Here is a 55,205-nt window from a genome sequence, read left to right on the forward strand (position 1 = left end):
AAGGGTGCAATGTTCACCCCCAGTTCGGCAAGTGTCAGCATGGACGCGATCACGATCAGGGCGATTGTCAGCGCGTTGCGCAGCAAGGCAAGAAGCGTGCGCTCTCGTGCCGTGGGAACCGTGCCGACCGCCGGGTTCAGGCGATATTCGACAAAGGATGACAACCCCAACCAAGCGCCCATCGCGACCAGCACCACAAAGGCCGCAGAGGCCAGACGCCCGACCACATCGCGGCCCACCTCGGATGCGGCCCAACCCAGAAAATCCATGAATTGCCAGCTTTGCGCGATAGAGATCAGCACGGCAATCGCCACAAGTATGCGCACGAAGCGCAGAATACTGGGAACAAAGGCATTCAGCCGAACTTCCAGCAGGGGCAGTTTCTCGCGCAGGTCTGCTGGCACGCGCATACCGCCCGTGATCGCGCGCGAGATGAAGGCCATGACCACCACCCCGACGACGACCGCAATGACCGAATTCAACGTCGCCATAAGCATGAATTGCAGCGCATCTGTCGGGCGGGTCACCCAGATGACAAACAGCGCCAGAAGATAGATCATGGCCAGCCAGTGCCAGACACCTGCCACCATCGCCTCGATCCGGCCGACCATATCGGACGGGTCACGCTGGTAGCGCGCGCGCAATGCTGCCGCGACAGTGTCGCGGCTTTGCAAAACAATCAGCAAGGCAATCACCAGCGCCGTCAGGACCAGCAAGATCAGCACACTGCGACCGACCGCGAAAGACACGGTCGCATTGATGATCGGCACCACCAGCAGCGCGCCATATCCCAACAGGCTGATCAAGCGCGACGCCCAGAAATACCAATAAGCGGCCGTCTCGTCCGTCATGGGGGCAAAGCGCAGTTGCGCATAGCGCGGTGACAGAATGCCCCGCAACACTACCTTGGCCATCTCAACCAACAAAAAGGCATTCAGGAACAGGCTTTGGCGGAAATCCATGCTGCCAGCATCGCCCATGAACAACGCAAAGCCATAGCCCCCACCCCATGCCAAAAGGATGATCAGCGCATCTATCAGGCTGGAACCCAGTAGCCATAGCGCAGAAATGAACCACCCACCCCCCGTGCGTTGCGACATGGCGCGGAAAATCCATTGCCCCACACCGCGCAACGCAAAAAACAAACCGATGGTTACTGCCATAACCAAGGCCAGCGCCATGACGGCATCGCCCAACTCGGCCCAGTTCACGCGGCTTTCGCCTGTGAATACGCCCAGAAGGTCATTGATATTGCCCAGCAGGCCGAAGGCGATATTGGTGGTATTCTCGGCAATATCGCGCGTCTGTTCCGCAATCTGGCGGGCGAAGGACATTTGCGGGGGCGCATCGGCGGGGGCGGTTTGCTGCGATGCAAGCCCGCTTCCCTCTGCCGCCGCTTCAAGCTGGCGGATCAGCGCGTTGCGTGCAGCATCGTCGCGCAGGATATCGGCTAATTGCGCTGCCACATCACGGTCTGAGGGGGCAGCGAGTTCTGAACCGGGGGTCTGCGCGAAAGCGGAAATCGAACAGGCAAGCCAAACCAAAACCGCGCGCAAAACCATGATGAACCCTCTAATTCTTGTTACAGCGCCCTGAAACTAGGTCAGTTTCAGAGAAGTTTAAAGAAAGTATGCAAATTTAATGTGTATTTGCGGGCGACGCCTGATTTTCCAGCGTCCACAGGGCGGACTCTCATTTTTGCGGTGGCCTGTAGAGCATGGCCGCCGGAAGGGCAGGCGCACGTTAACTCGGAACAGGAAATCCTGCGCAAGAGATGCCGTGTGCGAGGCGTATCGTTCCGGCGGCTGCGTTCAGCCTCAAGCCTGCTTGGCGGACTGGTGTTTGAAGCCTGACGCAAGATACCCTATGACTGCTTGGAGGGCGTTGCGGACGGTCTATGTCTGCGCGAAGCCGCGCAACGTCGGGCCGCGGTGCGGCGATGCAAGATTCAATCTGTAGCGTTTTATGCTGGCCAAATCCGCGAAAGATCAGATCGTTGCGCAGGTGGCAGCCAAATCGCCGTGCCGTGGGTGCGGCCCTTTGAGTCGCGGCGCCCTTCGGCCTTTGCTCCGCGCAGTTAAGAGCACCTGAACGGCAGATTTGTCCCGCATAGCCGCCTCTCGTCAAAGCATCGGATCGGGCCCGGGAACCTTTCGTCAGGCGGCGAACACTAGGTAGGTTCTAGCCCAATGCGGGCGATCATATAAAACAGTCTGTCCACTTTGCAGCGCCTCCTGAGCGTTTTCTTTCGATATTGAAAGGCGCTCTTTCAAGGGTTCAATACATTCTTTGATGCTTGTCTTTCCCTCAGAGAAAAGCTGCAAGACAGGGCGAACAAGGGGCTGAAAATCAGGGACTACCCTCAATTTTTCTTTTGAGCTTCTCAAACATCCAGCTCTTCCACAAAGCGCGCATTCTCGCTGATATATTGAAACCGCAATTCCGGCTTCTTGCCCATCAATCGCTCGACCAGATCAGATGTCTCACCCGGCAGGTCATCATCGACCGATACCCGGATCAGGCGGCGCGATGCCGGGTCCATTGTGGTTTCTTTCAGGTCTTTTGCGTCCATCTCGCCCAAACCCTTGAAGCGCGACACATCGACCTTGCCCTTGCCGCCGAACCCTTCGGCCATCAGGCGCTCTTTCTCGGCCTCATCCAGCGCATAGACGCGCTTGGCCCCTTGCGTCAGGCGAAACAGTGGCGGGCAGGCAAGATACAGGTGGCCTGCATCAATCATCGGGCGCATCTGGGTGAAGAAAAATGTCATCAAGAGCGCCGCAATATGCGCGCCGTCCACATCGGCGTCGGTCATGATGATGATCTTGTCATAACGCAGATCATCCAGCCGGAATTTCGACCCCAGCCCCACACCCATGGCCTGACACAAATCGCTGATTTCGGCATTGGTCCCCATTTTTGCAGAGGCCGCGCCCAGCACGTTCAGGATCTTGCCGCGCAAAGGCAGCAACGCCTGCGTCTTGCGGTCGCGCGCCATCTTTGCAGAACCGCCCGCAGAATCGCCCTCGACAATGAACAATTCAGTGCCCACGCGGTTGGTGGCGGAACAATCCACCAGTTTACCCGGCAAACGCAATTTCTTGGTGGCCGTCTTGCGGCTGGTTTCCTTCTCCTGCCGCCGCTTCAGCCGTTCTTCGGCGCGCAGCACCAGAAAATCAAGAATCGCGCCTGCCGCCTTGGGATCTGCGGCCAGCCAGTTGTCGAAATGGTCACGTACCGCGCCTTCGACCAGACGCGCGGCCTCGGTGGTGGCCAGCCGGTCCTTGGTCTGGCCCACGAATTCCGGTTCGCGGATAAAGCACGACACCAGCGCGCAGCCGCCGGTGATCATGTCTTCGCGGGTGATCTGCGCAGCCTTCTTGTTATTGGCCAATTCGCCGTAAGCGCGGATGCCTTTGAGAACCGCCGCCCAGAAGCCCGCCTCATGCGTGCCGCCTTCGGGCGTGGGGACAGTGTTACAATAGGATTGCACAAACCCGTCACGCGCCGGCGTCCAGTTGATCGCCCATTCCACCGATCCGGGTTGGCTGAATTTCTCCTGAAAGCTGACCTTTCCGGCAAAGGGCTTGTCGGCATAGGTGACATTGCCCTTGAGTTGCTCGTTCAAGTAATCGGCCAGACCACCGGGAAAGTGGAACACGGCCTCCATCGGAGTGTCGCCATCCTCGATGGCGGATTTCCAGCGGATTTCGACGCCCGAGAACAGATAGGCTTTGGAGCGGGCCATTTTCAGCAACCGCGCAGGGCGGAGTTTCAGCGTGCCAAAAATCTCTGCATCGGGGTGAAAGGTAAAGGTTGTGCCACGCCGGTTGGGCGCGGGGCCAACCTTGGTGACAGGCCCTTGCGGAATCCCGCGCGAGAATTCCTGAACGAACAGTTCACGGTTGCGCGCAACCTCAACCCTCAGGTGGTCTGACAGCGCATTGACCACACTGGCCCCCACCCCGTGCAACCCGCCCGATGTCTCATAGGCCTTGCCGCTGAACTTGCCGCCCGCATGCAGCGTGCACAAGATCACCTCCAGCGCGGATTTGCCTGGGAATTTTGGGTGCGGGTCAATCGGGATGCCCCGGCCATTGTCACGGATTGTGATGGAGTAATCGGCGTGCAATTCCACCTCGATGCGCGTGGCATGTCCTGCCACGGCTTCGTCCATCGAGTTGTCCAGCACTTCGGCAACCAGATGATGCAAGGCGCGTTCATCAGTCCCCCCGATATACATGCCGGGGCGCTTGCGCACAGGCTCCAGCCCCTCCAGCACTTCGATGGAAGACGCATCGTAACTTTCGGACTGCGACAACAGGTCGGACATGGACTGCTCGATTCTATTTTGGGTAACTGCACCATCAATAGACCATTGCAGCGCAAAAACCGCAAGGTTTAGACCTTGGGGCAATCAGTAATTACAGCAGCGTCCAGAAATGGAACAACAGACCGCTTGCAAATGCCCCGCCCAGCGAGATCGCGATATATAGCGCAAAGACCCGGAACCTGACCAAGGCCCAGACGGCAATCGCAGCCGGTAGAGAGGTTACACCGCCCGCTATCAGAAAGGCCATGCCAGCGCCCGCCTGCATCCCTTGTTCCATCAATGTGCCAATCAAGGGCAGCGCGGCGTAGCCGTTGAAATAGGCGGGCACGCCCACCAGTGTCGCAATCGCAATCGGCGCAAGGCCCGTGCCGCCCAATGTCTGGGTCACCAGTTGCGCTGGCAGATAGGCCAGCATCAGGCTTTCCAACAGGAACGCCAGCGACAGCCACTTTAACAGGAAAAGGAAGGTCTTGATGCCCTCTTGGCGGAATTTCGTTACGCGTGCGGGGTCATGCCAGAACGCCCAGACCGGCGGCTTTGGCGCGCGCACCTTGGCGCCGCCACAGCCGCCATTGCCAATCCCCTCGCGCAAGGGATTGGCCAACCCGCCCGCGCGAATAACAAGATGCACAATTCCCCCACCTGCAACCCCCATGCCGATTGCGATCAGCGTTTTTGCGACGGCGAATTCCAGTCCCAGCACCCCCGCTGTCAGCACAAACATCGACGGGTCCATCAGCGGAGAGGCCAGCCAGAACGCCATAACCGGGGCCAGTGGCACACCTATGGCCAACAGGGCCGCAATCAGCGGGATAACGCCACAGGAACAAAAAGGCGATAACCCACCGGCCAAGGCCCCCATCAGGATCATCATCGCAGGCGCACCCGTGAAAGCACGCGCAATCAGGTTATCCGCGCCAGTCGCCCCGGCCCAAGCAGCGATCAGAATGGAGACCGCGAGGAATGGCGCGATCGACACAAGCGCATTGACCACCTTCGCCACGGAAGGCCCGAATTGCGCCGGATCAATCACACTGACCACCAGCAAGATCACCGCAAATGCCAGCCAGGGTCGTTCTTTGCGCCACAAATGCTGCCACGCTGCCACGAAGGGGCCGGGTTGAGGATGGGTCTGATCCGTCATGTCTATATTCCCAGCTTTGTAGTTATATTGCACAGAAGGTTTCAGGTTTCTTTCGCGAGAGCGGGCACGCCCTTGCAACACTCGCTCATCAGGAAATCCAGCACATCGCGCATGGCCGCTGTATCCGCGCGCGTCTCGACCTCTCGTCCATTGCGGGTCTGCACAATCAGGCCCGCCAGTTTGAGGCTGCGCAGATGATGCGCAAGTGTCGAAAGCGGCATATCCAGATGTGCGGCAATTTCACCCACCAGCAACCCATCCGGCCCCGCCCGCACCAACAGGCGAAACACGCTCAACCGGGCCGGGTGGCCTAGGGCTGCGAGAGCTATGGCTGCGGAATCAGTTTGGTCATTCATACCGATAAGATAACTACTTTTCTGGTTATGTAAACATCTCATTCAAAGCTTTCCAGCAGCACCGCGCAACAAATGAAAAGAAATCCGCCCAATTCGCGCAATCTCGTCAGTTTTCAGCATTGACGCGCCGATTTCTCGCGCTTAGTTACGGGTTGCTAGAGAATGGTGGATGGCAATGAAAAATGACCTCGTGGTGATTGTGGAGATGTCGCGCATGGGCCGGTAACGGACTCCCACACAGGAACCCATGCGCCCCCGAAACTCACGGGGGCTTTTTTATTGCCTGCCATCGCGCTAAAGCGCTTATGAATTCGACGTTGGATGGAGCAAGTGATGACACGTCAGATGACCGGAGCGAAGATGGTGGTTCAGGCCCTGAAGGATCAGGGTGTGGAAGTGGTATTCGGCTATCCCGGCGGTGCTGTGCTACCCATCTATGATGAAGTGTTTCAGCAAAACGATATTCGCCACATTCTGGTGCGCCATGAACAGGGTGCGATCCACGCCGCCGAAGGTTACGCCCGCTCGACCGGAAAACCCGGCGTCGTTCTGGTGACATCTGGCCCGGGCGCAACGAATGTCGTCACCGGGATTGTTGACGCGCTGATGGATTCGATCCCGATTGTCGTTCTGTCGGGTCAGGTGCCCACTTTCATGATCGGCTCTGACGCCTTTCAGGAAGGCGACACAGTTGGTATCACCCGCCCGTGCACCAAGATGAACTGGCTGGTCAAGGAAACCGACAAGCTGGCCGAAACAATTCATCAGGCCTTTCACGTTGCAACCACAGGCCGCCCCGGCCCGGTGCTGGTGGACATCCCCAAGGATGTGCAATTCGCAACCGGCACATATTGCGAGAAACCCAAGGCAAAAACCGACCATTACGCCCCGCGCGTCAAGGGCGACCCCGAGATGATCACCAAGCTGGTCGAATTGATGGAAACCGCCGAGCGGCCGGTCTTCTATACGGGTGGTGGCGTCATCAATTCCGGCCCCGGTGCCAGCCATCTGCTACGCGAATTTGCAGAGGCGACTGGTTTCCCCGTCACCTCGACCCTGATGGGGCTGGGCGCCTATCCGGCCAGCGGCAAGTCATGGCTGGGCATGTTGGGCATGCATGGCACCTATCAGGCCAACTGGGCGATGCATGATTGCGACCTGATGATCAATATCGGCGCGCGTTTTGATGACCGGATCACAGGGCGCATCAACGCCTTCAGCCCCGGCTCGAAAAAGGCGCATATCGACATCGACCCGTCCTCGATCAACAAGGTCATTCACACGGATGTGCCGATCATCGGTGATGTCGGCCATGTTCTGGAAGATGCGCTGAAGATCTGGAAGTCGCGCGGGCGCAAGGTGAACAGAGAGGCGCTGGCGCGCTGGTGGAAACAGATCGAGGAATGGAAGGCCGTGGATTGTCTGGCCTACAAGCCCTCCAGCGGGGTCATTCGCCCCCAACACGCGCTGGCACGGCTGGAAGCGCTGACCAAAGGCATGGACCGCTACATCACCACCGAAGTGGGCCAGCACCAGATGTGGGCCGCGCAATATCTGGGCTTTGAAGACCCCAACCGCTGGATGACTTCGGGCGGTCTGGGCACAATGGGCTATGGCCTGCCTGCATCTGTCGGCGTGCAGATCGCACATCCAGACGCGCTGGTCATCAATGTCGCGGGCGAGGCGTCATGGCTGATGAACATGCAGGAAATGGGCACCGCCATGCAATACCGCGCGCCTGTCAAGCAGTTCATCCTGAACAATGAACGCCTTGGCATGGTGCGCCAGTGGCAGGAACTTCTGCATGGCGAGCGCTATTCCAGTTCATGGTCGGAAGCCCTGCCCGATTTCGTCAAACTGGCCGAAGCCTTTGGCTGCAAGGGCATTCGCTGTGACAATGAGGCCGATCTCGATGACGCCATCCGCGACATGCTGGCCTATGACGGGCCGGTGATCTTCGATTGTCTGGTCGAAAAGCACGAAAATTGCTTCCCCATGATCCCCTCGGGCAATGCGCATAACGACATGATCCTGGGCGACGCGAAAACGCAGGGCGTTATCGGCGCATCTGGCGCAGTCTTGGTATAAGGAAACAGAATGTCCCCGCTCCAAATCAAAAAAGGCTCGTCCAAGCATTCTGCCTATGACCTGCGCGACCCGAATGCCGAACTGATCGAAACACACACGCTTGCAGTAATCGTGGACAACGAATCCGGTGTTCTGGCCCGTGTCATCGGGCTGTTTTCCGCACGCGGCTACAACATCGACAGCCTGACCGTGGCCGAGGTGGACCATCTGGGCCACCGCTCGCGCATAACAGTCGTCACCTCTGGCACGCCTCAGGTGATTACACAGATCAAGGCGCAGCTGGAACGCATGGTCATCGTGCACGAAGTCCATGACCTGACCGTTGAGGGGCCATCGGTGCAGCGCGAACTGGCGCTGTTCAAGGTCAAGGGACGTGGTGATGCGCGGATCGAGGCGTTGCGGCTGGCGGAAATCTTCCGCGCCAATGTGGTCGATTCGACACTGGAAAGCTTTGTGTTCGAGATGACGGGCACACCAGAGAAGGTCGATGCTTTCGCAGAACTCATGCGCCCGCTCGGGCTGATCGAGGTGGCCCGCACAGGTGTCGCCGCTCTGGCGCGCGGCGCGTAAGCGCCCGCGCCAGCATCGTCAGAAAAACTTGAAGGGCGGCCCATCGGGCCGCCCTTCGCAATTTGGTCAAACCGGGTCAACCGGTGATCAGGCTTCGTTCTCTAGATCTTCGATCGCCTTTTGCAGATCATCCTTGCCGACTTCTTTCTCGGTCACGGTGATCTGTTCGATGATATGGTCCACCACCTTGTCTTCAAAAATCGGCGCGCGCAACTGCTGCTGCATCTGCGGGTTCTTCTGAATGAACTCGAAGAACGCGCGTTCCTGCCCGGGGTACTGGCGCGCCTGCGCAATAACGGCCTGCGTCATTTCCTGATCAGTCACTTCGACTTCAGCCTTCTGGCCAATTTCAGCCAGCAACAGGCCCAGCTTCACGCGGCGTACTGCAAGCTTGTCGCTTTCCTCGGTCGTTTCGATTTCGCCGTGGCTGTGGTCGTTCTGGTCCACATCCTCTTGCGAGTCGTGCCACAACTGATGCGCAATCTGCTTGCTTTCTGCTTCCACCAGCGACGGCGGCAGGTCAAAATTCACAGCCGTGTCCAGCGCATCCAGAAGACCGCGCTTCAGTACCGCGCGCGATGCCTGTGCATATTCTGCTTCCAGCCGCTCGGTGATCTGGGTTTTCAGCGCCTCAAGGCTTTCTGCGCCGAATTGCTTTGCCAGTTCATCATCAATCACGGCTTCTGCCGGGGCTTTTACTGCCTTGATGGTGCAATCGAACACCGCTTCCTTGCCAGCCAGATGCTCTGCGCCATAATCGGCAGGGAAACTGACAGTCACGGCTTTTTCTTCACCAGCTTTTACACCGACAAGCTGCTCTTCAAAGCCGGGGATGAACTGACCGGACCCCAGAACCAGCGGGAAATCTTCGGCAGTGCCGCCCTCAAATGCTTCACCGTCGATCTTGCCCACGAAATCCATCGTGATCTGATCGCCATCTTCCGCCGCGCCGTCCTTGTCGTCGAAGTTCTGCGCATTCTTGGCCAGATTCTCCAGCGCTTCCTGAACGGCTGCATCATCAGCTTTGACGACCAGTTTTTCCAGCGCGATGCTGCTGTAATCAGGCGCGTCGATCTTTGGCAGCGCTTCGTAATTCAGTGAAACGACAACGTCATCGCCTTCTTTCCAGTCTTCATTCGTCATCTTGACGTCAGGCTGTGCTGCGGGACGGTCGCCGCTGTCTTCAAAATGCTTGTTCATCGCGCCATCAACGGCGTCTTGCATCGCCTCGCCCAACAGGCGCTGACCAAATTGCTTTTTCAGCAGCGCCATTGGCACCTTGCCTTTGCGAAAGCCCTTCATCTCGATTTCGGGCTGCGCCTCGACCAGTTTCTCGTCGACTTTCGCCGCCAGTTCATCGGCGGTGACCGTGATGGTATAGCCGCGCTTCAGGCCCTCGTTCAGAGTTTCGGTGACTTGCATGAGCATCCTCGCATGTATGACAGGCCGCACAAGGGCGGCCTGATTGAATCTGCGCCTTACTAGGATGCTGTCTGCAAAGGATCAACCCTCATTCGCTGCATTCTGCGCAAGCAGAAGATACGTTTTGCACTTTCCCTGCGCGCAAAACGCGCTCAATCTGGATCAAGACCATTTCAAGAGGTTTCATGCGCCGTTTTATTGCCCTTTTGTCCCTTGTTCTGATCGCGCTGTCAGTCTGGCAGTTGGAAGCAGATCGCACAGGGCTAACCATTTCCCCGCTTGGGGTTGAAGGCGGCACCCCCGCCACCCTGTTTCTAAACAATAGCGGCGGCGCGGCCCCTGTCGTTGTCATCGCACACGGATTCGCCGGGTCGCGCCAGTTGATGGAACCCTTTGCCCTGACGCTGGCACAGGCCGGCTATGTTGTCGCCAGTTTTGACTTTGAAGGGCATGGCCGCAACCCGCGCCCCATGTCTGGCGATGTCAGCACGATTGATGGCACCACAAGACTGCTGATGGAGGAGACTGGGCGCGTGGCGCGGGCCGCGCTGGCCCACCCCCGCGCCGATGGGCGGCTCGTTTATCTGGGTCATTCGATGGCCTCTGACATTGTTGTACGGCAGGCGCTTGAGGAACCTGCTGCCAATGCCGTGGTGGCCATTTCCATGTTCAGCGAGGCAGTAACCGCCGATGAGCCGCGCAATCTGCTGGTCATCGCGGGCGAATGGGAAACCATGCTGGCAGAGGAGGCTGTGAAGGCAATGCGCCTTGCGGACCCGCAGGCAAATGCAGGTGATGTGGTGGGCGACCCGGCGCAAGGCACAGGACGGCGCGCCGTGATCGCGCCCAAGGTCGAGCATGTCGGCGTGCTCTATTCCGCGACAGCGCTGACCGCAGCGCGCGACTGGCTGGATGCAAGCTTCGGGCGCGACAGCGAAGGGCCGGTGGCGCAACGCGGGGGCTGGATCGTGGTGCTGCTGGTGGCGACTGTCGCCCTTGCATGGCCACTGGCGCGCTGGTTGCCTGCCGGGGCTGGCGCAATGCCGCCGCCCCTTTCGACAAGGCGCTTTCTGATCGCAGCGCTGGCCCCTGCCCTGCTGGTGCCCCTGCTGCTTGCACCTTTCGAGATTCGCGTTTTGCCGGTGCTCGTGGCGGATTATCTGGCCCTGCATCTGGGCTTGTACGGGGCCATGACGCTTGCGCTGTTATGGCATTGGGGCCAGTTGCAAGGCCAGTTTCCCGCGCGCATCTGGTGGATCGGCTGCGCTGTCGCCCTGTTCGGAATCGCGGTCCTGGGCGGCGTGCTCGACCGCTATGTGGCGTCCTTTCTGCCCCATGCGGGCCGGGTGGTCATTATCGTAGGTCTGGCACTGGGGGCAGTGCCGTTTTTGCTGGCAGATGGCATCCTAACCCAAGGCGGCAAGGCACAACTTTGGCGTGTGGTCATGGTGCGCTCCGCCTTTCTGGCCTCGCTCGGACTGGCGGTTGCGCTGAATTTCGAGGCGCTGTTCTTTTTGCTGATCATCCTGCCTGTCATCGTCCTGTTCTTCCTATTGTTTGGCACAATGTCGGGCTGGGTCGGGCGCAGAACCGGCTTGCCAGCCGCAGGCGGCATCGGGCTTGGGCTGGTGCTGGCCTGGTCGTTGGGGGTGACCTTCCCCATGTTCGACGCGGGCGCGCTTTAGCCCCCGCCATCACCCGGCAGGGCGCGCGCCTCGATCACGACAAATGCCTGTGCCCAGGGCGCATCATCAGTCAGGCTGACATGAATGACGGCCTCATGGCCGTCCGGGGTCATCGCGGCCAGACGTTCGGCCGCCCATCCAGACACATGCATCACCGGCTGCCCACCCTTCAGGTTGGTTACCCACATGTCGCGCCATGAAATACCCATCGCCAGCCCGGTGCCCAGCGCTTTGGAACACGCCTCTTTCGCGGCCCAGCGCTTGGCATAGGTCGCCACATCATCGCCCCGCCGCAAGGCGCGCGCGCGTTCTTCATCGGTGAATACCCGGTTGCGGAACCGGTCGCCGAAGCGCGCCAAGGTCCGGCCAATGCGGTCTATATTGGCCAGATCGGTTCCGACCCCCAGAATCATCGCAGCTACATCCGCGCCAGATTCATCTGTCGGCGCATTTCCCGAATGGCCGCCTCCAGCCCGACAAAGACCGCTTCACCGATCAGAAAATGGCCGATATTCAATTCTACCAGTTCAGGTATCGCCGCGATCGGGCCAACATTGTCGAAGTTCAGACCGTGACCAGCATGGACTTCCAACCCAAGATCATGCGCCAGCGCTGCCGCAACGATCAGCCTGCGCAACTCGGCAGTGCGCGCGGCGTCATTTCCATCGGCGCAATACTCGCAATAGGCCCCGACATGCAGTTCTACCACTTGTGCGCCCACACGCGCGGCCGCTTCGACCTGCGCCTCATCGGGAGCAATGAACAGCGACACGCGCGAGCCTGCCTCGCGCAGCGGTGCGATGAAGTCGCGCAAGCGGTTATCGTCACCGGCCACTTCCAGCCCGCCTTCGGTCGTACGCTCTTCGCGCCGTTCGGGCACAATGCAGACGGCATGTGGCTTATGTGCAAGCGCGATACGCTGCATCTCGGCGGTCGCGGCAAGCTCCAAGTTGATGGGCAATGTCACTGCCGACATAACGGCAGGAAGATCCGCATCGACGATGTGGCGACGATCCTCGCGCAGATGCAAGGTAATCCCGTCCGCACCCGCTTGTTGCGCCAGTCTGGCGGCGCGTACGGGGTCCGGGTCATGCCCGCCGCGCGCGTTGCGCAAAGTCGCAACATGGTCGATATTCACACCCAGTCGCAGCGGGGTATCAGGGTTGGTCAGGGGCATGTGGTTCCTCGCATTCTTGTGTCAACACATACGCCAGTTGCACCAGAACTCAATAACATACGCTTGCCGCTGCGTCATTTCTTCGCGTCACTTTTGCGCGCCTGTTCAAACCGCTCTTGCAGCTTTTTCAACCTGCGATTGCGGTAGGCCCGGATAAGGGGCAGCGACAGGAAATAGGCGATCACCCCACAGACAAGGCCAATGAAGCTGCCGCCCAGCATATAGGGCACGAAAACATCATCGCCGAACTTACCAAGCTTCTCCCACACGATCGGGTCTGAGGAAAAGATTGCCAGAAAGTTGCGCCCGAATTCACCCCAGATCGCGCCAAAAGCATTCATCGCCTCAGAAGCTTTGATCGACCGCTCGCGGCCCAGCAGAAAGCTGCCCAATTCCATCGAGCTGACCACGATCAGCGGGAAGGTGAAGGGATTGCCAAAAAATGTTGCGAGCAAAGAGGCAAGGATATTGCCCCGCAGCGCCCATGCAATCGACGCAGCGGCCACGAAATGCAGCCCGAACAGCGGCAAACAACTGACCCCAACCCCCGCTGCAATCCCCTTGGCGATCCGTTCGGGGCTGTCGGGCAGGCGCCGTAGCCGGTGCATGACATAGTTGGCTGACCGCCCCCAGCCACCACCAGGAATAAACAGGTTCACCAGGGACTGGCGAAAATTCCTTGGGCTACGCCGTTTGAACACCAAACCAATTGCCCTTCCTAAACCATGCCCCCGCCGTCACGGTCAGGGGCGCAGTGACGGATCACGCGAACGTACAATTTGCGCGACCGCCGTTTCAGCTTCGAGGGCCGTCAACACCTGATGCAGATGCGAGATGCCGCGCAGCTCCAATTCTACCAGCAGGCGATAGAAATCAGGCTTACGATCCACGAACCTCAGATCAGAGATATTGGCCTTATGCTCTCCGATCAAGCTACAGACGCGCCCAAGTACGCCTGCGTCATTGGAAATCGTCAGATCAAGCGACACGCCATAGACTGCCGGATGCGTTCCATCCAGCCAATGCAGGTCGATCCAGCGTTCAGGTTGGTCTTCATATTCGGCCAGCGCCTCGCAATCCATCGAATGGGCAACCACGCCCTTGCCTCGATAGGTGATCCCGATAATGCGTTCACCCGGCAGGGGCTGGCAACAGGGTGCGCGGCGAAAGGACTGGTCCGCCTGCAACCCGACAACCGGGCGCGCCGCATCGACTTCGGGTTCGTGCAAGGTGGTTTCGGGATAGAGCGCATTGACCACTTGGCGCGCACTGAGTTCGGCCGAACCGACGCGGGCGCGCAATTCCGCGGCATTCGGCACGCTCAGCAGTTTTGCGGCTGTTGTCAGAGCCTTGGCGCTAAGTTCACGCCCGGCCCCGTCAAAGGCCAGACGCAACAATTCATTGCCCAGACGCATGAACCGTTCGCGGTCCTCATTGCGCAGCGACCGGCGAATTGCCGATTTCGCGCGACCAGTCACCACAATATCAATCCAGCTGGATTGCGGGCGCTGCCCCTCGGCGGTGATGATCTCGACCGACTGGCCATTGCGCAGCCGGGTCCAGAGCGGCACGCGCAACCCGTCCACCTTGGCCGAGACACAGCCATCCCCGATGCGCGTATGGATCGCGTAAGCAAAGTCCAGTGGGGTCGCCCCACGCGGAAGCTGGATCACATCGCCCTTGGGGCTGAAGCAGAACACCTGATCGGAATACATTTCCAACTTCACATGTTCGAGAAAGGCGTCATGATCCTCTTCATTCTCGAACCCTTCGGTCAGGGTGCTGATCCATTTTGCCGGATCCACGGCAAACGGGTTCTCGCTGCGCTGGCCATCGCGGTAAGCCCAATGCGCGGCAACCCCTGCTTCGGCCACTTCGTGCATTTCCCGCGTACGGATCTGAATTTCAACGCGCTTGCCATCGCGCCCGGACACTGTGGTGTGGATGGAACGATAGCCGTTGGATTTGGGCTGGCTGATATAGTCCTTGAAACGCCCCGGCACGGCAGTCCACCGACGGTGCACCGCCCCCAGCACGCGGTAGCAATCCTCGAATTCAGCGGTGATGATACGAAAGCCGTAAATGTCAGACAAGCGCGAAAAGGCCAGATCTTTTTCCTGCATCTTGCGCCAGACGGAATATGGCTTCTTCGCACGCCCATAAACATCGGCTGTGACTTTCGCGCGCTCCAGTTCTGCGCGGATATCGGCGCTGATGCGGTGCACAACATCGCCCGCCTCGCGCTGCAAGGTAATGAAACGGCGCAGGATGGAGTTTCGTGCCTCGGGATTCAGTACGCGAAAGGCAAGGTCTTCCAGTTCCTCGCGCATCCATTGCATACCCATTCGGCCCGCAAGAGGGGCATAGATATCCATGGTTTCGCGGGCCTTTTGCGCCTGCTTGTCGGGTCGCATGGACCGGATCGTGCGCATATTGTGAAGGCGGTCTGCCAGCTTGACCAGAATCACCCGCAAATCGCGCGACATGGCGATCAGCAGCTTGCGTATATTCTCGGCCTGCTTCGCCTCGGACGATGATAACTGAAGATTGGTCAGCTTGGTGACCCCATCAACCAGTTCGGCAATCTCGTCGCCAAACAGGCGCGCGACTTCCGAATAGGTCGATTTCGTGTCTTCTATCGTGTCATGCAGCAGCGCGGTGATGATCGTCGCATCATCCAGACGCATCTCTGTCAGCAGGGCGGCAACAGCAACAGGATGCGTGAAATACGGCTCGCCCGAATGGCGAAACTGACCTTCATGCATGGCCTCGCCATAAGCCCATGCTTCGCGGATCAGTTTCTCGTCACTTCGCGGATTGTAATTGCGCACAAGTGCGATCAGATCGTCTTGCGTGATCACGCCTGCGGCCCTTCCCTGCCTGCCAATCCAGCCCCTACACCGTGACGGCGCTGGGGGCCAGAGTGACTCAGCCTGCCTGCCCTTGCGCTTCCATCAGCGCGCGCAGCATCTGTTCTTCGCTCATGCCGTCCTGCTCGGGGGCGTCACGTTCGGCACCGCCCATCAGCAGGGCCATATCGTCATCCTCGGGCATGTCGACTTCGATCTGCGTTTGCAGGCTTTCGATCATGCGCTCGCGCAGGTGGTCGGCAGATTGTGTTTCCTCTGCGATTTCACGCAGGGCAACGACGGGGTTCTTGTCATTGTCACGGTCCACCGTGATGGGTGCCCCTGCTGCGATTTCACGGGCGCGATGCGAAGCCAGAGCCACCAACTCGAAACGGTTGGGAACCTTGTCGACGCAATCTTCCACTGTTACGCGGGCCATGATGTCTCTCCAGTCTGCCGGATATGTCGGATCAAGAGGGCTGCATACTGCGCCTGACAGGATAAGACAAGCGCTTGCAGCGGCATTTCGGTGTGAAATTACTGTGAAATTGGCCTGATTTCCGCCAAATCGGCCGGATCCAGCGCCGCATGCATCTGCGCCACGGTCTTTCCGACCACAGGATGGCGCCAATCGGGCGCGATATCCATTAACGGAACCAGAACGAAGGCGCGTTCATGCATACGCGGATGCGGCAAGATCAATTCTTTCGGGGCAAGGCGCATCTGATCCTCCAGATGCAGCCCCGCCCAATGCTGATAGCCGGCCAGATCAGGGCAGATTTGATCGCCGACCGCCAATAGGTCCAGATCCAGCACGCGCGGCCCCCAGCGCTGCTCACGCTTGCGCCCGGCCTGCAATTCGATCTCGTGCAGGATGTTCAGAATCGCTTCGGCGGGTTTATCGCTTTCACAAATGACTGCGGCGTTCACAAAATCGGGACCGGCACCCGGCGGAAAGCATGGGGTGCGATACACCTTGCTTTTGCCCACAACCTCATCTATTTTATGTGAAATTTCGCATATCGCGGACCCGACCTGTTCTAACGTACTATCCTTTTGCCCGTGTAAGTTACCCCCAATGGCAATCATCACCGGATTGCAATTCTCGATGTTATCATTATTTCTCATGTCAAGACGTGGCGCATTGTGAATCCCAAATGTTCTTTTTCACTATTTGAGCAGAACCTCATGCGTCATTACCCGAAACACGTACAATTGTAAGGTAAATTAGATGTTCTACAAAGACGAACGTCTTGCGCTTTTCATCGACGGCGCCAACCTCTACGCCGCCGGCAAAGCCCTGGGCTTCGACATTGACTATAAGTTGCTGCGCCAAGAATTCATGCGCCGTGGCAAACTTCTTCGCGCGTTCTACTACACGGCTCTTCTCGAAAACGAAGAATATTCTCCGATCCGCCCACTGGTCGATTGGCTACACTATAATGGCTACAATATGGTGACAAAGACAGCCAAGGAGTACACGGACTCTCTGGGCCGCCGCAAAGTCAAAGGCAATATGGATATAGAACTGGCCGTGGATGCCATGGAACTGGCCCCAAGGCTTGATCATGCTGTGCTTTTCTCTGGCGATGGCGATTTCCGGCCTCTGGTCGAAAGCCTGCAACGTCAGGGGGTGCGCGTGTCTGTCGTCTCGACCATTCGCAGCCAACCACCCATGATCGCCGATGACCTGCGGCGTCAGGCCGACAATTTCATTGAGCTGGACGAGTTGCGCGATGTGATCGGTCGCCCACCGCGCGAACCACGCTTCGACAGAGAAGCCGATACGGAAATGTCGGAAAGCTGATAGCTGCCCACGCTCTGCAACCGCCAGTCATGATGCGCGCGCATCTGGCTGGCGTGTTGCGTTCAGTATGACAGATCACGTGGCCCATTGCGATCGAGGCCAACAAAATGGGCCAGAGGCGTTCAGGCACCTTGACCGGACCGCACACCACGCTAGCCTGCGACATAAATGCAAAGAATGCACAAGCATTCAGTATTTTTGTTGCTCTATGTCACACAAGCCCCTATGTAATGCTGCAAGCGCAAAATAGATATATCGATCAGATTGGAGTCTCCCATGCCGCATGATGGACAAGCCTTGCACACACCGCTTATCGCAAACCTGCTTGACGTGACGCGCGCTGCATTACCCCCTGTGGAAGCTGCGCTGACAGACGCGCTGACGGTGATGCGTGACCGTATTGCACCCGGCGGCAAGGTCGATGCAACCTTGCTTGAATCGGACCAGTATGCCGCACATGGGCTGGCATGGCTGGCGACCTATGTCGAAAGTCTGCGTCAGATGCAGGGCTGGGCAGAACGCCTGCAAGACGAAAACCGCTTTGGCGAGATGGAACAGCTGATCTTGCAAATCGGGTTTGGCGAATACCTCAACCAGATCGCTGGCGGGATTGCGATGAACCAGGGCGAAGTTGCAAGACTGGCTGATCTTGGTGTTGCCGTCGATCTGAATGATGGTGCCGCCGGACAGTTGCGCCGCGAAGGCAACACAAATGCCGCGCGCATGGCGCTGGTGGCTTGCATGCGTTCCAACCACGGACGCGCCACATTCGGTGCAACCGGGCTGGATGAAGAGCTGGAGATGATTCGTGACCAGTTCCGCCGCTATAGTGATGAGCAGATCGCCCCACATGCCCATGAGTGGCACCTGAAGGACGAACTGATCCCGATGGAGGTGATCGAGCAGCTTTCCGAAATGGGTGTGTTTGGTCTGACCATTCCGGAAGAATTCGGCGGGCTGGGGATGCCGAAATCCGCTATGGTTGTGGTCTCGGAAGAATTGTCGCGCGGTTATATTGGCGTAGGCAGCCTGGGCACCCGCACCGAGATTGCTGCGGAACTGATCCTCTGCGGTGGCACGGATGCGCAGAAAGAACAGTGGTTGCCCAAGCTGGCCTCGGGTGAAATTCTGCCGACAGCGGTGTTTACCGAGCCCAATACCGGGTCAGACCTTGGCGCATTGCGCACCCGCGCGGTCAAGTCGGGGGATGACTGGGAAATTACCGGCAACAAGACATGGATCACCCATGCCGCGCGCACCCATGTCATGACGGTTCTGGCGCGCACCATCCCCGACACCACCGATTACCGTGGCCTGTCCATGTTCCTGGCCGAAAAGGAACCCGGCACGGATGAACACCCATTCCCCACCCCCGGCATGACGGGCGGCGAGATTGAGGTGCTGGGCTATCGCGGCATGAAGGAATACGAGCTTGGCTTTGATGGCTTCAAGGTCAAGGGCGAGAACCTGTTGGGCGGTGTCGAAGGTCAGGGCTTCAAGCAGTTGATGCAGACCTTTGAATCCGCGCGCATCCAGACGGCGGCGCGCGCCATCGGTGTGGCACAGAATGCACTGGAAGTGTCGATGCAATATGCCGAGGACCGCAAGCAATTCGGCAAGTCCCTGATCGAGTTTCCGCGCGTTGCCGCCAAGCTGGCCATGATGGCTGTTGAGATTATGATTGCGCGTCAGTTGACCTATTTCAGCGCCCGCGAAAAAGATGCCGAGCGCCGCTGTGATCTGGAAGCAGGCATGGCCAAGCTGTTGGGCGCGCGTGTGGCATGGGCGGCAGCCGATAACGGCTTGCAGATACATGGCGGCAATGGCTTTGCGCTGGAATACCAGATCAGCCGCATCCTGTGCGATGCGCGCATTCTGAATATCTTTGAGGGCGCTGGCGAAATTCAGGCGCAGGTGATCACGCGGCGTCTGCTGTAACGCAGCCCCGATCATCAGTCTGACATGGGGCGCGCGCGCGGTGGGGAGGAGCCGCGCGCGCCCCCCAAGCATTTCATCTATAGCAACTAGCGTTGGTGGATGATCTCGGGGATTTTCCTCTTCACCTTGAAAAACCCGGCTGTCGCATGGGGCCAGATGGCACTGTCCCAAGGGCGTTGCCACTCGCATAGCGTGATGCCAGCCGCGTCCAGCGCGGGTGCCGCCTCTCGCAACCAGTCGCGTAGCGGCCCCTCTGGCACATAGGGCGTTAGTATCTGGTCTGCGCCCGCCCGCTTTGCCCAGCGCGCCAGATCACCCGGCACGCCTGCGCGCAATCTGTCGGCCTGAAGCCCAGTGCGGCGCGCCGCGTCTGCCAGGGCCTCGGCCTCGAACGCCACAACATCCGCCGAGACAGGCAAAGGGGAACGCAAATGCGACGCGGCCAGCGTGGCAGCAGCGCAAATGTCATATGCAGACAGATCAAAATCCTCTACACGGCAATCCTCTTCGGTGATCAGCAACGCGGCGGGGCGCTTCGGGTCCGGGGCATAGGGCTGGCGCAGGGCTGCAACCGGGGGCAGCCCGTCAGGCTCTGACCCTTCAAGCCCCTGCACAACCTCAGTCAGATCGCTCTCGCGCGGGGTAAAGCGTTGGCCTGTGAATTTGGCAATATTCCAGCCCTGCGCGGCATAGGGCTTGCCCCGCGTGTGCAGCCCCGCCACCCAGCGCCAGCCAAGCGTGTTCGAGGCCGGGTCACCATCCAACAAGTGCCGATAGAAGAAATCCGCCCCCAGCCGCCACGGCAGGCCCAAGCTGAATACCCAGATCGAGGCAAACCACATCCGCGCGTGATTGTGCAAATACCCCGTCTCGACCAGTTCCTGTGCCCAGGCGTCGAAATATGCCAGACCCGTCTGCCCGGCTTCTGCATCGGCCACAGCACGGTGCTGCGCGCGGTCGTGGCGCAAGGCGTCCAGATCGCGCAATACACCCTCTCGGTAACGCGCCCAGACCACCGGACGCCGCTCCAGCCAGCCCTTGAAATAGCCCCGCCAGACCACTTCCTGAATGAATTTCTCGGCCCCTTCCGGCCCGTGGGCAGCAAGGGCAGCCGCAACGACATCTTCTTCCAGCACCAGCCGGCGGCGCAGATAAGGCGACAGGCCCGACACATCGCGGTGCTGATCCGGCCCATAATCATAATTCCGGCCCGCCGCATAGCGCCGCCCCATGCGCGGTACGAAAGCGGCCATGCGTGCCTCGCCCTCGGCCCGTGTTGCTGCCTGATATCGCATATTCCCGCCTCTGACTTGCTGCTCTCGGGCGAAATAGCCTGCACCGCGCGGCCTTCAATCTGATGCGCGTTATTCGGGTGTCTTGGCGAAATCGAAATCATCCAGCCGCGCGCCGCGCCGTGTGATCTTGTCTGCTGATATGCGTATGTCCGACAAATCCCCCTGCACCTGCGCAAAATGCCCTTCCAGCTTGGCCACGCGTGCACCCAGACGGTTTGCATCTTCGACCAACAACTGCACCTCGCGGCGCACGGCGCGGGCCTCGTTGCGCAGGCGGGTGTCTTTCAAAACGGCGCGCAAGGTGACCAGCGTGGCCATACATGTCGACGGCGACACGACCCAAACCCGTGCAGCAAAACTTTCGCGCAGCACATCGGCCATATTGGCGTGCAGTTCCGCATAGACCGCTTCCGAGGGCAGGAACATCAGCGCGCCCTCTGCCGTCTCGCCCGGCAGGATGTAGCGATCCGCAATGGCGCGGATATGCCCACGCAGGGCGCGCGACAGCGCGCGCCGCGCTTCGGCGCGCTGCGCGTCATCTGTGGCGCGGGTCAGCGCCTGCCAGGCTTCCAACGGGAATTTGGCATCCAGCGCAAGGGGTTGTTCCAGATGGATCAGCGCATCCACCCGCCGCCCGTTTGAAAGGGTCGCTTGCAGGCTATAGGCGTCAGGCGGCAGGGCATCGGCCAAAAGCGCCTCTAGCTGCACCTCGCCAAAGGCCCCGCGCGCCTGTTTGTTGGACAATATGTCCTGCAAACTCAGGACATTGCCCGAGAGCGCCTCGATCTTGGCCTGTGCGGCATCTATCACCTGCAACCGTTCGCGCAAGGCGCCCATACTGCTGGCCGTGGCCTGCGCGTTGCCCGCCAATGTATCGCCCATATAGCGGCCCATATCTGCAAGGCGCGCCTCAACCAGCCCGATCACCTGTGTCTGGCTTTGTGCCACCTGCCCCAGCCCGCCTGCAAGCTGCTGTTGGCTTTCGCCAAGGCTGGTCAGCCGCGCATCCAGCACCGCCAGCCGCCCCGAAAGCGGCCCCAGCACCCGCGCCAGCCGCCATAGCACCCCAAGCGCCACCGCCCCCAACCCAAGCGCGATGAGTATAGGATCATCCCAAGACAGGGTCATCTGCGGCCAAACAGCTTTTCGATATCATCTAGGCCCAGTTCGACATAGGTGGGCCGCCCGTGATTGCATTGGCCTGACAGGGGCGTTGCCTCCATCTCGCGCAGAAGCGCGTTCATCTCTTCCACCCGCATCACGCGGCCCGACCGGACAGAGCCGTGACAGGCCATCCGCGACAGAACCGCATCTATGCGCGCCTCAAGGCTCTGGCTTTGTCCCAGATCGGCCAGTTCATCCAGAATGTCGCGCAGCAGGCCTGCGGCATTCATCTGCCCCAGAATGGCCGGTGTCTCGCGCACGATGATGCTGGCGCCGCCAAATGCCTCGATCACCAGCCCAAGGGCGGCCAGATCAGGCGCAAGTTCCAGCAGATGCGCCGTTTCATGCGCTGACAACTCGACAATCTCGGGGATCAGCAACGCCTGTGACGCAACCCCGTTTTCCGCGCGCTGGCGCTTCAGCCGTTCATAAACCAGCCGTTCATGCGCGGCGTGCTGATCGACAATCACCATCCCGCGTGTGGTTTGTGCGATGATGTAATTCTCGTGCACCTGCGCGCGTGCTGCCCCCAAGGGCGCCTCTTGGGGGCCATCAACGGGCGCATCATGGCGCGCCGACACGCCCTGCGGCTCAGACCAAAGCGCTGGTGCCTCGGCCAAGCCTTGCGGGGCTTGCATCTGATAGGCGCTGCGTATCGCTGCGCCGGAAGGGCGGTCCATCTGGTAGCGCTGTGGCGTGCCTTGGGGCTGCATCGCGCCCAGCATAGCCCCACCCACGGTGCTGGAGGCCCTGTGCCCGGCCCCGGCCAGCGCATGGCGCAAGGCGCTGACGACCAGTCCTCGCGCAAGTCCGGGATCACGAAAGCGCACTTCGGATTTGGCCGGGTGGACATTCACATCCACCAGTTCCGGGTCACAGTTCAGGAACAATGCCACCACAGGGTGACGGTCGCGTGACAAGACATCGGCATAGGCCGCGCGCAAGGCGCCCAACAGCATCTTGTCGCGCACAGGGCGACCATTGACGAACAGATATTGCGCCACGGCTGCCCCGCGCGAATAGGTGGGCAGCGCCGCCAGCCCGGTCAGGTGCAACCCTTCGCGTTCGGCATCTATGCGCAGCGCGTTGTCAGTGAATTCGCGCCCCAGAATCGTGGCCATCCGCTCTTCCAGCGCATCGAATAGCGCGCCTTGGGCCGCATCTGCGCGGAAAATCTGGCGGGCTTCATTGTTGGACACATCGCTGAGGGTAAAGCTGACATAGGGTTCGGCCATGGCAAGGCGTTTGACCACATCTGCAATCGCCTGCGCCTCAGCCCGGTCAGAGCGCATGAATTTCAGCCGCGCTGGTGTGGCGTGGAACAGGTCGCGCAGGGTTACCGTCGTGCCATATTGCGCCGCCTCTGGCCGCACAGCGCCAATGCGCCCGCCATCCACCGAAAGGGTTGCCCCTTCCTCACCTGTCGTGCGCGTAGTCAGTGTCAGACGGCCCACAGCCCCCAGCGAGGGCAGCGCTTCCCCCCGGAACCCAAAAGAGCGGATATTCAGCAGATCCGTTCCATCAATCTTCGAGGTTGCATGACGCGACAATGCAAGTGGCAGGTCTTGCGCACTCATCCCATGCCCGTCATCGCGCACGCGGATCAGTGTCTTGCCGCCATCGGCATAAGCAATATCAACACGCGTTGCGGCTGCATCCAGCGCGTTTTCCACCAGTTCCTTGACCGCAGAGGCGGGACGCTCGACCACTTCGCCAGCGGCAATGCGGTTTACCGCCGCTTCATCAAGCTGGCGTATCTCTGGGCGTATATTGCGGTCAGGTGCGTTCATCCCACAGGATATAGCATGACCGCCCCGCGCCTGCCAAGCCTCAGTTCAACCCGACAGGCTGCCCGACGACAACAAAAAACAATGCCTCGGGGTTATAAAGCCGGGATGCAAGATCATTCACCTCGTCCAGTGTCAGCGCGCTGATCATGTCATTGCGGCGGTTGACATAATCAATATCAAACCCCTGATATTGCATGGACGCCATGATCGAAGCGATTGACGAATTGCCATCGAAGCGCAACGGATACGCGCCTGTCAGATACGTCTGTATGCGGGCCAACTCTTCCTCGGTCACCCCCTCGCTGGCGATTTGCGCCCATTCTTCGCGCAACAGGTCTATCACGATCTCAACATTCGCATTATCTGTGGACAAGCGGCCCTGATAGCTTTCGCCCAGCGCGCCAGATGACAGAAACGCGCCAATGCCATAGGTCAGGCCGCGCTCTTCGCGCAAGGACCGCATCAGCCTTGTACCGAACCGGCCTCCACCGAAGACTTCATTCACGACAAAGGCCGTCAAAAACTCTGGATCATCGCGCGCGATTCCCGCGTGTCCAAAAGCAATCACCGATTGCGGCCCATTGAAATCGATCACCTCCATGCCCGGCTCGGCCAGAAATTCGGCGCGATCTGGCATATCCCAGCCAGTTTCGGGCACACCTTCGAACAAACGGTCCAGCAATTCCCCCAGCGCATCAGCCGAAATGTCACCGGCGGCACCAATATACACCCGGTCGCGCGTAATCGCGCCCTGATGCGCGGCGACCAGCGCATCGCGGTCCAGCGCGCCTACTGTCTCGGGTGTTCCGTTACTCTCGCGTCCATAGGGGTGGTCCTGAAAGGCCGCACGCGCAAAAGCGCGCGACGCGATTGTGTTGGGGTCCAGCACATCGCGGCGCAGTTGCGCCAGAAGCTGGCCACGCGTGCGCGCGATGGCATCTTCATCAAAGCGCGGTTCGGTCAGTGCAAGGCGAAGGTGGTCGATCACCTCGTCCGCATCCTCGGTCAGGAACCGCACTGAAACGGAAACTGAATCGCGCCCCGAATCGAAGCGGATGCGCGTTGCCAGTTCTTCGCTGCGGGCCGCAAAAGCCTGCGCATCCATGTCGCCTGCGCCCTCGCTCAGCAACGATGTCATCAGATTGACAACACCCGCCTGCGCATCGCTTTCCAGCGCGGCCCCGCCAGGAAAGATCAGCTCCAGCGACACAAAGGGGATAGAGCGTTCCTCAACCAACCATGCCTCCAGCCCGGAGGGAGAGGTCACATGCGTGATATCAACCTCGGCGCGCAGCGGAAAGGCGGCCAGAATGAACAGGGCGATCAGACGTTTCATTGGCTCAACTCCGGCTCTTGGGGCAATGTCAGGTATCCGGTCACAGCGGCGCGGCGGTCCAGCAGCATCTGACCTGCGTCAATCACGTCTTCCGGGGTGACGGCTTCCAGCGCGTCGATCCAGCCCTCGATATCATCAACATTCAGCCCGATGCTCAGCCCCACGCCAAACTGACGGGCACGCGATTGCGCATCATCCAGCCCGTAGATTTCAGAGGCCCGCAATTGCCGCCGCACCCGTTCAAACTGTGCGGTATCAACGCCTTCTTCCAGAAACTCGGCCACGACACGGTCAAGGGCCGCTTCGGCTTCTTCTAGGGAAACGCCATCGACCGGCGCAATCCCAAGCGAGAATACGCCATAGTCGCGCGCCATTCCATTGTAACTGGCCCATGCTGACAGCGCGACGCCTTCCTCGAAATTCAGCCGCCGTTCAAGCACGGATGTGGTTGAACTGCCGCCCAGTAGCGCCGCAAGCATTTGCAGCGCGGCGGCTTCGGACTGGTCGCCACTGCGCCGCACCGGGGCCAGATACATGCGACTGACATAAGGCGTGCCCACGCGCGAATCTTCAAACACGATGCGGCGCTCTGCCAGATGCGGTGGTTCCGACAGGCGCGTGGTTGCGGCAACATTCGGGTTGGCGGGAATGGAACCGTAATGCTGTTCCGCCAAGTCCAACGCTTCAGCCGTATCGACATCGCCCGCAATCACCAGAACAGCGTTATTCGGGCCATAATGCAGGTTGTAGAATTCCATCGCATCCTCGCCGGTCAGCCCCTCCATCTCGTGCCGCCAGCCAAGGATCGGGGTGCCGTAAGGATGCGCCTTGTAAAGCGTGGCCAACATCGCCTCATTGAATTGCGCGCCGACGCGGCTTTCCAGAACCTGCCCGCGTTCTTCCAGAATCACGCCGCGTTCGGGCAGCCATTCGGCCTCGGTGAAGGATAGGTTTTGCATCCTGTCGGCTTCCATTTCCATCATCAGGTCCAGACGGTCAGACGCCACACGCTGGAAAAACCCGGTGTAATCCCAAGACACAAACGCATTGTCGCGCCCGCCATTCGCTTCGACAATCGCCGAGAACTCTCCGGGGTCGCGGGTCTCTGTTCCCTTGAACATCAGGTGTTCCAGAAAATGGGCTATGCCGGATTTGCCCGGCGGCTCATCGGCTGCGCCTGCGCGATACCAGACCATATGCACGACAACAGGGGCGCGCCGGTCTTCGATGACGACAATTTCCAGCCCGTTATCCAACTGGGCATGTGTAACGCTATCGGCATAGGCCGGTTGCAGCAGACCAAGCGCAAGAAGGGCGGCGAAAGCAAGTTGGCGCGCAAACATGAATATCCTCCAGAACCCAGACAGGGCGCAAGCTACTGTCTTTGGGGCGGGTTTCAAGCCCATGCACGCAAGCGTGACGTTGCAATCTGTGCCGGGCACGACCCGGCACAGCACAAGATCACTCGACCGTGACAGTAATCATCTCGGAAATAATGGGCGGATCGTGCGGGACATGAAACTGATCCCCCATCACCAACACAAATGTGTGCGTGCCTGAAGGCAATTCCAGCGTGGTCTCGGTCTGCCCGCCACCGAAATGCAGATGGGTGTCCGAGAAGGGCACATCCGCGTTGAAATCAATCTCATCGGGTGACACATTTATCAGCATATGGTGATGCCCAGTATCAGGCCAGTCGACACCCGCCGGTGCAATACCGATGCCACGCGCGCCAAAACGGAATGTCACCGGGTTAGAGACGGTTTCTCCATCCGTCGGGCTAATGAAATAGACCGACGCCCCTTCGGGCGCAGGCGTGCGTTCAATATGGGCATGGCCATGATCATCGCTGTTTGCAAAACCAGCGGTTGCCGCGAAAACAATGCCACAAGCGTAAAGAACCGATTTATTCATCAAGCTTCCTCCCTTTACGGCAAAATGCCGGAAAGAAAGGGTAACCCAAATGCCGCCAATCAGAGAGTCAAATATTCGCGCTCTGCCTGCATACCCTTATTCGGGCCGTGGTGGGGCTGACGGGGTTTGCGCACCAGCACGCCGCCAGCGTTCCAGTTCCGCGTATTTGTCCAGCCACATAAACTCATAGGCATTATGATAGACATTGACAGAGAACCACCGCTCCAGCAGACGCCCCTGATTGCGGCGGCGGAATTCGAGGTCTTCGGCAGCGAGTTGTTCCCTGATCCCTTCGGACCGGCCAAAGCGGCTGGCATGATTCACGATCCCGCCATCCGCTGTCCCCCGCGCAACAGCAGCCGCCGGGTTGCCGCCCAGTGCGCGCGCAATATCGGCGCGCGGCTGCGGGTCCACCCGGTTTACACCATTGGGATTCGGCGGCGGCAATTCAGTCAGGCTGGTCGGCATTTCCAGCGGGCGTGTGGGTACGATGCCGAATTCATCCGGCCCGCGTTCTTGCGTGGCCGCGTGCATCAGAATGGGGTTTTCATTGTCCGAGCACGCGCTGATTGACAGCACTGCCGTGCCCAACGCTGCGAAGATGACCTGCCTGACCGCCATCAAGACCCCCATTCCTACTATCTCAACGCTTTGCTCTTAGCGCATTCTATTCTTTGCGTCACGCCCTCGATGAACAAATCGCGGTTTCACTTCTGCGGCTGCTTCGGGCCACCCCGCCCAGAGAAGATGATCAACGCCACCGCTCCGGCAAAAATCGCCGCGTCCGCAATGTTGAAAGAATACGGATTTCTTAGTCCGCAACAAGACATGTTGATGAAATCGGCCACAGCCCCCCAGCGCAACCGGTCGATCACATTGCCCAGCGCGCCCCCGATCAGCAACCCGGCCCCGGTTTGCAACGCCGCCGTTGGCCCTTCGCGCTTGACCCAGACCCAGACAAACGCGCTGATTGCCAGCGCAATCGCCACCAGAACATAGCGCATCACAACGCTGTCAGACCCGAACAGCCCGAAATTTATGCCTGTATTCCATGCCATCGCAAAGTTCAGATAGGGGTCGATGACAGGAATGAACAGCCGCTGGTCCAGTGCCAGTCGGTCAATCACCCACCATTTGACCGCCTGATCGGCGATAACTGTCAGTCCAAGAACGCCGATTGCAATGCGCATCGCGCAGCACTCCCTGATCAGTGGCGGAAATGGCGCTGGCCGGTAAAGACCATCGCCAGCCCCGCCGCATCGGCCGCCGCGATCACCTCGTCATCGCGGACAGATCCACCGGGTTGGATGATTGCACGCGCGCCTGCCTCGGCGGCGGCAAGCAAACCATCGGCGAACGGAAAGAACGCATCCGACGCCACGACCGACCCTTGGGTCAGCGGCGCGTCCAGACCCAGCACCTCGGCCATGTCCTGTGCCTTGCGCGCGGCGATGCGGGTCGAATCGACCCTGCTCATCTGGCCTGCGCCAACACCGACCGTGGCCAGATCCTTGACATAGATAATGGCGTTGGATTTGACATGCTTCGCCACTTTCCATGCAAACAGCATATCGGCCAGTTCAGCCTCGGTCGGGGCGCGTTTTGTCACCACTTTCAGATCTTCGGCACGGATCATGCCATTGTCACGGTCCTGCACAAGAAACCCGCCGGACACCTGTTTGAACGCAAGCCCGCCCAAACCGGGATTGGCCAGCCCCTTGGTTGTCAGAAGGCGCAGGTTCTTCTTTGTGGCGAAATGCGCGATGGCGTCCTGATCTGCGGCAGGGGCAATGACAACTTCGGTAAATATGCCGGTAATCGCCTTGGCGGTTTCCAGATCCAGCTTCATGTTCAGCGCGATGATGCCGCCAAAGGCAGAAGTGCGGTCGCAATCATAGGCGCGGGCATAGGCCTCGGCCAGTGATGAACCGCGCGCAACCCCGCACGGGTTGGCATGTTTGATAATCGCACAAGCCGGGCCGTCGGCAGGCAAGAATTCGGACACCAGTTCAAATGCAGCATCGGTGTCGTTTATGTTGTTATAGCTCAACTCCTTACCCTGATGCTGCACCGCTGTCGCCACGCCAGGGCGGGTTGACCCATCCCGGTAGAAAGCCGCGGCCTGATGCGGGTTCTCGCCATAGCGCAGGGTTTGCGCGAGGCTGCCCGCAAAGGCGCGGCGGCGCGGCACAGCCTGACCAATAGCCTGCGCCATCCAGGTGCTGACTGCGGTATCATAGGCAGCCGTATGGGCATAGGCGCGCTGCGCCATTGTCTGGCGGAAGGACAAACGCGTCTTTCCATTTTCCGCGTCCAGTTCCGACAGTAGCGGAATATAGTCGTCGGGATCGGTCACAACCGTGACAAAGGCGTGATTCTTGGCAGCGGCGCGCAACATGGCAGGCCCGCCAATGTCGATATTCTCAACCGCTTCGGCATAATCCGCACCGCGCGCAACAGTCTGTTCGAACGGGTAAAGATTGACCACCAGCAAATCAATCGGGCGGATGCCATGCGCGGTCATCGCGCCCATATGTGCCTCGTCATTGCGCAACGCCAGCAAGCCACCATGCACAGCAGGGTGCAATGTCTTGACCCGGCCATCCATCATTTCGGGAAAGCCGGTCACATCTGACACATCCTGCACCGCAAGGCCCGCCTCGCGCAGCGCACGGGCTGTCCCGCCGGTCGAAATCAACTCGACCTTGCGCGCGGCCAGTGCTTTGGCAAGGTCAATCAATCCGGTCTTATCTGACACCGAAATCAGCGCGCGCTTTACCGGGGCAAGGTTTACAGGGGCCGTGTCAGTCATATCTCATCCTTGGTTCAAAGTCTTTATAGCTCGGGCACCGCGAAAGGGTCCGCCTGAACCGTGTCGCGTATGGCAAGCGGGGTGTCTTGCGCCTTGGACAGGCTCCAGTTGATCTGGCTGGTATAGCCTGTGGCGCGCAAGGACAACACGATCTGCTGGCTGGGACGCGGTTTCAGGCGGCCTTTCTCCAGATAGACCGACGGGGCAAGCGCCAGATGAAGCCCATCAGCCCGAAAAACCCATATCTCGCCAGATCTCAGAAGCACCGACACAGCCGTTGCATTCATATCAAGCGAGGGCTCCGCCTCGGGGTGCAAATGGAATCGCAGCGCAAACGGCACGCCTGCCCCACCTGTGCGGGCCATCACCTCATCAAAGCGCGCCATGCTGCGCTTTGATGTCGCTATCAGACTGTCTTCGCCGATCAAGACACAGCCATCGCTGGACAGGTCCAGATAGCGCAGATGTTCCAACCCGTGGCTGGGCAGATAGCCATCATGGCTCAGTCGTACCGCGCGCGAATAGGGGGCATGTCGAAACTCTACGCCCACATGGCGCGGCCCATCGGCCAGTTCCAGCCGGGCCTGATGCTGCGTGGCAAAGCGCGACGAGGAATACCCCTCAAATGCAAGGGTCGAATGTGACGCCGTTGCGCGGCTGGCCCGGTGCCATTCGGCACCAAATTCGGAACCATCCCCAAAGGACACGATCAGCGGCCGCCGATTCGAGGTCAACTCGAATGCAAGGGTCGAGGCATGCGCGCGCGCGGGCGCCGCTTTTAAAGGTGGGGCAGCCGCGTCCACAATGACACTGCTGCGCCCCCCCGATAACCGCACAAAGCCCATCGCCATATCTGCGTTAGACATGGTTTGCGCGGGATTGATCGCATCTCGCAACACCAAGGCTGCGGTCAGCGCGCCGTCCCGACCGCGCCCGCCCCCATGAAACCGCGCAAGTGCGCCATCGGCATGGCGAACCACCCGCAAGGCCCCGGCCATGCGGTCCAGCAACTCCACAGCTTGCGCGCTAATCTGATGGCCGTGATCTGCCATGGCCTGAATCGCCCATGCCAGCAGTTCAAAGGCCTGTAGCAACTCTTCAGGGTTGCGGGTCGCGATGCCGCCATCCTCGGTGATCTGCGCCCGCGCCGCAGCAAGAACCGCGTCATGTGACGCAGCGATCCGGTCTGACATCCCTTCCAGCGAAAGCGTGGCGTAAAGCAGGCCGACCTGAGCCTCTATGCGCGGTAACCCTGATGCAGCCTTGCCCGCGCGGCGTTCAAGATAAGCCGCATGAAGCGCAAGCGCATGCAGAAACTGGCGCTGATCATGCTCCTCCATGCCCTGCATCAGGAAAATTGCATGGGCGATCCAGCGAATGATCCGGCGCCCGACCAGACCGGGGGCCCAGCCCGGCCCCTTGCCTTTCCCGAACCGTGCGATCCAGTCCCGCAGCCCCGCCTGCGCAAGCGCGCGGGCCTCTCTGTCACCAACAGCGGCCAGATGATCAAGCCAGCCAAAACCATGCATGGCCTCGGTCGCGGCGGCGGTTCGGCCAGCAAAGGGGACAGCGCCCTGCGCCTCGATCAATTCGCCCGCGACCAGAAAATTTCCCGCAAGCATCTGCTTGCCGCGCGCATATTGCCCCACCATGCGCGGTTCGGGCTGAGAAACCAGCACTGACATCTGCACACGCCCTGCCAGCCAGCGCAGCAACAGGCGATCAAGCAGCCGGATCTGGGATGTGCCCGTCGCGCTTTGGTCAGTCACAATCTCAACGCCTTTTCCAAACGGCTCTGGTCACAGAATATCGTTGGTGATCCCGCTTTTGCTGTACAAATATCTACCCCTTCCGGCAAGCCTGACGCGCGATCTTTTCAACAGGTAGTTGCGTTACGGTTCATGCTGCAACACTGCGATGAAAAATCCATCCAGCCCACCCAGATCGGCCCAATAATCCGGCCTTGTGCGCAAGCTTCCATCGGGCAAAAGCCAGTCATCCGGCACGCCCGGCAGAACGGGTGGCACAATACTGAAGGTGTGACGCGCCAGCGCGGCCTTGATCTGGTCAGAACCTTCAGAGGGCAACAGCGAACAGGTGCAAAACACCACCCGACCACCGGGGCGCAGCAGCCCTTGTGCCGGGTCAAGAACCCTGTCCAGCAAGGCCGCCTGCAAATTTTGCAGCGCCTTCACATCATCCTTGGTGCGGATCAGCGGCAATTCCGGGTGCCGCCGCAACGTGCCAGTTGCCGAACAGGGCGCATCCAGCAAGATGGCATCAAACGGTGCCTCTGGTCGCCACTCCAACGCATCTGCGACAATGGTTTCGGCCTGCAAACCTGTCCGCGTCAGGTTTTCACGCAGCCGCACCATGCGCGCCGCCGAAATATCCAGCGCTGTAACCTCTGCCCCCTGTGCTGCCAGTTGCATGGTCTTGCCACCCGGTGCGGCGCACAGGTCCAGAACACGCATGCCCGTCACATCGCCGAGCAGCCGCGCAGGCAGGGCCGCAGCGGCGTCCTGCACCCACCATTGACCTGCGTCATATCCGGGCAATTTCGAAATCTGGCCGGGGCCTCGCAGGCGCAAGCTGCCTGTGGGCAACATATCGCCTTCCAACCCTTCGGGACATGCATCGCGCAAGGTCAGGTCCACGGGCGCGGGCGTCAGATGCGCGGCCTCGATTGCGGCGGTCCCCTTGGCACCATATGCATTTTGCAAAGCGCCACGTAACCAGCCCGGCAAGCGCGGCACCGGGGCAGAAGCCCAGTCAAACCCGTCACTCAACTTTCGCAACACGGCATTCACCAACCCGTCCAGCCGTGGCTGACCAGCGCGGCGCGTCAATTCAACCGCATCATTGATCACGCCATGCGCAGGCGCAGCCAGGACATGCATTTCGATCACAGCCATGCGCAGCACCCAAGCGACAGGCTCTGGCGGGGCCTTGCGCAGGGCGCGGCGCAGATGATGGTCGGCGCGGCCCATATGACGAAAAGTCTCGGTCGCAAGCCTTTGGGCGCGCGCGCGCCCTTCTGGTGGTAAATCTGCAAAGCTATCTGGCGGGCGGATGATGACCTCGCTCAGGCTACGGCGCCCATCCAGAACACCTGCAATCAGGTCCATTGCAGCGGCGCGCGGCCCAAGTGAAAGTGTATCAGCCATGTGCAGTGTTTCTTGTCCTTTGAACCCTGCGCGGTATATCAGGGCAAAGGCCTGTTGCAAGGAAAACACCCATGACTGACGACACCGCAACACCAGATGACCGTCCGTCCCCTTCCGAAGCGGAGCGTCGGGCCACCCTGCCCCCGGCAGCCCGCCGCGCACTGGAAGAAGCCGACGCGCGCCGCGACGCCCAGCAATCCGAGCAGCGCCCGACCGAGTTGGGCGGGCGCAAGGGGCCGGAACCTGTGCGCTATGGCGACTGGGAGAAGAAAGGCATCGCGATAGATTTCTGATCACTGCGCGCCAGAAGTTTTGGGATTATGCCGACATGGCCCCCCTGTGATCGACCGGCAGGACTGCACCAAACCGCATCTTCTGACCACGACAGTTGGGTTGGGGTGGCGCACGCCCCAAGACTCCCATATTCCTTCAGCGTTGATCAAGGCAATTTTCGCTTTACAGCCTTACCCCGATACATTCTGCGGCCGCCATCCAGAGCGAGGTTAGCGCCCTCGCCACCCGGCGTTCGCCACCTGACGAAAGGTTCCGGCACCACATGCGATGCCTTTCCGAGAGGCGGCTTTCGGGACGAATCGGACATAGCAAGACCGGGTGCAAAGCCTCGCAGCGCTGGGCCGCGGTGCGGCGATCCAAGGTTTACTCTGTAGCGCTTTATGCTGGCCAAATCCGCGCAAGATCAGATCGTTGCGCTGGTGGCGGCCAAATCGCCGTGCCGAGGGGGCGGCCCTTTGAGTCGCGGCGGCCTTCGGCCTTGATTCCGCGCCGGTCAAAGGCTGCAACACCCTCCAAGCAGTCATAGCTATCTTCTGTCAGGCGGCGAACACTAGTCAGCCAGAGGCACGACAATACCTTTCTCGCGCGCCAGCGTCCGCATACGCCCTTGCAACTTCTCGAAGGCACGTACTTCAATCTGGCGAATGCGCTCGCGGCTGACATCATAGCGTTGTGACAAATCCTCCAGCGTCACGGGGTCTTCGCTCAACCTGCGCTGCGTCAGGACATCGCGTTCACGCTCGTTCAGCACGTCCATCGCCTCCATCAGCAATTCGCGGCGCAACTCCAATTCGTCGCGTTCAGCATATTGTGTGGCCTGATCTGCATCCTCATCTTCAAGCCAGTCCTGCCAGCTTGAGGCACCATCCTCGCTGCCGATGGTTGCGTTCAGTGACGAATCGCCCCCCGACAGGCGGCGGTTCATCGCGACAACCTCATCCTCGGTCACATTCAGATCACGCGCGATCTGGGCCACATTTTCAGGACGCAGATCGCCCTCTTCCAGCGCACCAAGCTTGGATTTGGCCTTGCGAAGATTAAAGAACAGCTTCTTCTGAGCACTGGTCGTACCCAGCTTGACCAACGACCAGGACCGCAACACATATTCCTGAATGGATGCTCTGATCCACCACATCGCATAGGTTGCCAGTCGAAAGCCCTTGTCCGGATCGAAGCGCTTGACCGCTTGCATCAGCCCGACATTTGCTTCGGAAATCACTTCTGCCTGCGGCAGGCCGTAACCGCGATAGCCCATCGCGATCTTGGCGGCCAAGCGCAAATGGCTGGTCACCAGCTTATGCGCGGCGTCTGTGTCCTGGTGGTCGACCCAGCGCTTGGCCAACATGAACTCCTCCTCCGGCTCCAACATGGGGAAACGACGGATCTCCTGCATATAGCGGTTCAGCCCCTGTTCCGGGCTTGGGGCGGGAAGATTGGTATAACTGCTCATCAAGCCATCCTTCAAAACTGTGCCAGCCGGACCCGAAAAGACGTATCATATCCGCTTAACACAACAAAGTTTATATAGAGTATACGCATTCACACAGGTTTCCGACGCAGGCATCACTCCGATGTGTTCTCCTGTGAGGGGCGCAGCGCGGAGAGAAGCGCCTCCATATCGGCGGGCAGCGGTGCCGAAAAGTCAAGATTCTCGCCACTGACAGGGTGCACGAAGCCCAATGTCGCAGCATGCAGCGCCTGTCGGGAAAAGCCGGCACAGGCCGCCACACCCGCCGACCCAAGCGCCCGATCTGACAATTTGCGCCGCCCCCCATAGACCGGATCGCCAACCAGCCCGTGACCTGCATAGGACAGGTGCACGCGGATCTGATGCGTGCGCCCCGTCTCCAGCCAGCATTCCATCAATGCAAGCGCGGGCGGGCTGCCGAAACTCTCCAGCACCCGCGCGCGCGTCACGGCATGGCGACCATTTGACCAGACGACGGCCTGTTTCTGACGGTCATTCTTGCTGCGGGCCAACTGGCTGGTCACTTTCAGAATATTGCCTGCCTCGAAACTCACCCCGCGCAAGCCCCTCAGGCGCGGGTCGGCCGCATCGGGTACCCCATGCACCAAGGCAAGATAGCGCCGGATGACGCTGTGACGTTCGAATTGCGCGGCCAGCCCCTGATGCGCCCGGTCCGTTTTCGCAACCACCAGCAAGCCCGATGTTTCCTTGTCGATCCGGTGCACAATTCCGGGCCGCTTCTCGCCACCAATCCCCGACAGGCTGTCACCGCAATGATGCAGCAGCGCATTCACAAGGGTCTGATCCGGGCTTCCGGGCGCAGGATGCACGACCATACCCGCAGGCTTGTTCAACACGATCAGCTCGTCATCTTCCCAGACAATATCCAGCGCAATCTTCTGCGCGCGCGTCTCGACCTCGACAGGCTGGCTGAAGCGCAATGTCAGAACATCACCCTCGGCAACTTTCAGGCGCACATTGTCCAGCACCTCGGCCCCGCGCGTGACCGCCCCCTCCTCGATCAGCTTGACCACGCGTGAACGTGACAGGCCCTGCCCCTCTGGCACATCGCGCGCCAAGGCTTTATCAAGCCGTGCAGGGGGCTGCGGCCCAATCCTGACCTCGATCTCTGTGAAAGGCTCTTCGGCCATGACCCTGCCCCCTGATATGCCCCCGCCCCCGGACCAGCCCCCGCCCGATGTGCGGCTTATAAAATGGCTGGTTGTGGTGCTGACAAGCGTTATGATCCTCGGCGTCATAATCATCATCGGGCTGCTTGTCACCCGCCTTGGCATGGCGCCCGCACCGCTTGCGCTGCCGGACAGCATCACCCTGCCCACGGACAGCCGCGCGCAGGCCATCACCCTTGCACCTGACTGGGTTCTTGTCCTGACCCAAGATCAGACAGTCCTGCTTTTCGACCGCGCCACCGGGGAGTTGCGCCACCAGATCACATTGCCAGCACAGTAACACCGTCCGCCTGTCATTTTCTTGCTCTAAATACTCAAATCCTGCGCTCGGACAAAGGCGCAACAGGTGATTGCCAGCGCTGCGCTGCCAAGCTACCCTCGCCCAACGCTTTCAGGGAGGAGTTACCATGCGCCGCACCATCACCCGCACCATCGGAGAGGCAGAGGTCAGCATCATCACCGACGGGGCCGTGACATTCACACCCGATCTGTTTCCGGGAACGCAGCCCGAAACCATCGCGGAATTGCTCAGTGACGCAGGCGCGGCCGAGATCGAGACGAATTTCAACGCTGTGCTTATTCGCCATTCGGGTCGCGTCATTCTGGCCGATGCGGGGCCGCGTGATCTGTTCGGGCCAAGCTGCGGCTTTCTGGCCGAGGGGCTGGCCGAACTGAGCGTGGCGCCCGATCAGGTGGATACGCTGGTGGCAACCCATCTGCACCCCGACCATGTCGCGGGCATGATCACCCCCGATGGCGCTGCGGTTTTTTCCAATGCCACTTTGTATGTCACCGATGCCGACCGCGCGTTCTGGTCGGATGACACCAATTTCAACGGCGCGCTGTCCGGGGTGGCCGATTGGGCGAAACTGGCGCAATCAGTTCTGGCCGCCTATGGCGACCGGCTGGAAACCCTGAACGATGGCCACGAAGCTGTGGCTGGCCTGTCCGGCATGGCCTTGCCGGGCCATACGCCGGGGCATTTTGGCTGGCGGCTGGACAGCGGCGGGGAAAGCCTTTTGCATGTGGGCGACATTGTTCATGCGCCTGCATTGCAAGTCGCAAATCCGGAGATTGCGATCAGCTTTGACATCGACATGGATCAGGCGCGCGACACGCGCAAACGCTTGCTGGACCAGCTGGCCAGTGACGGGACGCTGTTTACGGGGGGCCATTTCCTGCAACCCGCGTTCAACCGTGTGCAGCGCGCCGCAGGGGGCTACAGGCTGGAACCGGGCCGGGGCTAATCGGGCTTTATGTCCCGCAATAGGTGACGATGGCATCCGCATCCTTGGGGGCTGGCTGGGCGTAGTCTTCCATGCCCGCCACCGCCTCATAGGGGTTTTGCACGCGTTCCAGCAGGGTATGGAACGGCGCCATATCACCGTGGGCGCTGGCGGCTTCCAGCGCGGCTTCGACAAGGTGATTGCGCGGAATATACAGCGGATTGCGCGTCTCCAGCAGGTCCGCCATTGCTTGCGGATCGTCCAGTGCGGCCCTGTAGCGCGCAAGCCATCCCTCCAGCCCGTCGGCAGACCGGAACAATGCGGCGAGCGGGTCGGGGTTTCCGCGCAGCGCATCAGGAAGCGCCCGGAAAAAGCTTGTGAAGTCAACCTCTTGCCTCTGCCACAGGGCATGCAGGTCTTCGATCAACGCTGCATCGGGCTGGTTCAGTCCCAGCTTATGGGCAAAGACATTCAACCAATCCTGCCGATAGTCGGCTTGTGCCTGCTCGATAACCTCGGTGGCGCGCGCGATGGCGCGTTCTTCACGCGGGTCGATCAGCGGCAGCAACGCTTCTGCCAGTCGCGCAAGGTTCCACACCATGATTGCGGGTTGATTGCTATAGGCATAACGCCCCATCTGGTCGATCGAACTGAACACAGTGGCGGGGTCATACCTGTCCATGAAGGCGCAGGGGCCATAATCTATGGTTTCGCCCGAAATGGTCGTGTTATCCGTATTCATGACACCATGAATAAAGCCAAGCCCCATCCATTGCGCGACCAGACGTGCCTGACGTTTGCACACACGCTCCAGAAATTTCAGGGCGGCATCCTCGACCCCGGTAAGGTCTGGCTCGTGCCGGGCTATCGCATATTCCAGCAACAGCGAGAGTTTCTCAATCTCGCCGCGTGCCGCGAAGAACTGAAAGGTCCCCACCCGTATATGGCTGGAGGCAACGCGCGCAAGGACCGCGCCCGGCTCCATCCCGAACTGGCGCAACACCCGATCACCCGTTGTGCAGGCTGCAAGGCTGCGTGTCGTCGGGACACCAAGTGCGGCCATTGCCTCGGACACAAGGTATTCGCGCAGAACCGGGCCAAGCACCGCGCGCCCGTCGCCCCCGCGCGCAAAGGGCGTGCGGCCAGACCCTTTCAGATGAATATCCCAGCGTGCGCCTTGCGGGTCGAGCACCTCGCCCAGCAGGATTGCGCGCCCGTCACCAAGCTGTGGGGTAAACCCGCCGAACTGATGGCCTGCATAAGCCTGCGCCAGCGGGTGCGCAGAATCGGGAAGGGCATGGCCTGACAACATACCCACACCCTCAGCGCTGCGCAGTGTCGCGGGATCAAGCCCAAGCGCCTGCGCAAGCGTATCATTCAGCACTATCACTTGCGGATCAGGCCATTGCGTCCCCTGCCACGACACATAGAGCCCAGTCAATTCCTGAGCATAGCTGTTTTCAAAACTGATCGAGAGGGACATTTTGCACTCCGGCACTTCCCAGCGTGGGAGTGATAACATGATTTGCGCGGCTTGCCAGCCTATCCGTCAACCTGAGGCAGAAGGTCGCCATAGCCTTCAGCCTCCATCTCTTCCAACGGAATAAACCGCAATGCTGCGGAATTGATGCAATAGCGCAATCCTCCCCTGTCAGCAGGCCCATCCGGGAACACATGGCCCAGATGGCTGTCCCCATACGCAGAGCGGACCTCTGTGCGCGTCATGCCAAGGCTGTGATCGGGCAATTCCACGACATGGTTCGTGACCAGCGGTTTGGTAAAGCTGGGCCAGCCACAACCGGATTCGTATTTGTCGGACGAGGCAAAAAGCGGCTCGCCCGATACGATATCGACGTAGATACCGGCGCGTTTGTTGGTATTGTACTCTCCCGACCAGGGGCGTTCCGTGCCATTTTCCTGCGTGACGTAATGCTGTTCCGGGGTCAGTGATTCGATAATCTCGGGGCGGCGTTCGTAGCGCGACATGGGGGCCTCGTGGTGTTGGGTGCTGATTTGGGATGTAGCCAGCGTAAAGGTGAAGGCAACCCCGATGGCTTCGCTCTGGATTTCCGGGCGGGGCTGGTGCATAAGGGCCAAAACTCGCCGCACCCGTACAACAAGAGGATGCCCATGAAATTTCTGCTGCGCCTGCTGACATGGTGGAACTTTTCCACTTTGAACACAGCTTTCTTCACCTGGCGTCATGGCATCAAGGTGGGAGAGGATACTCAGGGCAATATCTTCTACCGCTCAAAGGACGGTGCGAAACGTTGGGTCATCTACAATGGCGAATCCGAGGCAAGCCGGGTTTCACCGGACTGGCATGGCTGGCTTCACCATACATGGGACGAACCGCCAACCGACCGCCCGTTGACCCATAAGGCATGGGAGAAGCCGCATCAGGAAAACCTGACCGGCTCTGCGATGGCTTATGCGCCGCAAGGTTCGATCCGGCGTGCAGAACCTGCACCGCGCAAGGATTACGAGGCCTGGACGCCAGAATGAATTTTGGGCAGGCAATAGGGCTGCTGTTGCGGTTGATCCGCATGGTGCAGCGCAACCAGCGACGCGGCAGGCGCAGATAGCCATGCGCGCGGTCCTTTTGGCATTTGGGTTGGGTCTTGGTCTTGGGGGTGGCGTTGTCGCGCAAGACCTTGAACCGCCAACCCCCTCGGACAGAATTGCCACCGGCGATGGTGCCGTTTTACGCGGGCTGGACAGGGTGGCTGGGACCAGCCTAGATATCACGCTGGACGCTGGCGGCAGTGCAAGCATCGGCCATCTTGTGGTCATGCTGGAAGAATGCCGCTACCCCGTCGAAAACCCGGCGGGAGAGGCCTATGCCTGGATTGATGTCTTTGACAGCCGTGCGGATGACATCATTTTCTCTGGCTGGATGATTGCATCCAGCCCTGCCCTGAATGCGCTTGACCACCGGCGTTATGATATCTGGGTGTTAAGCTGCACCACTTCGTGACTATCCGGCAGTGGAAAGCGGTGGAAATCGGCATCTGCGCGCAAAGCATGTGCCAGCCGGGCGCGATAGGCCACACGCGAAATCTCGACCCCGCCCAGACTGGCCAGATGTTCTGTCAGATATTGCGTATCGAAAAGCGTGAAACCACAGTGGCGAAGATGCGCGACCAGATAGGCCAGCGCGATTTTTGACGCATCCTTGCGGCGTGAAAACATGCTCTCTCCGCAAAATGCCCCGGCCAGAGCCAGCCCGTAAACACCGCCAACCAGTTCCGGGCCATCCCAAACCTCGATAGAATGGGCATGACCTTGTTGGTGCAGGGCTGTGAAAAGCTGCGCAATTTCGGCATTGATCCATGTCGTCTCGCGGTCGGCACAGCCGCGCAGGACATCTTCAAACGCCTGATCCAGCGTTAACCTGAAAGGCACGGCCCGGATTTTGCGGCGCAGACTGCGCGACAATCGAAACCCGTCCAGCGGCAGAACCCCACGCGCGACCGGGTCGAACCAATGCAGCCGCGGATCATCGCGGCTTTCGGCCATTGGGAACACCCCCATCCGATAGGCTTGCAACAGCATCTCAGGGGTCAGCTCCAAACGCATGGCGCGCGCTCCGGGAATCACAATTCGTCGGCTTTGACCTCTCGGGCCATATGATCCAACACCGCGTTTACAAAATTGGTTTCCCGCCCTTCGGCTGAAAAGGCTTTGGCAAGATCGACATATTGCGAAATGACAACGCGCGGCGGGGTCTGCTCGCCCAACAATTCGGCCCCTGCGGCACGGAACAGGGCGCGCAGCGTCGGGTCGATCCGACTGATCGGCCATTTTGCCACCAAGGCACGGTCAGTCATCTGGTCAATCGCCGCCTGACGGTCCACGGCCACCTCAATCAGGCGGCGGAACAGGGGCAGATCAGCTTCGGCCCAAGTCTCGGTTTCCGTTTCGGCCCCGATCCGATGCGCTTCAAACTGGCGCGTAATCTCGCCAATCGCCACATCAGATGCTTCCATCTGAAACAGGGCCTGAACCACATAGAAACGCGCGGCCGCCTTGCGGGCGCGCCGTTCTTCCTGCGTCAGGCGACGCTTTGGGCTGGTGTCGCTCATGCCACCGGCCCCTTGGTATCGCCTGCGATCTGGAATTCCTCACGCTCTGGCAAAAACCCGACAGAGCGCCGGGCGCTGCCCCAGCGCCGCCCCAGTGCGATCAGATGCAAGGCAGCCGCCGCCGCCCCGCCGCCCTTGTTCTGACCTGCAACTTCGGCCCGCACTTCGGCCTGCGTGCGGTTTTCCACTGTCAGAATACCATTTCCAATGCACGCGCCCTGCAAGCCCAGAAGCGTGATCGCGCGCGAGCTGTCGTTGCAGACCGTGTCGTAATGCGTTGTCTCACCTCGTATCACGCAGCCAAGGGCCACGAAGCCGTCAAAATTCGACATACGGTGCGCCTGCCCGATTGCTGTGGGCACTTCCAGCGCGCCGGGCACCTCGATCACTTCAAAACTGCCGCCGACCTTTTCAATCTCGGCGCTGGCCCCGGCAACGAGTTGGTCAGCGATATCCTTGTAATAAGGGGCTACGACGATCAGCAGCTTGGGCGCCTTGTCGAATTCAGGCAGGGGCAGCGTGTAATGTGTTTCATGTCCGGCCATGTCAGGCGCCTTTCGCAGATGGAATTTTGCGCGTGCCGGTAATGGACAAACCATAGCCATCCAGCCCCACAACTTTCGGCGTGGCCGAATTGGTCAGCAGAATCAGGTCATGCAGACCCAATGACGACAAGATCTGCGCGCCCAGCCCGTATTGGCGCAACACTTGCGGGGTGCTGCCCTCTGCCGGGGCCATCTTCATTTCTGTGTCGCGCAGCAGCACCACGACCCCGCGCCCCTCTTCACCGATCAGGCGCATGGCATCGCTGAATTCAGCCGCACGCGCACCGCCACCAGTGCCGACCATATCCAGCAGCGGGTCAAAGGCATGCATACGCACCAAAACAGGCTCTGGCGTGGAAATATCGCCCTTGATCAACACGACATGTTCAGCACCTTGGGTCGTGTCGGAATAGACCCGCATCATCCAGTCACCGCCAAATGCCGAATTGATCTTTTGTTCACTTATCACGCGCACAAGGTTGTCGTGCCGCCGCCGATAGGCGATCAGATCCGAGATTGTGCCAATCTTCAGCCCGTGTTTCTGCGCGAACGCCACCAGATCCGGCAGGCGCGCCATGGTTCCGTCTTCCTTCATGATCTCGCAGATCACACCCGAGGGGTTCAGACCAGCAAGTCGCGAAATATCGACCGCCGCTTCGGTATGGCCTGCGCGCACCAGCACACCGCCATCGCGGGCGCGCAAAGGGAACACGTGGCCCGGCGTAGCAATATCGGCAGCCCCTTTGCCCGCATCAATCGCTACGGCAACCGTGCGCGCGCGGTCATGCGCAGAAATGCCGGTTGATACACCCTCGCGCGCTTCAATCGAGACTGTGAACGCGGTTTCGTGGCGCGAGGAATTGCTTGATGCCATCAAGGGCAGGCCAAGCTGGTCGATCCGCTCGCCCGGCAAGGTCAGACAGATCAGCCCCTTGCCATGTGTCGCCATGAAATTGATCGCTTCGGGTGTCGCCATCTGCGCCGGAATGACAAGATCGCCTTCATTCTCGCGGTCTTCATGATCCACCAGAATGAAGATGCGGCCATTACGGGCCTCTTCGATGATCTCCTCAGTCGAGGAAATCGCATCCTTCCAGCTTTGCTCGACATCACCGGGCTGTTCGTAATTCATGGCAGACTGATCCTTTGCTCTGGGGTGGCAGATAGCCCAAAGGAAGGCGCGGGAAAAGGGGGCAAACGGGCACATCACATGTGCAACGCACGGTCAGTTAGCCGGGAATTGAGGCAAATCCGGCAAATTCCGGCTAATCCGACACTGCCAAAGGTGCCACATCATGAAGTCTGTCCGCCAGCTTGCCACGCAGATTGTCGCCCGTGAGGGCGGCTTCGTCAATGACCCCGATGATCCGGGTGGGGCTACGAATTTCGGCGTGACCATCCACACCCTGCGCCGATTGCGCCCCAACCAGCGTGTCACCGTGCAGGATGTGCGCGACCTGACGCGCGCGCAGGCGATTGAAATCTACATCGAGCATTACTTCACGCGTCCACGCATCGCCGAATTGCCAGAGCCGCTATGGCCCAGCGTTTTCGACATGTATGTAAATGCAGGGGCCAATGCCGTGCGCATTCTGCAACGCCTGCTTGTTCAGATGGGGATACATGTCGCCGTTGATGGCATTATCGGTCCGCAAACCATTGCCGCCACCCATCGCGCTTATGACATGGCACCCGCACATCTGGTCGATGCGTACGGGATAGCGCGGCGCGATTATTATTACGCTATTGCCGACCGTCGCCCCGCCAGCCGCAAATTCGCGCGCAGGCGTGATGGAGGCAAGGGCGGTTGGATCACACGGGCGGAGGAATTCATCAATCCCCGCTTTCACCTTAGCGCGGAACAGCACCGCGCACGCACGCGGGGCTGGGCATGATCCGGTCGCTTTTCGGATGGGTCTTTGGCGGCGCGCGAGAAGCGCGCGCACTGGGCCAGACGGTCACGTCTGTCGCCGAGGTGTTTCGTCCAAATGCCACGCGCGCACTGGAACTGGGCCATGACGCCTACAAGGCCGCCCATGCCAGCCATGCTGCCGAATTCCAGTATGGGCGCGGCGGGTGGTTTGATTCGGCGGTCAACGGGCTGAACCGCCTGCCCCGCCCCTTGCTGGCGCTTGGCACATTGGGATTGTTCGTCTTTGCGATGGCGGACCCGGACGGCTTTGCCATCCGCATGCACGCACTCGCCGCTGTGCCAGAGCCGCTGTGGTGGTTGCTTGGGGCTGTTGTGGCATTTTACTTCGGCGCACGAGAGGCGCACCATCTGCGCGTCACGAAAGTACCTGCACCGCCGCCAACAGAAAGGCGCGCGCGCTCAGAGGTGCCGTCAGATACGGGAGCAAACCCCGCATTGGCCGAATGGGCGGGGCTGAAAGGGTAAGCGCTGCGCCACAGATGTGGCGCGGCTCACGACCCTTGGCGCAGAAAATCCTCTTCCTCGCCGGTCACATCGATGCCCAACGCTTCCAGGCCGCTTTCAAGGTTTTCCGCCAGATGCGGCATACCCAGCAGGTAATCGGCTGTCGGGGTCGTTGCTTCTGATACAGCGGTCGCAACCGCTTCGTCATATTCTTCGGCCTCAAACGCACCGCGACCGACCCAGGCAACGGCCGTCAGGCTGGCTTGTTCGTCATCATTCAGGCCTTCAATGAAGGCATGTGCCTCAGGGTCACCCACTGTACCCTCGCGGGCAAGGTAAATGATATGAACAATTTTGCGCGGGCTGATAGCAAGCATGGTTGCCTCCTGTATCCTTGGATGCAACTGTCGCTGAAACCGCACGGTGTTGCAAGGGTGAACCCGCCGATTAGCGCCCTCCGAAGACCCGGAAATACAACCCGTCCGGCAAGAAATTGGCCCCGCGAAACACCAGTGAGAACAAGCGTGGAAACGCACGCTGGAATTTTTCCGAACGCATAAGTTGCATCATCTCCTCTGCCGCCTGGTCGGGCTCCATCAGGAATGGCATGTTAAAATTATTCTTGTCAGTCAGGCGGGTACGGATGAAACCGGGATTGGCCAATTGCACATCTACGCCAGTGCCGCGCAGGTCGGCATACATCGACTCTGCCAGATGCATAAGCCCGGCTTTGCTGGAACTATAGCCAATGGACCCCGGCAAACCCCGGTAGCCAGAAAGTGAACCTGTTATCACGATATGCCCGGCCCCGCGCGCGACCATTGCCGGCACAACCTGCCCCAAGACCCGCGCAGCCCCGGTCAGGTTGACATCAAACATGGCCTCGGTCTGCTCTGGCTGCCATTCGGTCGCCGGGAAGGGCCAGTAGACCCCGGCAAGAAACACCATCCCGTCAACCTCGCCCGCGTCTTGTGCCGCGCGAACCACCGACTCGCGATCAGACACATCGCAGGGCACGATCCGGGCCTCTCCCGGCAAACTGTCGGCCAATGCCTGCAAACTGTCGGCGCTGCGCGCACTCAGGACCAGCGCGCAGCCCGCCTTTGACAGCTTTTTCGCCAGCGCCCGGCCCAAGCCCTCCGACGCACCAATGATCCAATACGTTTTCCCCGACAGCTTTCTCATGCATCCACCTTGCGCATCGTTGCGACCAGTTCGGCCACCTTGATACCAAACTTGCGAAACTGGCTGCGGTTCACAATTGTCTTGTCGTCGATCAAATACATCCAGTCCGTGACCTGCAACGCATGCCCCCCCGCACTTTCCGGCAGTCGGATCGTGTAGCTGAGGCACAGCGCGCCCCCTTCCTGCTGCCCAGAACCCTTGCCGACCAGATCATCCGCTTCGGCGGTGACGCGCCCGCCATTGCCCAGCGTCAACCGCCATTCGCGGTCTTGCTTTGTGCCGCTGTCATAGCTGAAATGTTCTGCCAGAACGCCGCGATTGCCATCCCAGCGCCCCTCCATATCGGCGGTGAAACGGGATGTGACGCGCCCCATCGGCCCATAAATCACACCCTCGCAACGGATCGGCCCCGAGAGATGCTGCTGTATGTCCATGTGCGGGGTCAGCTTGGCATAATCTTCCGGCTTCTGTGCCTGAAACCCGATTACCCTCTGCCCGATAGCGAAGAGCGCCAGGACCAGGACACTACCGGCAAGAAAGGTCAAAAACATACTCATGGTCAGCTCTCCTTCAAAGGGGTCAGCGCCAGCAACGCGATTGCCACGACCTTCAACACCGAAGGCAGGGCAGCATATAGCAGGACAAGGGTGTTCAGCGCGGTCGGGCTGTTCTCAGCCCCGGCCTCAAAGCCTGCAACCTGCAAGGCGGGGAATACCATCAGCGCGGCCAGCGCCAGAGTGGCTTTGGTGACAAAGGCCCAAAGGCCAAAGCCCTTGGCCGCTTCAGGCGACAATTCGGCCATACGCCGCGAGAAAATGGCGGGCAACAGCGTCAGGTCAGCCCCGATGCCCGCCCCCGAGATCACGCAGATCAGCGCAAACAGCGCCAGATCGCCGGGGCCAAGCGTGGTGACAAAGGCGAAACTCAGCGCCGCCAGCCCCATACCTGAAAGCAGCGCCGTCTTGGCCCCGGTGCGCCGCGCCAGCCGCGCCCAAAGCGGCGCAGAGGCCGCCGCCGACAAAAACAGCAGGATCAGCAGCACACCTTCCATGCCTTCGGCCTGCAAGACGCTTTCGGCATAGAACAGAAACAAGGTCGAGGTAATGGCGACTGGCGTTGCATTGACCAGCGCGACGATAAGCAAGCGCCGCGCGGTGGCATCTGCGAAGACATCGCGCAGGCTAAGCCCCGCTTCTGCCACTTGCACATTGCGCGCGCGCGGCCATTCGGCACGCATCGCAGCAATCGCCAGCACTGTGATGACAACAAAGCCGATGGCAAACCCCATGAATGGCGCAGGTAGCACCGCTTCAAGCGCCACGGGCGCGGCAGCGGCCAGACATACGCCCAGCAAGGCACCAGTTTCACGCCATCCGGCCAGATAGACATGCCCGCCCTGCCCCAGCGCATCGCCGCGCGCGGCACCCGTGGCGTAAAAACAGATGGTGAGGAAGGAATAGCACGAAAACAGCAGCGTCAGGGCAATGGCAAACCATGCAAGCGGCGCGAACAGCGGCGGGACAGCAAACAGCATCAGCATTGCAGCGGCCATCACGGCAGCGGTAAGCGCGACCGCCAGCCCGCGCATATGAGTCAGCCTTGCCGCCAGCCAGCCCAGCGCTGGGTCTTGCAAGAAATCAAGCCCGCGCAACACGAACAACACCGTGCCCAGCGCGGCCAGAGATACGGCATATTCATCAACGTAGAAATACGGGGCATGAATATAGATCGGCAAACCGGCCATCGCCAGCAACCCGCCAAACAGCGAATAGCCCCACAGGCGTGGGCGCGGGCTGGCGGCAACCGCAGTGGTCATTGGCTGACCTCTTGTGAGGGTGGCTTTGGCCGTCCGTTGAACTTTGCCCCCCGCCACCACAGCTTGAGTGCTTGCCAATGGATCAGCGCCAGCACCCGGCGCGAACCGAAACGGCGCACCATTGCGCCCAGAATGGCACGATTTCCCAACGGACGGCGCTGCCCGGTCAGAGTGGCGACCAGCCCCGCCCCCGGTGCCTCGTGATCCTGCGTATAGCCGATACGGATGGACAGCTTGTCAGGATGGATGTTGAAATTGAACGCATAATCCCCTTCGACCGGCTGAAACGGCGAGACATAGAATATCTTCTGCGCTGCCAGCGTATCACTACCCTGAATGACCGAACGGTCGGGCTTGACGCAGAGATAGGAATGGCGGTCACCATAGGTATTGTTCACTTCGGCAATCACCGCGCGCAAGCCGCCTTGCGCGTCATGGCACAGCCAGAAACTGACCGGGTTAAACAGATGGCCCAGCACGCGCGGTTGCGTCAGCAGATAGACCACGCCATCGGTTACCCCCTCCAACTGATGGGACGCAAGCACCTCGCGGGCCCAAGCGGCCCCTCGCCCCTGACCAGGCGCGCCGCCGTGGTCGCGGTCACTCAGGCTGGCAATGTTGCGCGCATTGCGCGACATCAGGCGCGGCAGGTGCAGGTCTTCCTCGGCATTGAACAGCACGTAATCCACCGCATAGGTGAACTTGTTGCTGATCGGCCCGCGCCGCCCGTGAAAGGTCTGGCCTGCGATATGTTCTACACCACTCATGCGACCGCCAGGCTCTTGACACGCGCTTCCATCGCGCGCGCGACATCGACCGCGCTGGCAAAGCCGTCCTCATGAAAGCCATTGCGCATCCAGGCCCCGCAGAACCACGTGCGATTGGTGCCGTTGAAGTTCTGGATTGCCTTTTGTGCCGCCAGTGCCGCCGCGTCATAGACAGGGTGCGAGAATGTGTAAGTGTCGTAGATACATTCCTCGCGCACCGGATGATTGGCATTCAGCGTGATGAACATGGGGTCATCATGGGGGATGGGTTGAAGCGAATTCATCCAATAGCTTAGTGAAATGCGGTCGCGGTCCTGTGGCCCGCGTTCGGTATAGACCCAGCTTGACCAGCACTTGCGCCGCTTGGGCATGAAACTGGTATCGCAATGCAGAATCGCGTCATTGGGTTGGTATTTCACCGCGCCCAGGGCCTGTGCTTCTGCCCCGGTTGGGTCTGCCAGCAAACGCAGGCTGACATCGGAATGGGTGGCAAGGATCACTTCATCGAATTGCTCTTCCTCAGTCCCTTCAACCTTGACCCAGACGCCCATTGGCCCGCGCCGTACCGACTGAACAGGCGTCCCAGCGCGCAGATTGACGCCAGCGCGGTCCAGATACGCCTCCAGCCGCCGAACATATTCGACCGATCCGCCCTGAACCGTGTACCATTGGTGCTGTCCCTCATAGCCAAGCAGCGCGTGGTTGCGAAAGAAATCCATCATCGCATGGGCCGGAAAATCGAGGATTTTCTGCGTCGGCGTGGACCAGATCGCGCCCGAGAAGGGCAGAAGATACCGCTCTCGGAACCAGTCGCCGGTTCCGAGCTTGTCCAACAGCGCACCAATACTCAGGCTTGGGTTGGCCTGGCTGACGGACAGGGCATTCTTGTTGAAATGCATGATATCGCGGATCATGCGCCAGTAACGCGGGTTGACCAAATTCTTGCGGGTGGCAAAAATCTCGTCAATCCCGGAGAGTGAATACTCAAACCCACCCCCATCAAACGATGCGCCGAAAGACATGTTCGACTTCACGACCGGCACATCCAGCTTTTCAAAAAGCGCGGTCAGGTATGGGTAATTGGTGTAGTTGAAAACGATAAAGCCCGTATCAACAGGCTGGGTCCCGTTCTTTCCAGCCGCGATGGTGCGTGCATGTCCCCCGAAACGGGGCTCCGCCTCAAATAACGTGACACGGTGCCTCTGAGACATGAGCCAGGCACTTGACAGCCCGGAGATGCCCCCGCCTATAACTGCAATTCTTCTGGCCGGGGTATCAATCAGTTCAAATGGCATTCAGCCACTCCCTATCATCTTTATGTTGTCAGGATTACGCGGTGCGCCCAGCGGCGGATCATTTGGAAAAAGATGTGATTTTCATGTGAATTTTTTGAGCTGAGATGTGATCCAGTTTCGAGCATGTAACGTAAATCTGACATGTTTGACATCACGCCACAAACTCTGCCTTCTCGACAAGCCGCCGCGGCTGTGGATATGCTGTGCGCTCAACACGGGATATCGCGCCGCGGGAAAAGGCAATCGGAAGTGGATGTACAAAACGCAGCGAAGTGGGTTGTCCTTCTTGAGAAAGTGGCGACCGAACAGGATACAGACGCTTTCACAGAGGTGTTCGAGCATTTTGCGCCACGGGTCAAAGGCTTTTTGATAAAATCAGGGGCTGACCATGCCATGGCGGAAGAATGCGCCCAAGATGTGATGGTGACGGTCTGGAACAAGGCCGCACAGTTTGACCCGGCGCGCGCAAGCGTCGCAACATGGATATTTACCATCGCCCGCAATCGGCGCATCGACATGCTGCGCCGTGATCGCAGGCCAGAGCCTGAAGAATTAACCTGGGGACCGGAAGCAGAGCCAGACCAACTGGACGTCATGACCATGCAGCAGGAAAGCGAGCAGCTGATCTCAGCCATCGCAAGCCTGCCTGAAAAACAGCGCGTGATGATCGAGCGCGCCTATTTTGGCGATTTGACCCATAGCGAAATCGCCGAAGAAACCGGACTGCCCCTTGGCACGATCAAATCCCGAATACGGCTGGCGCTTGAACGTTTGCGCCATTCCCTGAGTTGAGAAAGACGACGACCATGATTACCCACCACCTGAGCGACAAGTTGTTGATGGCCTACTCTTCCGGCACGCTGCCCGAAGCATTCAACCTTGCTGTCGCGACCCATATCGCCATGTGCGACGAATGCCGCGCAAGGTTGGCAAGCTTTGACGCAATTGGCGGCGCAGTTCTGGAGCGTGCCGAAGATACAGCCGCGCCCATGTCGCATGAAACCCTGCTGGCGACATTGTCGCGCATCAAGGATCAAGGCCCCCGTGAACAAGCTGCCCAGAGCGGCAGGGCAACGCAGGAAGGCTGGACCCTGCCAGAGCCATTGCGCAGCTATGTCGGCGGGGATGTACAGGATGTGAAATGGCGCAATGTCGGCGGCGGCGTGCGTCAGGCTGTTATACCGACATCCGAAAATGCGACAGCGCGTCTTTTGTATATTCCGGCGGGCAAGGCTGTGCCCGATCATGGCCATCATGGCATGGAATTGACACTGGTGCTGCAAGGCGCCTTTGCCGATGAAGAGGATTGCTTCAGCCGCGGCGATATAGAGATTGCGGATGAAGGGACCGAACACCAGCCGATCGCGCAAGTCGGCGCAGATTGCATCTGCCTTGCCGTAACGGATGCGCCGTTGAAATTCCGCGGCCTGCTGCCGCGTCTGGCCCAGCCGTTTCTGGGTATTTGATACAGATCAAGGCAGCCCGTGTCGGTCCATGCGACCTCGCATTCATAAAATAATATGTGAGGAATGAACATGGACTACCCTGCTTTCATCGCGGCAACCCGCGACCAGAGCCGCAATCTGGCAAAAGCCATTCCGGACGCCATGAAAGGGTTTGGCGGGCTGTCGCGCGCGGTCAAGGAAGGCGGCGTGCTTGGCTACAAGGAAAAGGAATTTGTGGCACTTGGCATTGCCATCGGTGTGCGCTGCGAGCCTTGCATCGCATTCCATGTCGAAGCACTGATCAAGGCTGGTGCCACGCGCGAGGAATTGGGCGATGTGCTGGCCATGGCGATCCAGATGGGCGGTGGCCCGGCAGTGATGTATGCAGGCAAGGCGCTTGATTGCTGGGACCAGCTTCAGGCAGTGTAATCCGATTGTGCGGCTGCGCCGCAAGTTCATATGTCACCCCCTGCCCGTTCCGGGCCGGGGGTTCCGGGTTTGAGTATTTTTAGCAAGAAAATGCGGCATTTCTAAACAAGATAAAAAAACCCCGCCAAAAAGGCGGGGTAAGTTGGTGTCCCGGCGGGTAACACAGGACACCGGCGGTAAAGGGTTAAGCGTCAGTCATGCATTTCGGAACGGATTTGCTGACGCAGGATATCAATCGGGATCAACTGGCCATCACGCTTGAACTGCCAATAGGTCCAGCCATTGCATGAGGGCGCATTTTCCAGCGCGGCACCGACCTGATGGATCGAGCCGCGATGTTCTGCACTGACCAGAGAGCCGTCAACGCGCACTTTGGCAGCTTGCCCCCGGGGATTGACCAGCATTTCACCGGGGCGCAGCAGGCCGCGTTCGACCAATTGCCCGAAAGCCACGCGCGGTTGCGCGCGCTTTGAAACGGTGGTCTGCAAGGCCGCCGAGTCCAGCGGGCGCACTTGGCCCAGACGTTTTGCTGCGACCTTGCGATACGCCTCTTCGCGCTCGATGCCGATATAGTTGCGCCCCAGCAATTTGGCGACAGCCCCTGTGGTCCCCGTGCCAAAGAACGGGTCCAGTACGATATCGCCGGGATTGGTAGAACCGACAAGAACACGGTGGAGCAGGGATTCCGGCTTCTGCGTGGGGTGGGCCTTGTCGCCATTGTCATCTTTCAGCCGCTCATGGCCAGAGCAGATGGGCAAAACCCAGTCCGAGCGCATTTGCACGCCCTCATTGAGTTCCTTCAGCGCTTCATAATTGAAGGTGTATTTGGCGCCTTCGGATTTGGAGGCCCAGATCATCGTTTCATGCGCATTGGTCAGCCGTTTACCACGAAAATTCGGCATCGGGTTGGACTTGCGCCAGACCACGTCATTGAGGATCCAAAAGCCCGCATCCTGCAACGCGGTGCCAACGCGGAAGATATTGTGATAGGAGCCAATCACCCAGATCGCGCCATTGGGCTTGAGCAACCGGCGCGCGGCCTTGAGCCAGGCACGGGTGAACTGGTCATAGATCTTGAAACTGTCGAACTGGTCCCAGGCGTCATCTACAGCATCGACGCGGCTGTTATCCGGGCGATGCAATTCGCCCTTGAGTTGGAGGTTGTAGGGCGGGTCTGCAAAGATCAGGTCGATGCTGCCCTCGGGCAGGGAATTCATCACCTCGATACAATCGCCTGAAAGAATTTCGTTCGTGGGAAGCATTTTTGCCCCCTGCGCCACTGTGGTTACTGCCATGTCTGCCTCGATCTTGCGCATTGTTTGCGCTTGTTGAGTTGCATCATGAGTCAAAGCTGATTCGGCGTCAATTTCTTTTTGAATCAGAGATTTGAAAAACTTTCTTCATGTAACCTATGGACACAAGATTTTGCGTATCGGCGCGAAGGAGCGCCTATGCTCGGGGGTTGGCCCCAAATCTGCTATGGCATTTTTGTGACGCTTGGTCGGATAACCTGCGTTCTCGGCCCAGCCATAGCCGGGATAGCGCTGGTCCAGTTCCGCCATGATCCGGTCGCGTGTGACCTTGGCAATGATTGAGGCCGCCGCGATGGAGAGCACGCGCCCATCGCCCTTGATCACAGCCTCGGCGCGGCAGGGTAGATCGGCTGGCAGGCGGTTGCCATCAATCAACAAGTGGTCGGGGGGCGTTTGCAGTGCGGCAATCGCGCGATGCATTGCCAGATAAGTGGCCTGCAAGATGTTCATCGCATCAATCTCGGCCGGGGTGGCATGGCCGATGCCTACATCCGCACTGGCCATAATCGCATCGAATAGCTGGGTGCGCGCCGCAGCGCCCAGGCGTTTGGAATCCGCAAGCCCCTGTGGGATAGCAGCAGGGTCCAGCCACACGGCCGCAGCCGTCACCGGACCGCAGAGGGGGCCACGGCCCACTTCATCCACGCCGACAATACGGCGCGCGCCTTGCAGGGCTGCAAGGCGCTCGAACTCATAATCAGGGGCGGGCGCAGGGGGCATGGCCTGTCATGCCCCATTGACGCGCATCTGTGCAACCCTCAACGGCGCTGTGTGCGATAACCGCGCTCGGTCAGGCACTGGGCGGAATAGATCGTTCCACTGGTGCTTCGAACCTGACAGGTGCGCGGCAGATCGCGCACGCCGCGCTGTTCCAGACAGGCGCCACGATACCCCGCCAAAGTCTGGCCGCCATAGCGGTAAGAGATCAGACATTGCTGCGGCAGCACCGATCCGCCTTGCCAGCCACCCCCGCGCGGCGGAGTGGGTTGGTGACGGTCGCGGCCGCGATTGGGCGCGCTGCGTTCCGGGAAATAGCCTGCGTTGCGCAGGCAGGTGGCGCGATAGACACTGCGCTGCCCGCGATTGGTGCGCACTGTTTCCTGACATTGGCGCGGCAGGTTGCGCAGCCCGGCATTGCGCAAGCATTGCGCGTTATACACCGTGATATCCCGATTACGGACGCGCAAGACCTCTCGGCAGTAATCGGGCAATTCGCGGCTGGCATATTGCGGCCGGTTCTGACTGGTGCCCCTGTCAGAGCGGGCCGCCTGAACAACGATGGCCACGGCCGCCGCGCCCAGAAGTAGCTTGATGAGCGCATCATCAGACGCCTGTGCAGGGGTCGCGGGCAGGCTGATTGCACCCAGCGCGACACCGGCGGCCAGAATCGCACCGGTGGCACGCTGTCGCAATGTGCTGAACAATGTTGTGGTCATGCCTCGGGTTCCTTCGTTTGAAAAACTTGTACCCGAAGCGTGCTGTGATACGGCATTGCCGTGCAATAACGCCTGCCTGCTATCAGATAACAACGCACAGGCAACAGGGCTGATATTGAATAACCGTGCCGCTGGTGCAATGGTTCCGCCATGAAAACCACGATCCTTTCTGCGGTGTTTCTGGCACTGACGCTTGCGGGGCAAGCCTCGGCCCAGTGTTACGCAGATTACAAGGCCAAGCAGGACAACCCGTTGCGCCTGCAATATGGCATCATTGAATTACCGCAATCAGCCTGCGCATCGGTGCAGGCTGCCCGTAACTATGCCGAACCTGTCATTTCACGAAGTGGCTGGACGCTATTACAGATCGAGTCCATCTTCGACCAATCCGAATTTCATAGCAGGAGCGCCAATGCCGGGGCCATCCATCTCCGCCAGTGATCTGGCGCGCATCGGGAACCGGGCGGTTGTCTGGGGTGTCGCGGCGATTGTTGGTGTTCTGGTTCTGACGGCGGTGCTGCTGTTTCTGAACCTGCCAGATGCGGGCGCGTTTAATGCCCGGGTCGAGCGGGTCTTTGTCGAGAATGCTGACCTGACCAGTCAAGCCGAAATCAAGCTACTGGAGATTCTGGCACAATCAGGCACGGCGTTTTCGGAAACGCTGGTGTCCTATCGGGTTGTGATTTTTGTGTTACTGGTTTTTGCGACCGGGCTTCTGGTGACCTCTCTGGTCATGATCGTGCTGTTGATCACGCTGAACCGGCGCATGGCAATGGTCGAGAAGCAGGGCTTGCAAGTCTCTCAACTGGTGATCGACCGGGCCACCAATTCGGTTGCGATCAATGATATGGAATTCAAACTGACCCCCGCCGCAGTCGAGACATTGGCGGTGCTGGCAGAGGCGCGCATTGATGATGAGGTGCTGACCGGGGCAGCCATCGAGGCTGTCATCTCTGGCCGGATGGAGGTGGATTGCGATGAGGCCGCAGGGGCCACACGCATTAAACGATTGCGCGATACTTTGGGCAACCAGTTGATAAGCGAAGTGCTGGTCAAGAATATCGCGCGGCAGGGCTATATGCTGGCAATTGACAGCAAGGTGATTTCCCTGCGCTAGTGTTCGCCACCCGACGAAAGGGTCCCGCGCCCGATCCGGTGCTTTCGTCAGGGAAGGCTATACGGAACCTTGCGGACGTTCGGGCCCGATGGCGAATGGCGAGACTTAGCACGCGCAGCACAACAGACGGCGCTTCACACCAGCGCTTCGCGGGCGTGACGGCGCAGGGCATCGCTTAGCGCCCGAAGCGGTTCTGCCGCACGTCGGTTGATTTGCCAGAATAGGGGCCGGTCAAAGGGTGTGTCCGCAATCAGCTCCACCAATCGCCCAGAGCGCAGATGATCCTGCACCAAAGACGCGGGGTTCATGCCCCAACCCACCCCCTGCACCGCCGCTGTCACAAAGCCTTGCGTCGAGGGCAGCCAATGGG

Annotated in this window: 58 protein-coding genes (2 of these 58 cut by a window edge); 17 read left to right on the top strand and 41 right to left on the bottom strand. The window is 59.8% G+C overall.

Annotation, left to right across the window (positions count from 1 at the left end; translation table 11 throughout):
• The 5 genes from EV660_RS16230 to EV660_RS16250 form a co-directional block, all read right to left on the bottom strand.
• Positions 1–1,562, bottom strand: the 5' portion of a protein-coding gene (locus tag EV660_RS16230; RefSeq protein ID WP_071479200.1) for a mechanosensitive ion channel domain-containing protein. 772 nt of this gene lie to the left of the window's left edge; only the first 1,562 of its 2,334 coding nucleotides appear in the window; its start codon is at positions 1,560–1,562; the stop codon falls past the left edge of the window.
• Positions 1,563–2,156: 594 nt separating this feature from the next.
• Positions 2,157–2,387, bottom strand: coding sequence for a winged helix-turn-helix domain-containing protein (locus EV660_RS19115; protein WP_157798904.1), 231 nt, complete (start codon positions 2,385–2,387; stop codon positions 2,157–2,159).
• Positions 2,384–4,333 (bottom strand): DNA topoisomerase IV subunit B, encoded by a 1,950-nt coding sequence (parE, locus tag EV660_RS16240; protein ID WP_071479199.1) that lies wholly within the window; start codon positions 4,331–4,333, stop codon positions 2,384–2,386. Before parE ends, EV660_RS19115 begins: the two co-directional genes overlap by 4 nt.
• A 91-nt stretch (positions 4,334–4,424) precedes the next feature.
• Positions 4,425–5,477: a permease gene (locus EV660_RS16245; protein WP_184409768.1), complete on the bottom strand. Its 1,053-nt coding sequence runs from the start codon at positions 5,475–5,477 to the stop codon at positions 4,425–4,427.
• Positions 5,478–5,518: 41 nt separating this feature from the next.
• Positions 5,519–5,833, bottom strand: coding sequence for an ArsR/SmtB family transcription factor (locus EV660_RS16250; protein WP_071479198.1), 315 nt, complete (start codon positions 5,831–5,833; stop codon positions 5,519–5,521).
• Positions 5,834–6,166: 333 nt separating this feature from the next.
• Between EV660_RS16250 and EV660_RS16255 the strand changes: the two genes are divergently transcribed.
• Positions 6,167–7,921 carry an acetolactate synthase 3 large subunit gene (locus EV660_RS16255; RefSeq protein ID WP_071479380.1) on the top strand — a complete coding sequence of 585 codons (1,755 nt, stop codon included), beginning with the start codon at positions 6,167–6,169 and terminating at the stop codon, positions 7,919–7,921.
• 9 nt (positions 7,922–7,930) lie between these two features.
• On the top strand, positions 7,931–8,491 hold the full coding sequence (gene ilvN / locus EV660_RS16260; RefSeq protein WP_071479197.1) for an acetolactate synthase small subunit: 561 nt from the start codon (positions 7,931–7,933) through the stop codon (positions 8,489–8,491).
• An 87-nt stretch (positions 8,492–8,578) separates the two neighbouring features.
• On the opposite strand, the gene tig is transcribed toward ilvN, so the two are convergent.
• Positions 8,579–9,913: a trigger factor gene (tig, locus tag EV660_RS16265; RefSeq protein ID WP_071479196.1), complete on the bottom strand. Its 1,335-nt coding sequence runs from the start codon at positions 9,911–9,913 to the stop codon at positions 8,579–8,581.
• Between the two features lie 185 nt (positions 9,914–10,098).
• Here tig and EV660_RS16270 point away from each other — a divergent pair, with 185 nt between their 5' ends.
• Positions 10,099–11,598 (top strand): alpha/beta fold hydrolase, encoded by a 1,500-nt coding sequence (locus EV660_RS16270; RefSeq protein WP_071479195.1) that lies wholly within the window; start codon positions 10,099–10,101, stop codon positions 11,596–11,598.
• Here the strand turns inward: EV660_RS16270 and acpS are convergent.
• From acpS to folK, 6 genes are all read right to left on the bottom strand, one after another.
• Complete coding sequence (gene acpS / locus EV660_RS16275) at positions 11,595–12,011, bottom strand: holo-ACP synthase (protein WP_071479194.1); 417 nt, start codon at positions 12,009–12,011, stop codon at positions 11,595–11,597. The genes EV660_RS16270 and acpS overlap by 4 nt on opposite strands.
• A gap of 5 nt (positions 12,012–12,016) precedes the next feature.
• On the bottom strand, positions 12,017–12,775 hold the full coding sequence (locus EV660_RS16280) for a pyridoxine 5'-phosphate synthase (RefSeq protein ID WP_071479193.1): 759 nt from the start codon (positions 12,773–12,775) through the stop codon (positions 12,017–12,019).
• Between the two features lie 74 nt (positions 12,776–12,849).
• Positions 12,850–13,476 carry a DUF2062 domain-containing protein gene (locus tag EV660_RS16285; RefSeq protein WP_276469399.1) on the bottom strand — a complete coding sequence of 209 codons (627 nt, stop codon included), beginning with the start codon at positions 13,474–13,476 and terminating at the stop codon, positions 12,850–12,852.
• A gap of 42 nt (positions 13,477–13,518) precedes the next feature.
• Entirely contained in the window at positions 13,519–15,636 is a 2,118-nt protein-coding gene (locus EV660_RS16290; protein ID WP_071479191.1) for a RelA/SpoT family protein, read from the bottom strand.
• Between the two features lie 67 nt (positions 15,637–15,703).
• The gene (rpoZ, locus tag EV660_RS16295; protein WP_071468545.1) at positions 15,704–16,063 is read right to left on the bottom strand and encodes a DNA-directed RNA polymerase subunit omega; all 360 of its coding nucleotides are present in this window, start codon (positions 16,061–16,063) and stop codon (positions 15,704–15,706) included.
• Between the two features lie 98 nt (positions 16,064–16,161).
• Positions 16,162–16,752: a 2-amino-4-hydroxy-6-hydroxymethyldihydropteridine diphosphokinase gene (gene folK, locus EV660_RS16300; protein WP_084634598.1), complete on the bottom strand. Its 591-nt coding sequence runs from the start codon at positions 16,750–16,752 to the stop codon at positions 16,162–16,164.
• Between the two features lie 103 nt (positions 16,753–16,855).
• Between folK and EV660_RS16305 the strand changes: the two genes are divergently transcribed.
• Both EV660_RS16305 and EV660_RS16310 read left to right on the top strand, forming a co-directional pair.
• The gene (locus tag EV660_RS16305) at positions 16,856–17,431 is read left to right on the top strand and encodes a LabA-like NYN domain-containing protein (RefSeq protein ID WP_071479190.1); all 576 of its coding nucleotides are present in this window, start codon (positions 16,856–16,858) and stop codon (positions 17,429–17,431) included.
• 276 nt (positions 17,432–17,707) lie between these two features.
• Positions 17,708–19,369 (top strand): acyl-CoA dehydrogenase family protein, encoded by a 1,662-nt coding sequence (locus EV660_RS16310; protein WP_071479189.1) that lies wholly within the window; start codon positions 17,708–17,710, stop codon positions 19,367–19,369.
• Between the two features lie 86 nt (positions 19,370–19,455).
• Here EV660_RS16310 and EV660_RS16315 read toward each other — a convergent pair whose 3' ends face one another.
• The 11 genes from EV660_RS16315 to EV660_RS16365 form a co-directional block, all read right to left on the bottom strand.
• A complete protein-coding gene (locus tag EV660_RS16315; RefSeq protein WP_071479188.1) occupies positions 19,456–20,664 on the bottom strand; it encodes an FAD-binding domain-containing protein in 1,209 nt (402 codons plus the stop codon).
• 69 nt (positions 20,665–20,733) lie between these two features.
• On the bottom strand, positions 20,734–21,792 hold the full coding sequence (locus tag EV660_RS16320) for a DNA recombination protein RmuC (RefSeq protein WP_071479187.1): 1,059 nt from the start codon (positions 21,790–21,792) through the stop codon (positions 20,734–20,736).
• Entirely contained in the window at positions 21,789–23,618 is a 1,830-nt protein-coding gene (mutL, locus tag EV660_RS16325) for a DNA mismatch repair endonuclease MutL (protein WP_071479186.1), read from the bottom strand. Before mutL ends, EV660_RS16320 begins: the two co-directional genes overlap by 4 nt.
• Before the next feature lie 40 nt (positions 23,619–23,658).
• Entirely contained in the window at positions 23,659–24,954 is a 1,296-nt protein-coding gene (locus EV660_RS16330) for a M16 family metallopeptidase (RefSeq protein ID WP_071479185.1), read from the bottom strand.
• A complete protein-coding gene (locus tag EV660_RS16335; RefSeq protein ID WP_071479184.1) occupies positions 24,951–26,297 on the bottom strand; it encodes a M16 family metallopeptidase in 1,347 nt (448 codons plus the stop codon). Before EV660_RS16335 ends, EV660_RS16330 begins: the two co-directional genes overlap by 4 nt.
• Positions 26,298–26,415: 118 nt before the next feature.
• On the bottom strand, positions 26,416–26,868 hold the full coding sequence (locus EV660_RS16340; RefSeq protein ID WP_071479183.1) for a DUF4399 domain-containing protein: 453 nt from the start codon (positions 26,866–26,868) through the stop codon (positions 26,416–26,418).
• A gap of 96 nt (positions 26,869–26,964) precedes the next feature.
• Positions 26,965–27,489, bottom strand: coding sequence for a DUF3035 domain-containing protein (locus EV660_RS16345; RefSeq protein WP_071479378.1), 525 nt, complete (start codon positions 27,487–27,489; stop codon positions 26,965–26,967).
• 86 nt (positions 27,490–27,575) lie between these two features.
• Positions 27,576–28,058: a signal peptidase II gene (gene lspA / locus EV660_RS16350; RefSeq protein WP_071479182.1), complete on the bottom strand. Its 483-nt coding sequence runs from the start codon at positions 28,056–28,058 to the stop codon at positions 27,576–27,578.
• Between the two features lie 17 nt (positions 28,059–28,075).
• Positions 28,076–29,680 (bottom strand): bifunctional phosphoribosylaminoimidazolecarboxamide formyltransferase/IMP cyclohydrolase, encoded by a 1,605-nt coding sequence (gene purH / locus EV660_RS16355; protein WP_071479181.1) that lies wholly within the window; start codon positions 29,678–29,680, stop codon positions 28,076–28,078.
• 23 nt (positions 29,681–29,703) lie between these two features.
• Entirely contained in the window at positions 29,704–31,449 is a 1,746-nt protein-coding gene (locus tag EV660_RS16360; RefSeq protein WP_232727366.1) for a heparinase II/III family protein, read from the bottom strand.
• A gap of 123 nt (positions 31,450–31,572) precedes the next feature.
• On the bottom strand, positions 31,573–32,847 hold the full coding sequence (locus tag EV660_RS16365) for an RsmB/NOP family class I SAM-dependent RNA methyltransferase (protein WP_071479377.1): 1,275 nt from the start codon (positions 32,845–32,847) through the stop codon (positions 31,573–31,575).
• Between the two features lie 71 nt (positions 32,848–32,918).
• Between EV660_RS16365 and EV660_RS16370 the strand changes: the two genes are divergently transcribed.
• Positions 32,919–33,140, top strand: a complete 222-nt coding sequence (locus EV660_RS16370; RefSeq protein ID WP_071479179.1) for a DUF1674 domain-containing protein — start codon at positions 32,919–32,921, stop codon at positions 33,138–33,140.
• Between the two features lie 551 nt (positions 33,141–33,691).
• Here the strand turns inward: EV660_RS16370 and rpoH are convergent.
• Positions 33,692–34,591: an RNA polymerase sigma factor RpoH gene (gene rpoH, locus EV660_RS16375; protein WP_071479178.1), complete on the bottom strand. Its 900-nt coding sequence runs from the start codon at positions 34,589–34,591 to the stop codon at positions 33,692–33,694.
• A 113-nt stretch (positions 34,592–34,704) separates the two neighbouring features.
• Positions 34,705–35,760 carry an RluA family pseudouridine synthase gene (locus EV660_RS16380; RefSeq protein ID WP_071479177.1) on the bottom strand — a complete coding sequence of 352 codons (1,056 nt, stop codon included), beginning with the start codon at positions 35,758–35,760 and terminating at the stop codon, positions 34,705–34,707.
• Between EV660_RS16380 and EV660_RS16385 the strand changes: the two genes are divergently transcribed.
• The gene (locus tag EV660_RS16385; protein WP_084634597.1) at positions 35,759–36,079 is read left to right on the top strand and encodes a DUF6476 family protein; all 321 of its coding nucleotides are present in this window, start codon (positions 35,759–35,761) and stop codon (positions 36,077–36,079) included. The two genes, EV660_RS16380 and EV660_RS16385, sit on opposite strands and share 2 nt — an antisense overlap.
• Positions 36,080–36,206: 127 nt before the next feature.
• Positions 36,207–37,046 (top strand): MBL fold metallo-hydrolase, encoded by an 840-nt coding sequence (locus EV660_RS16390; RefSeq protein ID WP_071479176.1) that lies wholly within the window; start codon positions 36,207–36,209, stop codon positions 37,044–37,046.
• A 7-nt stretch (positions 37,047–37,053) separates the two neighbouring features.
• On the opposite strand, the gene EV660_RS16395 is transcribed toward EV660_RS16390, so the two are convergent.
• Together EV660_RS16395 and msrB are read right to left on the bottom strand one after the other, a co-directional pair.
• Complete coding sequence (locus EV660_RS16395) at positions 37,054–38,508, bottom strand: protein adenylyltransferase SelO (protein WP_071479175.1); 1,455 nt, start codon at positions 38,506–38,508, stop codon at positions 37,054–37,056.
• 59 nt (positions 38,509–38,567) lie between these two features.
• Positions 38,568–39,011, bottom strand: coding sequence for a peptide-methionine (R)-S-oxide reductase MsrB (gene msrB / locus EV660_RS16400; protein ID WP_071479375.1), 444 nt, complete (start codon positions 39,009–39,011; stop codon positions 38,568–38,570).
• Positions 39,012–39,155: 144 nt separating this feature from the next.
• Here msrB and EV660_RS16405 point away from each other — a divergent pair, with 144 nt between their 5' ends.
• The gene (locus EV660_RS16405) at positions 39,156–39,530 is read left to right on the top strand and encodes an NADH:ubiquinone oxidoreductase subunit NDUFA12 (RefSeq protein ID WP_084634596.1); all 375 of its coding nucleotides are present in this window, start codon (positions 39,156–39,158) and stop codon (positions 39,528–39,530) included.
• Positions 39,531–39,612: 82 nt separating this feature from the next.
• Entirely contained in the window at positions 39,613–40,002 is a 390-nt protein-coding gene (locus EV660_RS16410) for a DUF2155 domain-containing protein (protein ID WP_071479173.1), read from the top strand.
• Here EV660_RS16410 and aat read toward each other — a convergent pair.
• From aat to ribB, 4 genes are read right to left on the bottom strand one after another with little or no spacing between them, the layout of a single operon-like run.
• Positions 39,966–40,604 (bottom strand): leucyl/phenylalanyl-tRNA--protein transferase, encoded by a 639-nt coding sequence (gene aat, locus EV660_RS16415; RefSeq protein ID WP_184409767.1) that lies wholly within the window; start codon positions 40,602–40,604, stop codon positions 39,966–39,968. The genes EV660_RS16410 and aat overlap by 37 nt on opposite strands.
• 17 nt (positions 40,605–40,621) lie before the next feature.
• Positions 40,622–41,110 (bottom strand): transcription antitermination factor NusB, encoded by a 489-nt coding sequence (gene nusB / locus EV660_RS16420; RefSeq protein ID WP_071479172.1) that lies wholly within the window; start codon positions 41,108–41,110, stop codon positions 40,622–40,624.
• A complete protein-coding gene (locus tag EV660_RS16425; protein ID WP_071479171.1) occupies positions 41,107–41,655 on the bottom strand; it encodes a 6,7-dimethyl-8-ribityllumazine synthase in 549 nt (182 codons plus the stop codon). Before EV660_RS16425 ends, nusB begins: the two co-directional genes overlap by 4 nt.
• Before the next feature lies 1 nt (position 41,656).
• A complete protein-coding gene (gene ribB / locus EV660_RS16430) occupies positions 41,657–42,787 on the bottom strand; it encodes a 3,4-dihydroxy-2-butanone-4-phosphate synthase (protein WP_071479170.1) in 1,131 nt (376 codons plus the stop codon).
• Between the two features lie 163 nt (positions 42,788–42,950).
• Here ribB and EV660_RS16435 point away from each other — a divergent pair, with 163 nt between their 5' ends.
• Together EV660_RS16435 and EV660_RS16440 are read left to right on the top strand one after the other, a co-directional pair.
• Complete coding sequence (locus EV660_RS16435; protein WP_071479169.1) at positions 42,951–43,550, top strand: holin-associated N-acetylmuramidase; 600 nt, start codon at positions 42,951–42,953, stop codon at positions 43,548–43,550.
• Positions 43,547–44,053, top strand: a complete 507-nt coding sequence (locus EV660_RS16440; RefSeq protein WP_071479168.1) for a holin family protein — start codon at positions 43,547–43,549, stop codon at positions 44,051–44,053. Before EV660_RS16435 ends, EV660_RS16440 begins: the two co-directional genes overlap by 4 nt.
• Before the next feature lie 26 nt (positions 44,054–44,079).
• Here EV660_RS16440 and EV660_RS16445 read toward each other — a convergent pair whose 3' ends face one another.
• From EV660_RS16445 to EV660_RS16470, 6 genes are all read right to left on the bottom strand, one after another.
• Entirely contained in the window at positions 44,080–44,409 is a 330-nt protein-coding gene (locus tag EV660_RS16445; RefSeq protein ID WP_071479167.1) for a DUF3775 domain-containing protein, read from the bottom strand.
• Between the two features lie 70 nt (positions 44,410–44,479).
• Entirely contained in the window at positions 44,480–45,217 is a 738-nt protein-coding gene (locus EV660_RS16450) for an SDR family NAD(P)-dependent oxidoreductase (RefSeq protein ID WP_071479166.1), read from the bottom strand.
• A complete protein-coding gene (locus EV660_RS16455) occupies positions 45,214–45,774 on the bottom strand; it encodes a DUF3833 domain-containing protein (protein ID WP_071479165.1) in 561 nt (186 codons plus the stop codon). Before EV660_RS16455 ends, EV660_RS16450 begins: the two co-directional genes overlap by 4 nt.
• Positions 45,775–45,776: 2 nt before the next feature.
• Complete coding sequence (locus EV660_RS16460) at positions 45,777–47,033, bottom strand: MFS transporter (protein ID WP_071479164.1); 1,257 nt, start codon at positions 47,031–47,033, stop codon at positions 45,777–45,779.
• Complete coding sequence (locus EV660_RS16465) at positions 47,030–47,800, bottom strand: DUF1365 domain-containing protein (protein ID WP_071479163.1); 771 nt, start codon at positions 47,798–47,800, stop codon at positions 47,030–47,032. Before EV660_RS16465 ends, EV660_RS16460 begins: the two co-directional genes overlap by 4 nt.
• Complete coding sequence (locus tag EV660_RS16470) at positions 47,797–49,095, bottom strand: NAD(P)/FAD-dependent oxidoreductase (RefSeq protein WP_071479162.1); 1,299 nt, start codon at positions 49,093–49,095, stop codon at positions 47,797–47,799. The genes EV660_RS16465 and EV660_RS16470 overlap by 4 nt, the downstream gene beginning before the upstream one ends.
• Before the next feature lie 198 nt (positions 49,096–49,293).
• Here EV660_RS16470 and EV660_RS16475 point away from each other — a divergent pair, with 198 nt between their 5' ends.
• From EV660_RS16475 to EV660_RS16485, 3 genes are all read left to right on the top strand, one after another.
• Positions 49,294–49,887 (top strand): sigma-70 family RNA polymerase sigma factor, encoded by a 594-nt coding sequence (locus EV660_RS16475; RefSeq protein WP_084634625.1) that lies wholly within the window; start codon positions 49,294–49,296, stop codon positions 49,885–49,887.
• A 14-nt stretch (positions 49,888–49,901) separates the two neighbouring features.
• Positions 49,902–50,561, top strand: coding sequence for a ChrR family anti-sigma-E factor (locus EV660_RS16480; protein WP_071479161.1), 660 nt, complete (start codon positions 49,902–49,904; stop codon positions 50,559–50,561).
• A gap of 69 nt (positions 50,562–50,630) precedes the next feature.
• The gene (locus EV660_RS16485) at positions 50,631–50,969 is read left to right on the top strand and encodes a carboxymuconolactone decarboxylase family protein (RefSeq protein WP_071479372.1); all 339 of its coding nucleotides are present in this window, start codon (positions 50,631–50,633) and stop codon (positions 50,967–50,969) included.
• A 191-nt stretch (positions 50,970–51,160) separates the two neighbouring features.
• Here EV660_RS16485 and EV660_RS16490 read toward each other — a convergent pair whose 3' ends face one another.
• From EV660_RS16490 to EV660_RS16500, 3 genes are all read right to left on the bottom strand, one after another.
• Positions 51,161–52,231: a site-specific DNA-methyltransferase gene (locus EV660_RS16490; RefSeq protein ID WP_157798903.1), complete on the bottom strand. Its 1,071-nt coding sequence runs from the start codon at positions 52,229–52,231 to the stop codon at positions 51,161–51,163.
• 147 nt (positions 52,232–52,378) lie between these two features.
• Positions 52,379–53,002 carry a ribonuclease HII gene (locus EV660_RS16495; RefSeq protein WP_071479160.1) on the bottom strand — a complete coding sequence of 208 codons (624 nt, stop codon included), beginning with the start codon at positions 53,000–53,002 and terminating at the stop codon, positions 52,379–52,381.
• 38 nt (positions 53,003–53,040) lie between these two features.
• Positions 53,041–53,718, bottom strand: coding sequence for a hypothetical protein (locus EV660_RS16500; protein WP_071479159.1), 678 nt, complete (start codon positions 53,716–53,718; stop codon positions 53,041–53,043).
• 150 nt (positions 53,719–53,868) lie between these two features.
• On the opposite strand from EV660_RS16500, the gene EV660_RS16505 reads away from it, so the two are divergent.
• Positions 53,869–54,159, top strand: a complete 291-nt coding sequence (locus EV660_RS16505; protein WP_071479158.1) for a hypothetical protein — start codon at positions 53,869–53,871, stop codon at positions 54,157–54,159.
• Positions 54,131–54,835: a winged helix-turn-helix domain-containing protein gene (locus EV660_RS16510; protein ID WP_071479157.1), complete on the top strand. Its 705-nt coding sequence runs from the start codon at positions 54,131–54,133 to the stop codon at positions 54,833–54,835. Before EV660_RS16505 ends, EV660_RS16510 begins: the two co-directional genes overlap by 29 nt.
• Before the next feature lie 134 nt (positions 54,836–54,969).
• Here the strand turns inward: EV660_RS16510 and EV660_RS16515 are convergent, their stop codons facing one another.
• On the bottom strand, positions 54,970–55,205 hold the end of the coding sequence (locus tag EV660_RS16515; protein ID WP_071479156.1) for a LysR family transcriptional regulator ArgP. The gene runs 652 nt beyond the window's last position; the window shows 236 of its 888 coding nt (coding positions 653–888); its start codon lies beyond the right edge, outside the window — the gene reads right to left on this strand; its stop codon occupies positions 54,970–54,972.

The organism is Roseinatronobacter bogoriensis DSM 18756, from assembly GCF_004366635.1.
GTDB lineage: Bacteria > Pseudomonadota > Alphaproteobacteria > Rhodobacterales > Rhodobacteraceae > Roseinatronobacter > Roseinatronobacter bogoriensis.

What these genes read in the sequence shown, in the direction of transcription:
- EV660_RS16250 (WP_071479198.1), bottom strand. Translation starts at nt 5,833, where the DNA reads ATGAATGACCAAACTGATTCCGCAGCCATAGCTCTCGCAGCCCTAGGC.
- EV660_RS16245 (WP_184409768.1), bottom strand. Translation starts at nt 5,477, where the DNA reads ATGACGGATCAGACCCATCCTCAACCCGGCCCCTTCGTGGCAGCGTGG.
- EV660_RS16490 (WP_157798903.1), bottom strand. Translation starts at nt 52,231, where the DNA reads ATGCTTCCCACGAACGAAATTCTTTCAGGCGATTGTATCGAGGTGATG.
- msrB (WP_071479375.1), bottom strand. Translation starts at nt 39,011, where the DNA reads ATGTCGCGCTACGAACGCCGCCCCGAGATTATCGAATCACTGACCCCG.
- EV660_RS16380 (WP_071479177.1), bottom strand. Translation starts at nt 35,760, where the DNA reads ATGGCCGAAGAGCCTTTCACAGAGATCGAGGTCAGGATTGGGCCGCAG.
- EV660_RS16280 (WP_071479193.1), bottom strand. Translation starts at nt 12,775, where the DNA reads ATGCCCCTGACCAACCCTGATACCCCGCTGCGACTGGGTGTGAATATC.
- EV660_RS16460 (WP_071479164.1), bottom strand. Translation starts at nt 47,033, where the DNA reads ATGACCACTGCGGTTGCCGCCAGCCCGCGCCCACGCCTGTGGGGCTAT.
- rpoZ (WP_071468545.1), bottom strand. Translation starts at nt 16,063, where the DNA reads ATGGCCCGCGTAACAGTGGAAGATTGCGTCGACAAGGTTCCCAACCGT.
- EV660_RS16440 (WP_071479168.1), top strand. Translation starts at nt 43,547, where the DNA reads ATGATCCGGTCGCTTTTCGGATGGGTCTTTGGCGGCGCGCGAGAAGCG.
- EV660_RS16345 (WP_071479378.1), bottom strand. Translation starts at nt 27,489, where the DNA reads ATGGCGGTCAGGCAGGTCATCTTCGCAGCGTTGGGCACGGCAGTGCTG.
- EV660_RS16390 (WP_071479176.1), top strand. Translation starts at nt 36,207, where the DNA reads ATGCGCCGCACCATCACCCGCACCATCGGAGAGGCAGAGGTCAGCATC.
- EV660_RS16485 (WP_071479372.1), top strand. Translation starts at nt 50,631, where the DNA reads ATGGACTACCCTGCTTTCATCGCGGCAACCCGCGACCAGAGCCGCAAT.
- mutL (WP_071479186.1), bottom strand. Translation starts at nt 23,618, where the DNA reads ATGAACGCACCTGACCGCAATATACGCCCAGAGATACGCCAGCTTGAT.
- EV660_RS16480 (WP_071479161.1), top strand. Translation starts at nt 49,902, where the DNA reads ATGATTACCCACCACCTGAGCGACAAGTTGTTGATGGCCTACTCTTCC.
- EV660_RS16450 (WP_071479166.1), bottom strand. Translation starts at nt 45,217, where the DNA reads ATGAGAAAGCTGTCGGGGAAAACGTATTGGATCATTGGTGCGTCGGAG.
- EV660_RS16320 (WP_071479187.1), bottom strand. Translation starts at nt 21,792, where the DNA reads ATGACCCTGTCTTGGGATGATCCTATACTCATCGCGCTTGGGTTGGGG.
- EV660_RS16305 (WP_071479190.1), top strand. Translation starts at nt 16,856, where the DNA reads ATGTTCTACAAAGACGAACGTCTTGCGCTTTTCATCGACGGCGCCAAC.
- folK (WP_084634598.1), bottom strand. Translation starts at nt 16,752, where the DNA reads ATGAGAAATAATGATAACATCGAGAATTGCAATCCGGTGATGATTGCC.
- EV660_RS16475 (WP_084634625.1), top strand. Translation starts at nt 49,294, where the DNA reads ATGCTGTGCGCTCAACACGGGATATCGCGCCGCGGGAAAAGGCAATCG.
- EV660_RS16410 (WP_071479173.1), top strand. Translation starts at nt 39,613, where the DNA reads ATGCGCGCGGTCCTTTTGGCATTTGGGTTGGGTCTTGGTCTTGGGGGT.
- EV660_RS16495 (WP_071479160.1), bottom strand. Translation starts at nt 53,002, where the DNA reads ATGCCCCCTGCGCCCGCCCCTGATTATGAGTTCGAGCGCCTTGCAGCC.
- ribB (WP_071479170.1), bottom strand. Translation starts at nt 42,787, where the DNA reads ATGAATTACGAACAGCCCGGTGATGTCGAGCAAAGCTGGAAGGATGCG.
- lspA (WP_071479182.1), bottom strand. Translation starts at nt 28,058, where the DNA reads ATGCGCATTGCAATCGGCGTTCTTGGACTGACAGTTATCGCCGATCAG.
- rpoH (WP_071479178.1), bottom strand. Translation starts at nt 34,591, where the DNA reads ATGAGCAGTTATACCAATCTTCCCGCCCCAAGCCCGGAACAGGGGCTG.
- parE (WP_071479199.1), bottom strand. Translation starts at nt 4,333, where the DNA reads ATGTCCGACCTGTTGTCGCAGTCCGAAAGTTACGATGCGTCTTCCATC.
- EV660_RS16340 (WP_071479183.1), bottom strand. Translation starts at nt 26,868, where the DNA reads ATGAATAAATCGGTTCTTTACGCTTGTGGCATTGTTTTCGCGGCAACC.
- EV660_RS16335 (WP_071479184.1), bottom strand. Translation starts at nt 26,297, where the DNA reads ATGTTTGCGCGCCAACTTGCTTTCGCCGCCCTTCTTGCGCTTGGTCTG.
- EV660_RS16385 (WP_084634597.1), top strand. Translation starts at nt 35,759, where the DNA reads ATGACCCTGCCCCCTGATATGCCCCCGCCCCCGGACCAGCCCCCGCCC.
- EV660_RS16455 (WP_071479165.1), bottom strand. Translation starts at nt 45,774, where the DNA reads ATGAGTATGTTTTTGACCTTTCTTGCCGGTAGTGTCCTGGTCCTGGCG.
- EV660_RS16505 (WP_071479158.1), top strand. Translation starts at nt 53,869, where the DNA reads ATGAAAACCACGATCCTTTCTGCGGTGTTTCTGGCACTGACGCTTGCG.
- EV660_RS16465 (WP_071479163.1), bottom strand. Translation starts at nt 47,800, where the DNA reads ATGAGTGGTGTAGAACATATCGCAGGCCAGACCTTTCACGGGCGGCGC.
- EV660_RS16405 (WP_084634596.1), top strand. Translation starts at nt 39,156, where the DNA reads ATGAAATTTCTGCTGCGCCTGCTGACATGGTGGAACTTTTCCACTTTG.
- EV660_RS16435 (WP_071479169.1), top strand. Translation starts at nt 42,951, where the DNA reads ATGAAGTCTGTCCGCCAGCTTGCCACGCAGATTGTCGCCCGTGAGGGC.
- nusB (WP_071479172.1), bottom strand. Translation starts at nt 41,110, where the DNA reads ATGAGCGACACCAGCCCAAAGCGTCGCCTGACGCAGGAAGAACGGCGC.
- EV660_RS16445 (WP_071479167.1), bottom strand. Translation starts at nt 44,409, where the DNA reads ATGCTTGCTATCAGCCCGCGCAAAATTGTTCATATCATTTACCTTGCC.
- EV660_RS16310 (WP_071479189.1), top strand. Translation starts at nt 17,708, where the DNA reads ATGCCGCATGATGGACAAGCCTTGCACACACCGCTTATCGCAAACCTG.
- ilvN (WP_071479197.1), top strand. Translation starts at nt 7,931, where the DNA reads ATGTCCCCGCTCCAAATCAAAAAAGGCTCGTCCAAGCATTCTGCCTAT.
- EV660_RS16255 (WP_071479380.1), top strand. Translation starts at nt 6,167, where the DNA reads ATGACACGTCAGATGACCGGAGCGAAGATGGTGGTTCAGGCCCTGAAG.
- EV660_RS16500 (WP_071479159.1), bottom strand. Translation starts at nt 53,718, where the DNA reads ATGACCACAACATTGTTCAGCACATTGCGACAGCGTGCCACCGGTGCG.
- EV660_RS16510 (WP_071479157.1), top strand. Translation starts at nt 54,131, where the DNA reads ATGCCGGGGCCATCCATCTCCGCCAGTGATCTGGCGCGCATCGGGAAC.
- EV660_RS16315 (WP_071479188.1), bottom strand. Translation starts at nt 20,664, where the DNA reads ATGCGATATCAGGCAGCAACACGGGCCGAGGGCGAGGCACGCATGGCC.
- EV660_RS16370 (WP_071479179.1), top strand. Translation starts at nt 32,919, where the DNA reads ATGACTGACGACACCGCAACACCAGATGACCGTCCGTCCCCTTCCGAA.
- EV660_RS16270 (WP_071479195.1), top strand. Translation starts at nt 10,099, where the DNA reads ATGCGCCGTTTTATTGCCCTTTTGTCCCTTGTTCTGATCGCGCTGTCA.
- EV660_RS16330 (WP_071479185.1), bottom strand. Translation starts at nt 24,954, where the DNA reads ATGAAACGTCTGATCGCCCTGTTCATTCTGGCCGCCTTTCCGCTGCGC.
- EV660_RS16470 (WP_071479162.1), bottom strand. Translation starts at nt 49,095, where the DNA reads ATGCCATTTGAACTGATTGATACCCCGGCCAGAAGAATTGCAGTTATA.
- EV660_RS16425 (WP_071479171.1), bottom strand. Translation starts at nt 41,655, where the DNA reads ATGGCCGGACATGAAACACATTACACGCTGCCCCTGCCTGAATTCGAC.
- acpS (WP_071479194.1), bottom strand. Translation starts at nt 12,011, where the DNA reads ATGATTCTGGGGGTCGGAACCGATCTGGCCAATATAGACCGCATTGGC.
- EV660_RS16395 (WP_071479175.1), bottom strand. Translation starts at nt 38,508, where the DNA reads ATGTCCCTCTCGATCAGTTTTGAAAACAGCTATGCTCAGGAATTGACT.
- purH (WP_071479181.1), bottom strand. Translation starts at nt 29,680, where the DNA reads ATGACTGACACGGCCCCTGTAAACCTTGCCCCGGTAAAGCGCGCGCTG.
- aat (WP_184409767.1), bottom strand. Translation starts at nt 40,604, where the DNA reads ATGCGTTTGGAGCTGACCCCTGAGATGCTGTTGCAAGCCTATCGGATG.
- EV660_RS16365 (WP_071479377.1), bottom strand. Translation starts at nt 32,847, where the DNA reads ATGGCTGATACACTTTCACTTGGGCCGCGCGCCGCTGCAATGGACCTG.
- tig (WP_071479196.1), bottom strand. Translation starts at nt 9,913, where the DNA reads ATGCAAGTCACCGAAACTCTGAACGAGGGCCTGAAGCGCGGCTATACC.